General features: G+C 64.9%; 51 protein-coding genes and 1 tRNA gene (2 of these 52 only partly in view). 32 read left to right on the top strand and 20 right to left on the bottom strand.

The window, feature by feature from the left end; translation table 11 throughout:
• From DN388_RS18765 to DN388_RS18750, 4 genes are all read left to right on the top strand, one after another.
• Positions 1–445: the 3' end of a PrkA family serine protein kinase gene (locus tag DN388_RS18765; protein WP_043863751.1), read on the top strand. 1,478 nt of this gene lie to the left of the window's left edge; only the last 445 of its 1,923 coding nucleotides appear in the window; the start codon falls outside the window, past its left edge; it ends in the stop codon at positions 443–445.
• A 123-nt stretch (positions 446–568) separates the two neighbouring features.
• The gene (locus DN388_RS18760; RefSeq protein WP_043863750.1) at positions 569–1,840 is read left to right on the top strand and encodes a YeaH/YhbH family protein; all 1,272 of its coding nucleotides are present in this window, start codon (positions 569–571) and stop codon (positions 1,838–1,840) included.
• On the top strand, positions 1,837–3,399 hold the full coding sequence (locus DN388_RS18755) for a SpoVR family protein (protein ID WP_043863749.1): 1,563 nt from the start codon (positions 1,837–1,839) through the stop codon (positions 3,397–3,399). Before DN388_RS18760 ends, DN388_RS18755 begins: the two co-directional genes overlap by 4 nt.
• 64 nt (positions 3,400–3,463) lie before the next feature.
• Entirely contained in the window at positions 3,464–4,693 is a 1,230-nt protein-coding gene (locus DN388_RS18750; RefSeq protein ID WP_054915961.1) for a multifunctional CCA addition/repair protein, read from the top strand.
• 48 nt (positions 4,694–4,741) lie between these two features.
• On the opposite strand, the gene folK is transcribed toward DN388_RS18750, so the two are convergent.
• Positions 4,742–5,251 (bottom strand): 2-amino-4-hydroxy-6-hydroxymethyldihydropteridine diphosphokinase, encoded by a 510-nt coding sequence (gene folK / locus DN388_RS18745; RefSeq protein ID WP_043863747.1) that lies wholly within the window; start codon positions 5,249–5,251, stop codon positions 4,742–4,744.
• A complete protein-coding gene (gene folB / locus DN388_RS18740; RefSeq protein ID WP_043863746.1) occupies positions 5,242–5,595 on the bottom strand; it encodes a dihydroneopterin aldolase in 354 nt (117 codons plus the stop codon). The genes folK and folB overlap by 10 nt, the downstream gene beginning before the upstream one ends.
• A 74-nt stretch (positions 5,596–5,669) precedes the next feature.
• On the opposite strand from folB, the gene plsY reads away from it, so the two are divergent.
• Positions 5,670–6,239 carry a glycerol-3-phosphate 1-O-acyltransferase PlsY gene (gene plsY, locus DN388_RS18735; protein WP_043863745.1) on the top strand — a complete coding sequence of 190 codons (570 nt, stop codon included), beginning with the start codon at positions 5,670–5,672 and terminating at the stop codon, positions 6,237–6,239.
• 26 nt (positions 6,240–6,265) lie between these two features.
• Here plsY and tsaD read toward each other — a convergent pair whose 3' ends face one another.
• Positions 6,266–7,291 carry a tRNA (adenosine(37)-N6)-threonylcarbamoyltransferase complex transferase subunit TsaD gene (gene tsaD, locus DN388_RS18730; RefSeq protein ID WP_054915962.1) on the bottom strand — a complete coding sequence of 342 codons (1,026 nt, stop codon included), beginning with the start codon at positions 7,289–7,291 and terminating at the stop codon, positions 6,266–6,268.
• Between the two features lie 202 nt (positions 7,292–7,493).
• Between tsaD and rpsU the strand changes: the two genes are divergently transcribed.
• From rpsU to DN388_RS18705, 5 genes are all read left to right on the top strand, one after another.
• Positions 7,494–7,709 (top strand): 30S ribosomal protein S21, encoded by a 216-nt coding sequence (gene rpsU / locus DN388_RS18725; protein WP_002551877.1) that lies wholly within the window; start codon positions 7,494–7,496, stop codon positions 7,707–7,709.
• 320 nt (positions 7,710–8,029) lie between these two features.
• Positions 8,030–10,009: a DNA primase gene (gene dnaG / locus DN388_RS18720; RefSeq protein WP_043863743.1), complete on the top strand. Its 1,980-nt coding sequence runs from the start codon at positions 8,030–8,032 to the stop codon at positions 10,007–10,009.
• A gap of 67 nt (positions 10,010–10,076) precedes the next feature.
• The gene (gene rpoD, locus DN388_RS18715) at positions 10,077–11,930 is read left to right on the top strand and encodes an RNA polymerase sigma factor RpoD (protein WP_043863742.1); all 1,854 of its coding nucleotides are present in this window, start codon (positions 10,077–10,079) and stop codon (positions 11,928–11,930) included.
• Between the two features lie 127 nt (positions 11,931–12,057).
• Positions 12,058–15,798 (top strand): bifunctional diguanylate cyclase/phosphodiesterase, encoded by a 3,741-nt coding sequence (locus tag DN388_RS18710; protein ID WP_078480887.1) that lies wholly within the window; start codon positions 12,058–12,060, stop codon positions 15,796–15,798.
• 13 nt (positions 15,799–15,811) lie between these two features.
• Positions 15,812–15,888 (top strand) — tRNA-Ile (locus DN388_RS18705).
• Between the two features lie 182 nt (positions 15,889–16,070).
• Here the strand turns inward: DN388_RS18705 and prfH are convergent.
• The 3 genes from prfH to DN388_RS18690 form a co-directional block, all read right to left on the bottom strand.
• Positions 16,071–16,691, bottom strand: a complete 621-nt coding sequence (gene prfH / locus DN388_RS18700) for a peptide chain release factor H (RefSeq protein ID WP_123753467.1) — start codon at positions 16,689–16,691, stop codon at positions 16,071–16,073.
• Complete coding sequence (locus DN388_RS18695; protein WP_078480873.1) at positions 16,691–17,827, bottom strand: RNA ligase RtcB family protein; 1,137 nt, start codon at positions 17,825–17,827, stop codon at positions 16,691–16,693. The genes prfH and DN388_RS18695 overlap by 1 nt, the downstream gene beginning before the upstream one ends.
• Before the next feature lie 410 nt (positions 17,828–18,237).
• Positions 18,238–19,029 (bottom strand): helix-turn-helix transcriptional regulator, encoded by a 792-nt coding sequence (locus DN388_RS18690; protein WP_116052342.1) that lies wholly within the window; start codon positions 19,027–19,029, stop codon positions 18,238–18,240.
• 87 nt (positions 19,030–19,116) lie between these two features.
• On the opposite strand from DN388_RS18690, the gene panB reads away from it, so the two are divergent.
• From panB to DN388_RS18635, 11 genes are all read left to right on the top strand, one after another.
• Complete coding sequence (panB, locus tag DN388_RS18685) at positions 19,117–19,938, top strand: 3-methyl-2-oxobutanoate hydroxymethyltransferase (RefSeq protein ID WP_088514295.1); 822 nt, start codon at positions 19,117–19,119, stop codon at positions 19,936–19,938.
• A 77-nt stretch (positions 19,939–20,015) separates the two neighbouring features.
• On the top strand, positions 20,016–20,474 hold the full coding sequence (locus DN388_RS18680) for an Lrp/AsnC family transcriptional regulator (RefSeq protein ID WP_054915967.1): 459 nt from the start codon (positions 20,016–20,018) through the stop codon (positions 20,472–20,474).
• Positions 20,475–20,721: 247 nt separating this feature from the next.
• The gene (locus DN388_RS18675; RefSeq protein ID WP_043863697.1) at positions 20,722–22,404 is read left to right on the top strand and encodes an NAD(P)/FAD-dependent oxidoreductase; all 1,683 of its coding nucleotides are present in this window, start codon (positions 20,722–20,724) and stop codon (positions 22,402–22,404) included.
• Positions 22,405–22,416: 12 nt separating this feature from the next.
• Entirely contained in the window at positions 22,417–23,217 is an 801-nt protein-coding gene (locus tag DN388_RS18670) for a carbon-nitrogen hydrolase family protein (RefSeq protein ID WP_043863696.1), read from the top strand.
• A gap of 42 nt (positions 23,218–23,259) precedes the next feature.
• Positions 23,260–25,596: a pyrroloquinoline quinone biosynthesis protein PqqF gene (gene pqqF, locus DN388_RS18665; protein ID WP_255001577.1), complete on the top strand. Its 2,337-nt coding sequence runs from the start codon at positions 23,260–23,262 to the stop codon at positions 25,594–25,596.
• A gap of 120 nt (positions 25,597–25,716) precedes the next feature.
• On the top strand, positions 25,717–25,788 hold the full coding sequence (gene pqqA / locus DN388_RS18660; protein ID WP_008365141.1) for a pyrroloquinoline quinone precursor peptide PqqA: 72 nt from the start codon (positions 25,717–25,719) through the stop codon (positions 25,786–25,788).
• A 67-nt stretch (positions 25,789–25,855) separates the two neighbouring features.
• On the top strand, positions 25,856–26,767 hold the full coding sequence (gene pqqB, locus DN388_RS18655) for a pyrroloquinoline quinone biosynthesis protein PqqB (RefSeq protein ID WP_255001576.1): 912 nt from the start codon (positions 25,856–25,858) through the stop codon (positions 26,765–26,767).
• Between the two features lie 8 nt (positions 26,768–26,775).
• Complete coding sequence (pqqC, locus tag DN388_RS18650) at positions 26,776–27,531, top strand: pyrroloquinoline-quinone synthase PqqC (RefSeq protein WP_054915971.1); 756 nt, start codon at positions 26,776–26,778, stop codon at positions 27,529–27,531.
• Complete coding sequence (gene pqqD / locus DN388_RS18645; protein WP_043863692.1) at positions 27,528–27,803, top strand: pyrroloquinoline quinone biosynthesis peptide chaperone PqqD; 276 nt, start codon at positions 27,528–27,530, stop codon at positions 27,801–27,803. The genes pqqC and pqqD overlap by 4 nt, the downstream gene beginning before the upstream one ends.
• On the top strand, positions 27,775–28,935 hold the full coding sequence (pqqE, locus tag DN388_RS18640) for a pyrroloquinoline quinone biosynthesis protein PqqE (protein ID WP_043863691.1): 1,161 nt from the start codon (positions 27,775–27,777) through the stop codon (positions 28,933–28,935). Before pqqD ends, pqqE begins: the two co-directional genes overlap by 29 nt.
• Positions 28,901–30,736 carry a S9 family peptidase gene (locus DN388_RS18635; RefSeq protein WP_058541825.1) on the top strand — a complete coding sequence of 612 codons (1,836 nt, stop codon included), beginning with the start codon at positions 28,901–28,903 and terminating at the stop codon, positions 30,734–30,736. Before pqqE ends, DN388_RS18635 begins: the two co-directional genes overlap by 35 nt.
• Before the next feature lie 97 nt (positions 30,737–30,833).
• On the opposite strand, the gene DN388_RS18630 is transcribed toward DN388_RS18635, so the two are convergent.
• The 3 genes from DN388_RS18630 to DN388_RS18620 all read right to left on the bottom strand — a co-directional run bounded on the left by DN388_RS18630 (position 30,834) and on the right by DN388_RS18620 (position 33,122).
• A complete protein-coding gene (locus DN388_RS18630; protein ID WP_011063854.1) occupies positions 30,834–30,992 on the bottom strand; it encodes a YqaE/Pmp3 family membrane protein in 159 nt (52 codons plus the stop codon).
• Between the two features lie 163 nt (positions 30,993–31,155).
• Positions 31,156–32,427, bottom strand: coding sequence for an aspartate aminotransferase family protein (locus DN388_RS18625; protein WP_058541824.1), 1,272 nt, complete (start codon positions 32,425–32,427; stop codon positions 31,156–31,158).
• On the bottom strand, positions 32,424–33,122 hold the full coding sequence (locus tag DN388_RS18620) for an MOSC domain-containing protein (RefSeq protein WP_043863688.1): 699 nt from the start codon (positions 33,120–33,122) through the stop codon (positions 32,424–32,426). Before DN388_RS18620 ends, DN388_RS18625 begins: the two co-directional genes overlap by 4 nt.
• Positions 33,123–33,224: 102 nt before the next feature.
• Between DN388_RS18620 and DN388_RS18615 the strand changes: the two genes are divergently transcribed.
• Complete coding sequence (locus DN388_RS18615) at positions 33,225–34,145, top strand: LysR family transcriptional regulator (RefSeq protein WP_255001560.1); 921 nt, start codon at positions 33,225–33,227, stop codon at positions 34,143–34,145.
• 229 nt (positions 34,146–34,374) lie between these two features.
• Here the strand turns inward: DN388_RS18615 and DN388_RS18610 are convergent, their stop codons facing one another.
• From DN388_RS18610 to bioB, 9 genes are all read right to left on the bottom strand, one after another.
• On the bottom strand, positions 34,375–36,153 hold the full coding sequence (locus tag DN388_RS18610) for an acyl-CoA dehydrogenase C-terminal domain-containing protein (RefSeq protein ID WP_054915975.1): 1,779 nt from the start codon (positions 36,151–36,153) through the stop codon (positions 34,375–34,377).
• Between the two features lie 122 nt (positions 36,154–36,275).
• Positions 36,276–37,559, bottom strand: a complete 1,284-nt coding sequence (locus DN388_RS18605) for a GGDEF domain-containing protein (protein ID WP_043863685.1) — start codon at positions 37,557–37,559, stop codon at positions 36,276–36,278.
• A gap of 198 nt (positions 37,560–37,757) precedes the next feature.
• Entirely contained in the window at positions 37,758–39,563 is a 1,806-nt protein-coding gene (locus tag DN388_RS18600; protein WP_043863684.1) for a phenylacyl-CoA dehydrogenase, read from the bottom strand.
• A gap of 268 nt (positions 39,564–39,831) precedes the next feature.
• On the bottom strand, positions 39,832–40,128 hold the full coding sequence (locus tag DN388_RS18595; RefSeq protein ID WP_043863683.1) for a hypothetical protein: 297 nt from the start codon (positions 40,126–40,128) through the stop codon (positions 39,832–39,834).
• A 119-nt stretch (positions 40,129–40,247) separates the two neighbouring features.
• On the bottom strand, positions 40,248–40,928 hold the full coding sequence (bioD, locus tag DN388_RS18590) for a dethiobiotin synthase (RefSeq protein ID WP_043863682.1): 681 nt from the start codon (positions 40,926–40,928) through the stop codon (positions 40,248–40,250).
• A 1-nt stretch (position 40,929) separates the two neighbouring features.
• Positions 40,930–41,754 carry a malonyl-ACP O-methyltransferase BioC gene (bioC, locus tag DN388_RS18585; RefSeq protein ID WP_236177171.1) on the bottom strand — a complete coding sequence of 275 codons (825 nt, stop codon included), beginning with the start codon at positions 41,752–41,754 and terminating at the stop codon, positions 40,930–40,932.
• Positions 41,747–42,478, bottom strand: a complete 732-nt coding sequence (locus DN388_RS18580; RefSeq protein ID WP_255001555.1) for an alpha/beta fold hydrolase — start codon at positions 42,476–42,478, stop codon at positions 41,747–41,749. Before DN388_RS18580 ends, bioC begins: the two co-directional genes overlap by 8 nt.
• Positions 42,471–43,643 carry an 8-amino-7-oxononanoate synthase gene (gene bioF / locus DN388_RS18575; protein ID WP_255001554.1) on the bottom strand — a complete coding sequence of 391 codons (1,173 nt, stop codon included), beginning with the start codon at positions 43,641–43,643 and terminating at the stop codon, positions 42,471–42,473. Before bioF ends, DN388_RS18580 begins: the two co-directional genes overlap by 8 nt.
• A gap of 7 nt (positions 43,644–43,650) precedes the next feature.
• Positions 43,651–44,709 carry a biotin synthase BioB gene (gene bioB / locus DN388_RS18570; protein ID WP_043863678.1) on the bottom strand — a complete coding sequence of 353 codons (1,059 nt, stop codon included), beginning with the start codon at positions 44,707–44,709 and terminating at the stop codon, positions 43,651–43,653.
• A gap of 89 nt (positions 44,710–44,798) precedes the next feature.
• On the opposite strand from bioB, the gene DN388_RS18565 reads away from it, so the two are divergent.
• The 4 genes from DN388_RS18565 to rarD all read left to right on the top strand — a co-directional run bounded on the left by DN388_RS18565 (position 44,799) and on the right by rarD (position 48,443).
• Complete coding sequence (locus DN388_RS18565; RefSeq protein WP_116052350.1) at positions 44,799–45,536, top strand: ComF family protein; 738 nt, start codon at positions 44,799–44,801, stop codon at positions 45,534–45,536.
• Between the two features lie 59 nt (positions 45,537–45,595).
• Complete coding sequence (locus DN388_RS18560; RefSeq protein ID WP_255001553.1) at positions 45,596–46,351, top strand: TOBE domain-containing protein; 756 nt, start codon at positions 45,596–45,598, stop codon at positions 46,349–46,351.
• A gap of 166 nt (positions 46,352–46,517) precedes the next feature.
• A complete protein-coding gene (locus tag DN388_RS18555; protein ID WP_255001552.1) occupies positions 46,518–47,492 on the top strand; it encodes a serine/threonine protein kinase in 975 nt (324 codons plus the stop codon).
• Positions 47,493–47,555: 63 nt separating this feature from the next.
• Positions 47,556–48,443: an EamA family transporter RarD gene (rarD, locus tag DN388_RS18550; protein WP_054915981.1), complete on the top strand. Its 888-nt coding sequence runs from the start codon at positions 47,556–47,558 to the stop codon at positions 48,441–48,443.
• A gap of 15 nt (positions 48,444–48,458) precedes the next feature.
• Here rarD and DN388_RS18545 read toward each other — a convergent pair whose 3' ends face one another.
• Positions 48,459–48,983 carry a glycine cleavage system protein R gene (locus DN388_RS18545; RefSeq protein WP_058541817.1) on the bottom strand — a complete coding sequence of 175 codons (525 nt, stop codon included), beginning with the start codon at positions 48,981–48,983 and terminating at the stop codon, positions 48,459–48,461.
• A 302-nt stretch (positions 48,984–49,285) separates the two neighbouring features.
• Between DN388_RS18545 and DN388_RS18540 the strand changes: the two genes are divergently transcribed.
• Positions 49,286–51,463, top strand: a complete 2,178-nt coding sequence (locus DN388_RS18540) for a malate synthase G (RefSeq protein ID WP_043863672.1) — start codon at positions 49,286–49,288, stop codon at positions 51,461–51,463.
• Positions 51,464–51,517: 54 nt separating this feature from the next.
• On the opposite strand, the gene DN388_RS18535 is transcribed toward DN388_RS18540, so the two are convergent.
• Positions 51,518–51,970 (bottom strand): response regulator, encoded by a 453-nt coding sequence (locus DN388_RS18535; RefSeq protein ID WP_054915983.1) that lies wholly within the window; start codon positions 51,968–51,970, stop codon positions 51,518–51,520.
• 202 nt (positions 51,971–52,172) lie between these two features.
• On the opposite strand from DN388_RS18535, the gene DN388_RS18530 reads away from it, so the two are divergent.
• From DN388_RS18530 to DN388_RS18510, 5 genes are all read left to right on the top strand, one after another.
• Positions 52,173–54,107 carry a DUF294 nucleotidyltransferase-like domain-containing protein gene (locus DN388_RS18530; protein ID WP_043863670.1) on the top strand — a complete coding sequence of 645 codons (1,935 nt, stop codon included), beginning with the start codon at positions 52,173–52,175 and terminating at the stop codon, positions 54,105–54,107.
• Positions 54,108–54,117: 10 nt separating this feature from the next.
• The gene (locus DN388_RS18525) at positions 54,118–54,828 is read left to right on the top strand and encodes a PolC-type DNA polymerase III (RefSeq protein WP_043863669.1); all 711 of its coding nucleotides are present in this window, start codon (positions 54,118–54,120) and stop codon (positions 54,826–54,828) included.
• 107 nt (positions 54,829–54,935) lie between these two features.
• Complete coding sequence (locus tag DN388_RS18520) at positions 54,936–55,454, top strand: RNA polymerase sigma factor (protein WP_043863668.1); 519 nt, start codon at positions 54,936–54,938, stop codon at positions 55,452–55,454.
• Complete coding sequence (locus tag DN388_RS18515) at positions 55,451–56,419, top strand: FecR domain-containing protein (RefSeq protein WP_123753448.1); 969 nt, start codon at positions 55,451–55,453, stop codon at positions 56,417–56,419. The genes DN388_RS18520 and DN388_RS18515 overlap by 4 nt, the downstream gene beginning before the upstream one ends.
• 144 nt (positions 56,420–56,563) lie before the next feature.
• On the top strand, positions 56,564–57,521 hold the 5' portion of the coding sequence (locus DN388_RS18510) for a TonB-dependent siderophore receptor (RefSeq protein ID WP_255001547.1). The gene runs 1,478 nt beyond the window's last position; the window shows 958 of its 2,436 coding nt (coding positions 1–958); its start codon is at positions 56,564–56,566; its stop codon lies beyond the right edge, outside the window.

Genomic DNA, 57,521 nt, shown 5'->3' with positions numbered 1-57,521 from the left:
ATACGGGCAGAACATCTTCGACCGTTATGTGCTGTACGCCGACTTCTGGATTCAGGACCAGGAGTACCGCGACCCCGAAACTGGCGAGATCCTCAACCGCATCGCCCTTAACGAGGAGCTGGAGAAGATCGAGAAACCGGCTGGCATCAGCAATCCGAAGGATTTCCGCAACGAGATCGTCAACTTCGTGCTGCGCGCGCGGGCCAACAACAACGGCAAGAACCCGACCTGGCTGAGCTACGAAAAACTGCGGGTGGTGATCGAGAAGAAAATGTTCTCCAACACCGAAGACCTGCTGCCGGTCATCAGCTTCAACGCCAAGGCGAGCAAGGAGGACCAGCAGAAGCACAACGACTTCGTTACGCGAATGGTCGAACGCGGCTACACGGACAAACAGGTCCGGCTGCTCTCGGAATGGTACCTGCGGGTCAGGAAATCGCAATAAGCGGCAAGCGTCAGGCTGTCAGCGGCAAGCCCGGAGTACGCGCCGGGCCTGCAGCGACAGCGCTGCCCATCTTGAAGCTAGAAGCTTGAAGCTTGCAGCTACTGCCTACTCCCGGAGGGGCCTATGAGCTATGTGATCGACCGACGCCTGAACGGCAAGAACAAGAGCACGGTCAACCGCCAGCGCTTTCTGCGGCGTTACCGTGACCACATCAAGAAGGCCGTCGAAGAGGCCGTGAGCCGTCGCTCCATCACCGACATGGAGCATGGCGAGCAGATCAGCATTCCTGGCCGGGATATCGACGAACCGGTACTGCACCATGGACGCGGCGGCAAGCAGACCGTCGTACACCCGGGCAACAAGGAGTTCACCGCCGGCGAGCATATCGCGCGTCCGCAGGGCGGCGGTGGAGGCGGCGGCAAGGGCAAGGCCGGCAATTCCGGCGAAGGCATGGACGAGTTCGTCTTCCAGATCACCCAGGAAGAATTCCTCGAGTTCATGTTCGAAGACCTCGAGCTGCCCAACCTGGTCAAGCGTCACCTGACCGGCACCGACACCTTCAAGACCGTGCGCGCGGGCATCAGCAATGAAGGCAACCCCTCGCGCATCAATATCATCCGCACCCTGCGCTCAGCCCATGCGCGGCGCATTGCGCTGTCGGGCAGCAGCCGCGCCAAACTGCGCGCCGCCCAGGAAGAGCTGGCACGCCTGAAGCGCGAAGAGCCGGACAACTTCGGCGATATCCAGGAAATCGAAGGGGAAATAGAACGTCTGAGTGCACGTATCCACCGCGTACCCTTTCTCGACACCTTCGACCTCAAGTACAACCTGCTGGTCAAGCAGCCCAACCCCAGTTCCAAGGCCGTGATGTTCTGTCTGATGGACGTGTCCGGCTCCATGACCCAGGCCACCAAGGACATCGCCAAGCGTTTCTTCATCCTGCTGTACCTGTTCCTGAAGCGAAACTACGACAAGATCGAGGTGGTGTTCATCCGCCATCACACCAGCGCGCGCGAAGTGGACGAGGAAGAGTTCTTCTATTCCCGCGAGACGGGCGGCACCATCGTCTCCAGCGCCCTGAAACTGATGCAGGAAATCATGGCCGAGCGCTATCAGGCCAGCGAATGGAACATCTACGCGGCCCAGGCTTCGGACGGTGACAACTGGAACGACGACTCGCCCATCTGCCGCGAGATCCTCACCAAGCAGATCATGCCGTTCGTGCAGTACTACACTTACGTCGAGATCACCCCTCGCGAACACCAGGCCTTGTGGTTCGAATACGAACGCATCGGCGAAGCCTTCGCCGATACCTTCGCCCAGCAGCAGCTGGTGTCGGCCGGCGATATCTACCCGGTCTTCCGTGAACTCTTCCAGCGCAGGTTAGCCACATGACCGCCAGAGAGCAGAAGCGCCAACCCCTTTCCACCGGGTCCGAGTGGACGTTCGAGCTGATCCAGGCCTACGACCGCGAAATCAGTCGCCTGGCCGAGCGCTACGCCCTGGACACCTACCCCAACCAGATCGAGGTGATTACCGCCGAGCAGATGATGGACGCCTATGCGTCGGTCGGCATGCCGCTGGGCTATCACCACTGGTCATACGGCAAACATTTCCTGAGCACAGAAAAATCGTACAGTCGCGGCCAGATGGGCCTGGCCTACGAAATCGTGATCAATTCCGACCCCTGCATCGCCTACCTGATGGAGGAGAACACCATCTGCATGCAGGCGCTGGTGGTAGCGCACGCGTGCTACGGGCACAACAGCTTCTTCAAGGGCAACTACCTGTTCCGCACCTGGACCGACGCCAGCTCGATCATCGACTACCTGGTGTTCGCCAAGCAGTACATCACCCAGTGCGAGGAGCGCCACGGCATCGACGCGGTGGAAGACCTGCTGGACTCCTGCCATGCCCTGATGAACTACGGCGTCGACCGCTACAAGCGGCCCTACCCGATCTCCGCCGAAGAAGAGCGTCGCCGCCAGAAGGACCGCGAAGAACACCTGCAAAAGCAGATCAACGACCTGTGGCGCACCATTCCCAAGGGCACCGACAAGTACAACGAGAAAGACAACGCGCGCTTCCCGGCCGAACCGCAGGAAAACATCCTGTACTTCATCGAGAAGCACGCCCCGCTGCTCGAACCCTGGCAACGCGAGATCGTGCGCATCGTGCGCAAGATCGCACAGTACTTCTACCCGCAACGCCAGACCCAGGTGATGAACGAAGGCTGGGCGACCTTCTGGCACTACACCCTGATGAACGACCTGTACGACGAGGGCCTCGTGACCGAGGGCTTCATGATGGAGTTTCTGCAGTCGCACACCAGCGTGGTGTTCCAGCCAGGCTTCGACAGTCCCTATTACAGCGGCATCAACCCCTATGCCCTGGGTTTTGCCATGTACCGCGACATCCGGCGCATGTGCGAGCACCCCACAGAGGAAGACCGCCGGTGGTTCCCCGAGATTGCCGGCAGCGACTGGCTGTCGACCATCAAGTTCGCCATGAGCAGCTTCAAGGACGAGAGCTTCATCCTGCAGTACCTGTCGCCCACGGTGATTCGCGACCTCAAGCTGTTCAGCATCCTGGACGACGACCAGAAGGACGACCTGCTGGTACCGGCCATCCACGACGAAGCAGGCTACCGCACCATCCGCGAGATCCTGGCCGCGCAATACAACCTGGGCAACCGCGAACCCAACGTGCAGATCTGGAGCATAGACCGGCGTGGCGACCGCTCGCTGACGCTGCGTCACCAGCAACATGACCGCAAACCGCTGGGCGACTCCACCGACGAGGTGCTCAAGCACCTGCACCGCCTGTGGGGCTTCGACATCCATCTGGAGACCCTGCAAGGCGACCAGGTGATGAAGACCCACCACGTCCCCCCAAAGGGCGAACACGGCGAAGGTGACTACGGACGGCTGGACCTGGCTGTCGTCCACCTGTAGCCGCCCGCGCCAACCTCCGTTGTGGCCAGACAGGGTATCCTGTGGCCTCAACGGAGGTTTTTTCATGCAGATCTATAAAGTCGGTGGTGCTGTGCGCGACCGCCTGCTGGGCAGGCCGGTCACCGATATCGACTGGGTGGTGGTGGGTGCGACGGTCGAGCAGATGCAGGCCCAGGGCTACCGTCCGGTGGGGGCCGACTTCCCCGTCTTCCTTCACCCTCACAGCGGTGAAGAATATGCACTGGCGCGTACGGAGCGCAAAAGCGGGCGCGGCTATGGCGGCTTCACCTTCCATGCCAGCCCCGAGGTCACACTGGAAGAAGACCTGGTGCGGCGCGACCTGACCATCAATGCAATGGCCGAGGACGAACAGGGCCGGATCACCGACCCGTACAAGGGCCAGCAGGATCTCCAAGACCGGATTTTACGCCACGTTTCCCCCGCGTTCGCCGAAGATCCCCTGCGTGTGCTGCGCGTAGCGCGTTTCGCCGCGCGCTATGCCGGGCTGGGTTTCCAGGTAGCCCCCGAAACCCTCGCACTGATGCGCGAGCTGAGCGAGTCGGGTGAACTGCAGGCCCTTACCGCCGAGCGCAGCTGGAAGGAAATCGCCCGCGCCCTGATGGAAGAGCAACCCCAGGTGTTCATTCAGGTGCTGCGTGATTGCGGGGCGCTGAAGCAGTTGATGCCCGAACTCGACGTGCTGTTCGGCGTTCCGCAACCTGCGGCGCATCATCCTGAAATCGACACCGGCGTGCATACCCTGTCGGTGCTGGAGCAGGCGGCCCGTCACAACCAGCCGCTGACGGTACGCTGGGCCTGCCTGCTGCATGACCTGGGCAAAGGCCTGACCCCCGAAGAGGAGTGGCCGCGGCATATCGCCCATGAGCACCGCGGGCTGAAGGCGATCAAGGCGGTCAACCAGCGCTTCAAGGTACCGCGCGACTGCCAGGAACTGGCCTTGCTGGTGGGCGAGTACCATACCCATGGCCACCGGGCCCTGGAGCTGAAGGCATCGACCTTGCTGGAGTTGCTGCAGCGCTTCGACGTGTACCGGCGCCCGCAACGCTTTGAAGAGTTCATCGCCGCGTGCGAGATGGACGCGCGCGGGCGACTGGGGTTGGAGGAGCGTGATTATCCACAGGCCGCCTACCTGCGTGGCGCAGCAGACGCCGCGCGGGCAGTGGCGGTGCAGCCACTGGTAGAGAAGGGCTTCACCGGCCAGGGCCTGGGCGAGGCGATCAAGCGCGAGCGGCTGAATGCGCTCAAGGCCTACAAGGAAAGCGCCAAACCCTGAATCGATAGGCCGGCAAGGGCGGCGATTCCTGATTGCCGCCCCTGACCGTCAGTCCAGCGGCAGCGCCTTGCCATTCCAGGTGAATGGCACCGGTTCGAGTACCTGGTCGATCTGCGCCTGCTGCCACAACTGGGCCATGCTCTTGCCTGCTCCAGGGTGCACCAGTTCCGGCGCGATCAACGACAATGGCCACAAGACGAACGCATTCTTGAGAATTTCGGCCCTTGGCAACACTAGGCCGTCGAAACTGCCGTGCAGGTCACCATACATCAGCACGTCGATATCCAACGGCAGCCCCTTGCGATCCGGAGCATAACGGCCGTTGTCGGCCTCGATGAACTTCAGGCGACGGTCCAGTTCAAGCAATGGCAGGTCGGTCAGGCCGGTGACCACCAGATTGAAAAACGGCCCGCTCTTGATGCCCACCGCCTGGCTTTCGAACACCGTCGAGCAGCGCATGTCCCTGAGCATCGCAGCCAGCGCATCGAGCCCGGCGCCGAGGTGCCGCTCGCGCTCGATGTTGCTGCCAAGGCCTAGGTATACCGGGGTCAGAGACATCCGCGCTCGATCTCCACGCCCACCCCGCTTGCCGCCGCGATGGCGCCAGGCTTGGTCAGCTTCAGTTGCAGCCAGGGAATCTGGAACTCGTCCATCAGCACCTTGGCCAGGCGTTCGGCGAACGTCTCGACCAGCTCATAGCTGGCCTGTTCGGCAAATGCCTGGATACGTGCCGTGACGCTGGCATAGTCCAGGGCCAGGCTCAGGTCGTCGCCGGCCGCCGCCGGGCGATTGTCCCAGGCGAACCGCAGGTCCAGGCGCAGGCACTGGCGAATACCGCGTTCCCAGTCATAGGCGCCGATCACGGTGTCGACTTCCAGCCCTTCGATGAACACTCTGTCCAAGCACTTCTCTCCACAGCACGACAAGGGCGCCTTGCGCCGCTAGAATCAGGGCGTCCTCGCCCGGAATAGTTAGCATGTTTTGGTTACTGGCGTCGCTCGCCTACCTGCTCGGCTCGCTGTCCTTCGCCATCGTTCTCAGCCGCCTGAGCGGCAGCCCCGACCCGCGTGCCTGCGGCTCAGGCAATGCCGGCGCCACCAACATGCTGCGTCTGGCAGGCCGCAAGCTGGCGATCCTGACCCTGCTTGGCGACCTGTGCAAGGGCCTGTTGCCCGTGCTGATCGCCAGCCTGGTCGGCCTCAACGAGCAGCAGCAGGCCTGGATAGGCCTGTGCGCGGTGGTCGGCCACCTGTTTCCGCTGTACTTCCGCTTTCGCGGCGGCAAGGGCGTGGCCACTGCCGCCGGCGTGCTGCTGGGGCTCTACCCCCCGGCCGCCCTGCTGGCCATCAGCGCATGGCTGCTGACCTTCTACCTGACCCGCACCAGCTCGCTGGCCGCCTTGATCGCAACGCCCCTGGCCCTGCCCCTGCTGGCCTGGCGCGAGCCCGAGGCGCTTCTGCCGATGAGCGTGCTGACCGTGCTCATCGTATGGCGCCATCGCGGCAATCTACGCGACCTTTTTGCCGGGCGCGAACGGCATTTCTGAGGCGTTCACATGAGCGGCGCTCATGCTCACAGCCCCTGCAACTGCTCCATCGGCCAGCGTGCCTGCACGCTGATCGCCAGGGTTTCCCGCTGCCCGGCCGCCAGACGCTGGCACCCGGCATAGGCGATCATCGCGCCGTTGTCGGTGCAGAACTCGGGGCGCGCGTAGTACACATTGCCCTTGAGCCCGGCCAGCATCTCCTCCAGCGAGGCACGCAGGGCCTTGTTGGCACTCACCCCACCTGCGATCACCAGGCGCTTGAGCCCGGCCTGCTTGAGGGCGCGCTTGCACTTGATGGTCAAAGTCTCCACCACCGCCTGCTGGAACGCCAGAGCGATGTCGCAACGGGTCTGCTCGGTGTCGTCCCCGGTACGCTGGCACTGCTGCCAGGTGTTCAGGGCAAAGGTCTTCAGGCCGCTGAAGCTGAAATCCAGGCCCGGACGATCGGTCATCGGCCGCGGGAACACGAACCGACCCGGCACGCCCTGCAGCGCCAGGCGCGCGATCTCCGGGCCACCGGGATAGTTCAGGCCCATCATCTTGGCCGTCTTGTCAAACGCTTCGCCGGCCGCATCGTCGAGGGACTCGCCAAGCAGTTCGTACTGGCCGATGCCATCCACACGTACCAACTGCGTATGGCCGCCCGACACCAGCAAGGCGACGAACGGAAACTCCGGCGGTTGCGCCTCGAGCATCGGTGCCAGCAGGTGGCCCTCCATGTGGTGCACGCCCAGGGCCGGGATGCCCCAGGCAAAGGCCAGCGCCTGGGCGCACGAAGCACCCACCAGCAGCGCCCCGACCAGGCCAGGGCCTGCCGTGTAGGCGATGGCGTCGATCTCGGTGGCCACGCAGTCGGCCTCGGCCAGCACCTGGCGGATCAACGGCAGCATGCGCTTGACGTGATCACGCGAGGCCAGCTCCGGCACAACCCCGCCATACGCGCGGTGCAGGTCGATCTGACTGAACAGTGCATCGGCCAGCAGGCCGCGTTCGCTGTCGTATAATGCGACACCAGTTTCGTCGCAGGATGTTTCCAATCCCAGTACTAGCATGGGTTTGCGCCTTGTTGGGGCTGAATTCGAAGGCGCGCATGATAGTCCTCGCTCCCGGTGCCGACCAGCGGTTTTCGATCAGAGGCTTTGCATTCAGGCCAGCTAAGGGTTAACATCCGCAACCCTTAAAAACCGACGTTCTCCAGTGCACATATTTGCCACGAGTTCGTTGACCCCCGGTAATGAATGAAGGTAGCTCTGGATGCCAGCCGTCAAAGTTAAAGAGAACGAACCCTTCGACGTAGCTCTGCGTCGTTTCAAGCGCTCCTGCGAAAAAGCCGGTGTACTGGCTGAAGTTCGTAGCCGCGAATTTTACGAGAAGCCAACTTCCGAGCGTAAGCGCAAGGCAGCAGCCGCTGTCAAACGCCACGCCAAGAAAGTTCAGCGCGAACAGCGCCGCGCCGTTCGTCTGTACTGATACAGACGTTCGTCGCCAGCTTCTGCCATGCCCGGTGCAAGCCGGGCTGTCGGCAGTTGATGCTGTTTCCTCTGGCCTGGACCTTCGGGTCGAGCGCCTGAGATGCCCAAACTGCTATGCAGCAAGGGCAAGCCTGCCTCACACGTCAGACCTGGCCTAACCGCCAGCAGTGCACGTCACCCCTGACGAGCCTTCACCGGCTGCAGACGAGCACACCCCTTTCCTTTTTTGTGTCACGTCATTCGAGCTTGCATCGAATGCGTCGCTGTTCCCGCAGCATTAGCGATTACACTTGATTGTCGCCTGATGACGAGAGTGCCATGGCCGGGCTGATTCCCCAGAGTTTTATTGACGACCTCCTCAACCGCACCGACATCGTCGACGTGGTGAGTTCGCGTGTAAACCTGAAAAAGTCCGGCAAGAACCACACGGCCTGCTGCCCGTTCCACAAGGAGAAGACCCCCTCCTTCAGCGTCAGCCCCGACAAGCAGTTCTACTACTGCTTCGGTTGCGGCGCCGGCGGCAACGCCCTGGGCTTCATCATGGACCACGACAACCTGGACTTCCCCCAGGCTGTCGAAGAGCTGGCCAAGGCCGCCGGCATGGAAGTGCCGCGCGAAGAAAGCAGCCGCGGGCAAAAGCCCCGCCAGCCCACCGATTCGCCGCTGTACCCGCTGCTCGAAGCCGCTGCCGAGTTCTATCGCCAGGCCCTGAAGAACCACCCGACACGCCGCTCGGCCGTCGAATACCTCAAGGGCCGCGGCCTGTCCGGCGAAATCGCCCGCGACTTCGGCCTGGGCTTCGCGCCGCCGGGCTGGGACAACCTGTTCAAGCACCTGAGCAGCGACGCCCTGCAGCAAAAGGCCATGGTCGACGCCGGCCTGCTGATCGAGAATGCCGAGACCGGCAAGCGCTATGACCGCTTCCGCGACCGCGTGATGTTCCCCATCCGCGACAGCCGTGGCCGGGTCATCGCCTTCGGCGGGCGGGTGCTGGGCGACGACAAGCCCAAGTACCTGAACTCCCCCGAAACCCCTGTGTTCCACAAGGGCCAGGAGCTCTACGGGCTGTACGAGGCACGCAAGTTCAACCGCAACCTCGACGAGATCATCGTGGTCGAGGGCTACATGGACGTCATCGCCCTGGCCCAGCAAGGTTTGCGCAATGCCGTGGCCACCCTTGGCACCGCCACCAGCGAAGACCACCTCAAGCGCCTGTTCCGCGTGGTGCCCAGCGTGCTGTTCTGCTTCGACGGCGACCAGGCCGGCCGCAATGCCGCCTGGCGTGCCCTGGAAGCCACGCTGTCGAGCCTGCAGGACGGGCGCAAGGCGCGCTTTCTGTTCCTGCCAGAAGGCGAAGACCCGGACACCCTGGTGCGTGCCGAGGGCACCGACGCCTTCCGTGCGCGCATCAACCAGCATGCTCAGCCGCTGGCCGATTACTTCTTCCAGCAACTGACCGAAGAAGCCGACCCGCGGTCGCTCGAAGGCAAGGCGCACATGGTGACCCTGGCCGCGCCCTTGATCGACAAAGTGCCCGGTGCCAACCTCAAGGCCCTGATGCGCAACCGCCTGCGCGAAATAACCGGCCTGGACCTGCACCAGGTCGAACAGCTGGCCCACAGCGCCCCCAGCGAGGCGCCACCGGCGTACGACCCGGGCATCGACTACGATGCGATTCCCGACTACAGCCCGGATTACAGCGACTTCCACCAGCCCGAGCATTTCCAGCCGCAGCAGCAACAATGGACACCAAGCCAGGGCGGACAGAAGAAGAAGTGGGAAGGCAAGCCCTGGGACAAGAAGGGCAAGCCGTGGGACAAGAACGGCAAACGCGACTTCCAGCCACCGCCGCGGGTGCCGACGTCGGTGGAACCGCCGACCTTGAGCGCCCTGCGCACCCTCATGCACCATCCGCAACTGGCCAAGAAGGTCGAGGATGCCAGCCATTTCGCCGCTGAAGAGCATGTGTATGCCCAGTTGCTGGTGGCGTTGCTCGAAGCCTTGCAAAAGAATCCTGAGCTACGCTCCTTACAGCTGATCGCGCGTTGGCACGGCACCGAACAGGGCCGATTGTTGCGCGCATTGGCAGAAAAGGAATGGCTGATCGATGCCGACAACCTTGAACAACAGTTTTTCGACACCATAACTAGCTTGTCCGCTCGCCAACGCGAGCGCAGCCTGGAACATCTGCTCAGGAAAGCACGTCAAAGTGAGTTGAGCGCAGACGAGAAAAATCAGCTGCGTGACCTGTTAAGCCGGAATGTTCCCGCACAAACCCCGACCTCAACTGGCGCGTGAGGTCCTAGCTCGGGTATAATCCTCGGCTTGTTTTTTGCCCGCCAAGACCTTCAGTGGATAGGGTGTTATGTCCGGAAAAGCGCAACAGCAGTCTCGCATCAAAGAGTTGATCACCCGCGGTCGTGAGCAGGGCTACCTGACTTACGCGGAGGTCAACGACCACCTGCCAGAGGATATTTCAGATCCGGAGCAGGTGGAAGACATCATCCGCATGATCAACGACATGGGGATCAACGTATTCGAGAGTGCTCCGGATGCGGATGCCCTTTTGTTGGCCGAGGCCGATACCGACGAAGCCGCCGCCGAAGAAGCTGCCGCAGCGTTGGCGGCCGTGGAGACCGATATCGGTCGCACGACAGACCCGGTGCGCATGTACATGCGTGAAATGGGTACCGTCGAGCTTCTGACCCGCGAAGGCGAAATCGAAATCGCCAAGCGTATCGAAGAAGGTATCCGTGAAGTGATGGGCGCCATTGCGCACTTCCCGGGCACCGTCGACTACATCCTCGGCGAATACGACCGCGTCACCACCGAAGGTGGCCGTCTGTCCGACGTGCTCAGTGGCTACATCGACCCGGATGACGGCATCGCGCCGCCGGCCGAAGTACCGCCGCCCGTCGATCCGAAAGCCCCGGCCAAGGCCGATGCGGACGACGACGAGGAAGAAGAGAAGGAAGGCGCCAGCGATGAAGAGGACGAGGTCGAAAGCGGCCCCGATCCGGTCGTCGCCCAGCAGCGTTTCGGCGCTGTCGCCGACCAGCTGGAAGCAACCGCCAAGGTCCTGAAGAAGCACGGTCGCCACAGCAAGCAAGGCATTGCCGAGCTGCTGCAACTGGCCGAGCTGTTCATGCCGATCAAGCTGGTACCCAAGCAGTTCGAAGTACTGGTGGAGCGCGTGCGCAGCGCCCTGGAGCGCCTGCGCGCCCAGGAACGCGCCATCATGCAACTGTGTGTGCGTGATGCCCGCATGCCACGTGCCGACTTCCTGCGTCTGTTCCCGAGCAACGAAGTGGACACCACCTGGAGCGGCGATCTGTCCAAGCGCAGCGCCAAGTGGGCCGAAGCACTGGGCCGCCTGGACGCCGATATCGTGCGTTGCCAGCAAAAGCTGATCGACCTGCAGGAAGAGACCGGCCTGACGATCGCCGAGATCAAGGACATCAACCGTCGCATGTCGATCGGTGAGGCCAAGGCCCGCCGCGCGAAGAAAGAGATGGTCGAAGCCAACTTGCGTCTGGTGATCTCCATCGCCAAGAAGTACACCAACCGTGGCCTGCAATTCCTCGACCTGATCCAGGAAGGCAACATCGGCTTGATGAAAGCGGTGGACAAGTTCGAATACCGTCGTGGCTACAAGTTCTCGACCTATGCCACCTGGTGGATCCGTCAGGCGATCACTCGCTCGATCGCCGACCAGGCCCGCACCATCCGTATTCCGGTGCACATGATCGAGACGATCAACAAGCTCAACCGCATTTCCCGGCAGATGCTGCAGGAAATGGGTCGCGAACCGACCCCGGAAGAGCTGGGTGAGCGCATGGAGATGCCTGAGGACAAGATCCGCAAGGTACTCAAGATCGCCAAAGAGCCGATCTCCATGGAAACCCCGATCGGTGACGACGAAGATTCGCACCTGGGTGACTTCATCGAGGACTCGACCATGCAGTCGCCAATCGATGTGGCCACGGTCGAAAGCCTGAAGGAAGCGACCCGGGACGTGCTCTCCGGCCTGACCGCACGTGAAGCCAAGGTGCTGCGCATGCGTTTCGGTATCGACATGAACACCGACCACACCCTCGAAGAGGTAGGCAAGCAGTTTGACGTGACCCGCGAGCGGATCCGTCAGATCGAGGCCAAGGCGTTGCGCAAGCTACGCCACCCGACGCGAAGCGAGCATCTGCGCTCCTTCCTCGACGAGTAATGACGAACCCCGGCAAATGCCGGGGTTTTTCTTTTTCAGGCCCTGACGTTTTAACCCCTGCGTTCTTCGCCCTTCGGCCAAACCCCCGTCTACACTCGAATCTATCCACTTGAGTGACGAGGCCGCTATGCCCAGACTGCCGGCCCTCGTGCTGCCCCTCCTGCTGATGTGGAGTGCAGCGGCCGGCGCCTTGACCCTGAACGACGAAGAGAAAGCCTGGCTCAGTGCGCATCCGCAGCTGCGCCTGGGCGTCGACGCATCCTGGCCACCCTTCGAATACCGTGACCAGGACGGCAAGTACCAGGGATTGGCCGCCGACTACATTGCGTTGATCCAGGAGCGCCTGGGTGTTGTGTTCACGCCGATCGAGCCGAGCAGTTGGTCGGCCGTGCTCCAACAGGCCCGGCAGGGCCAGCTGGACCTGCTGCCCGGCATCATGTCCACCCCCGAACGCCAGGGCTACCTGGCCTTCACCCGCCCTTACCTCGACTTCCCCATCGTGATCCTGGCCCACGAAGGCGGGCCCAGGCCACGTGACCTCAAGGAGCTGTACGGCCTGAAAGTCGCCGTGGTGGAGAACTACGCCCCACACGAACTGCTGCGTACCCACCACCCTGACCTCAACCTGGTGGCGCTGCCCAATGTCAGCTCGGCGCTTCAGGCCCTGGCCACCGACGAAGTCGATGCCGTGGTCGGCGACCTCGCCTCCAGCGTCTGGAGCCTGCGCCAGCTAAAGCTCGAAGGGCTCTACGTCAGCGGCGAAACCCCTTACCGCTACCAGCTGGCCATGGCGGCCCCGCGCCAACAGAAGATGCTGATCGGCATCCTCGACAAGGTGATTGCCGACATGAGCCCGGCCGAGCTCAGTCATATCCAGGAGCGCTGGGTCGGCAAAGTGCTGGAAAACAGCAACCGCTGGCGCGACCTGCTGCTCTACGGCCTGCCCGGCATCCTGCTGCTGGTGGCGATACTGGCGGCGGTGATGCGCGTCAACCGCCGGCTAAGCTCGGAAATTTCCCGGCGCATAGCCCTGGAACAGGAGCTGCGCAGCAGCGAGTACCACTACCGCGGCCTGGTCGAGAGCCTCTCGGCGATTGCCTGGGAAGCCGATGCCAACAACTTCACCTACAGCTATGTCTCGCCCCACGCCGAAGACCTGCTCGGCTACCCGATCAGCCAATGGCTCAAGCCCGGCTTCTGGCGCGACATCCTGCACCCGGACGACGCCCTCTGGGCCCAGGCCTACTGCGACAGCGAAACCGCCGCCGGCCGCGACCACAGCCTGGACTACCGGGTGATCCGCGCCGATGGCAGGGTGCTGTGGGTACGCGACATCGTCAGCCTGATCGAGCATGGGCACACCCCGGTGATGCGCGGGCTGATGATCGACATCAGCGAAACCAAGAACACCGAGCAGGCCCTGCGTCTGTCGGAGCAGAAATTCGCCTCGGTGTTCCAGCAATGCCCCGACATCCTGCTGATCGCCCGGGTCAGCGATGGCTGCCTGCTGGAGGTCAACGAAGCCTTCGAGGACCAGATCGGTCTGAGCCAGGACCAGGTGATCGGCCGCACCGCCGCCGAGCTCAACCTGTGGGGCATCGAAGACCAGGGGCCAGCCCCGCTGCAGCGCCTGCAGGGCGGCAACATCCGCAACCTCGAAATGCCTTTTCGGCGCAGCAACGGCCAGCTGTTCACCGGGCTCACCTCGGCGGAGATCTTCGACCTGGACAGCACCCCGGCGCTGGTGGTGGCGGTGCGCGACATCAGCCAGCTCAAACAGACCCAGGAGCAACTGCAGACCTCCGAAGAAAAGTTCGCCAAGGCCTTCCACGCCTCGCCTGACGGCCTGCTGCTGTCGCGCCAGAGCGACGGGCTGCTGATCGAGGTCAACGACGGGTTCTGCCGCATCACCGGCTTCGATAGCCAGGTACTGGACCACAGCACCCTGGAGCTGGGCATCTGGGTAGACCTCAACGAGCGCCGGCAACTGCTCGAGCTGCTGAACCGAAACGGCTTCGTACGCGACTTCAGCTGCCACATCCGCCGCGCCGACGGGCAGATCCGCCTGTGCGAAGTCTCGGCGCGGCCGCTGCCGATTGCCGGCGTGGACTGCATGCTGACCATCGCCCGCGACATCACCGAGCGCCATCTGATGCAGGAAAAACTGCAACTGGCGGCCACTGTGTTTGAAAACACGGCCGAAGGCGTACTGATCACCGACATCGACCAGCACATCAGTGCGGTCAACCGCGCGTTCAGCGAAATCACCGGCTACAGCGAGTTCGAAGCGCTGGGCCAGACCCCGCGCCTGCTCGCCTCGGGCCAGCACGACAGCGCCTTCTACGCCGCCCTGTGGCATCAACTGACCGCCGAGGGCCACTGGCAGGGCGAAATCCAGAACCGGCGCAAGAGCGGCGAGCTCTACCCTGCGTGGCTGACAATCAGCGCCGTGCGCAATCACGAGCGTGAGATCACCCACTTCGTCGCCGTGTTCGCCGACATCTCCAGCCTCAAGCATGCCCAGGCCGAGCTCGACTACCAGGCCCACCATGACCCCCTCACCGGCCTGCCCAACCGCACCCTGTTCGAAAGCCGGCTGCAGGCCGCCCTCAGCAGCCCGCAGCCTTCGGGTCGCCAGGGCGCGGTACTGTTCCTCGACCTGGACCGCTTCAAGCACATCAACGACAGCCTCGGCCACCCGGTCGGCGACCTGCTGCTCAAGGCAATCGCGCAGCGCCTGAAAGAACAGGTGCGCGACAACGACACCGTGGCACGCCTGGGCGGGGACGAATTCATCATCCTGCTGCCCGGCCTGCACCAGCCAAGCGATGCCGAGCATATCGCCAACAAGCTACTGGCCTGCTTTGGCGCACCGTTCCAGGCCGGCGAACACGAGTTCTTCACCAGTGCCAGTATCGGCACCAGCCTGTACCCCCAGGACGGCACCGACGTGGCCTCGTTGATCCGCAACGCCGATGCGGCCATGTACCGCTCCAAGGCCAAGGGGCGCAACCGGGTCGAGAGCTACACCCGCGACCTGACCGCCCAGGCCGCCGAGCGCATCGCGCTGGAGCACGAACTGCGCCGCGCCATCGAGCGCAAGGAACTGAGCCTGAGCTACCAGCCCAAGTTCAGCCTCAAGACCCAGAGCCTGGTGGGCGCCGAGGCACTGATTCGCTGGCGCCACCCGACCTTCGGCGACGTACCGCCGGAGCACTTCATCTCGCTGGCTGAAGAAAATGGCATGATTCTGCAGCTGGGCGACTGGGTGTTGGAGCAGGCGTGCCGGCAGATGCAAGCGTGGAAGCACAGCTACCTTGCGTTCGGGCCGCTGTCGGTCAACCTGGCGGGCGCGCAGTTGCGTCAGCCGTTGCTGGTACAGCGCATCGAGCAATTGCTGCGCACTCACCAGCTCAAGGCGGGTGACCTGCAGCTGGAGATCACCGAGAACTTCATCATGAGCCAGGCCGAGGAGGCGCTGGCCATCCTGCACCAGCTCAAGCGCATCGGTGTACAACTGGCCATCGACGACTTCGGCACCGGCTACTCCTCGCTCAGTTACCTCAAACGCCTGCCTCTGGACATCCTCAAGATCGACCAGTCGTTCATCCGCGGCCTGCCGGATGACCCGCACGATGCGGCGATTGCGCGGGCGATCATTGCGCTGGGGCGCAGCATGCAGCTGACCATCATCGCCGAGGGCGTGGAGAACCAGGCGCAGCAGCAATTTCTGGCGGCCGAGGGTTGCGAACAGATCCAGGGCTACATCGTCAGCCTGCCGCTGGCGGCGCCTGAATTCGCCGCGACCTTTCTACGCCGGGCAGTTTCGGATCTTTCGGATAGCACAGCCTCGAAACCCTCGCTATAATCCGCGACCACTGGGGCCTATAGCTCAGTTGGTTAGAGCAGAGGACTCATAATCCTTTGGTCCACGGTTCAAGTCCGTGTGGGCCCACCATACTCAAAGCCGCGCATTGCGCGGCTTTTGCGTTTTTGGCGGGATCGCCTCAGATACGCAGTGCTCATTTGCAACTCGTAAACCCGAGTGCGAGCCGGGTCCTTTCCTCATCCGTTTTTGTGGGGCCGGCATAGCCTACGCCGCCCGGCCTGACTTTTGCTCGACGACTATTCGCACACAATCTACTCGTCAGCCGGCTTGAAGCGCTCGCCGCGAAACACCCGACGTGGATTGCCACGCTCGATGCGGTGATGGAACAACCGCCGCTCCGCGCGCAGTTCGCTGTCGACCTGCTCTGCCTGTTGCGCCAGGCGTTGCCCGATGAGCAGCAGCGCCAAGCGTTTGTTGGCGTGCTGGCTACGCTCGCTCTGTACCTTGACGCTGACGCCGCTGGCCAGGTGCGTGGCGCGCACTGCCGAGTCGGTGGTGTTGACATGCTGACCACCCGGCCCGGACGAACGCAAGGTCTCGAAGTGGATCTCGCTCGCCAATTCCGGTGCCGGTGGCGCAAACCGTGCACCCCCAAAGAACCAGTTCTTGCGCGCATGCCCCGGCCGGTACGGACTGCTGCACGTCCATTGCAGCGAGCCCGTCCAGTGATCCGCCAGGCGCTCGGCCTGCTCGCCATCCAGTGCCAGCAACACCGAGCGCAAGGTACCGCGCCGCGGCCCCGGCTCTTCTTCGAGTATCCGTACCGCCACGGCCTGGGCATCCGCTTCGGCCTGCAGCCTGAGCAATGCCTTGGCCACTGCAAGGGCACATTCTTCCGGCCCCTGAGCCGCCGAGAGTTGCAGCAGGATCATCAGCAGCACCCTCCGCGCGTCTTGTAGGTCAGCACCGGTTTCAGTCGTGCCAGCACGCGAACCAACCCCGCTTCACGCAAGGCACCCACCACCGAGCCGATAGCCTTGTAGGCCTCCGGCGCTTCCTCGTAGATCAGCGCCCGGTCGGCGCAGATCACGCGGCTGCCTAGTGCCGTACGACTCAGTTGCTCGACGCTGTAGCGCGAGGCGAGGCGGTCCTTGCACTCGCTGCGCATCCATTTGCGTCCGGCGCCATGGGCCAGGGACAACAGGCTGCGCTCGTCGGCGATCGGCTGTACCAAGTAGCTGTAGTCGCCGCGCGAACCAGGGATCACCACCGCCCCCTGATCCGACGGTGTGGCGCCTTTGCGATGCAGCCAACCATCGAGCCCGTCGACCTGCGCTGGCGACACCAGGTTGTGGTTGATGTCGAGCAGTACATCGCCATCGGCACGCAAGCGGTCGAGCATGCGCCGGGCAATCAACTGACGGTTGGCTTCGGCAAAACGCAGCGCGCCGTCGTGCCGGCCCAGGTAATGAGTGCTGGCCTCGCTGCCCGCCTCCAGTCCGTGATGACCGAACAGGTCGACCTGCTCACGCAAGATCGCCTCGCCCAAACCACGCGAGCCGCTGTGCACCAGCAACAGCAGGTGTTTGCGCTCGATGCCCAAGGCTGCCAGGGCCGCATCGTCGTAGCTTTCATCAAGTTGCTGCAGCTCGGCGAAGTGGTTACCACCACCAATGGTGCCTAGAGAACGCTCGTGCCCCGTGGCAGGCAAACCGAAGCTGGCGACGGCCTCCTGCCACGTCTCGTCGAGCGGCAGGTCGAGGTTGCCAAGGCGTTTCTCCAGCTTGTCCAGATGCAGCTTGGCGGTCGGGATGTCCGTGCGCCACAGCGCCATGCCACAGCCGATGTCATTGCCGACCAGCGCCGGGTACAAACGCCCCACGGAAAAGAATGCCGCGCCGACCGGATAGCCACGCCCAGGATGCAGGTCCGGCATGCCGGCCACCCGATGCATGCCCCCTAGGCGAGCGGTGGTTTCGAGTTGTTGGATCGCTTTTCCTTCGATCCAGGTGTCGTCCGCGGCGACCAATACGGCGCCGTCGGACAAATTGCGAATGCAAGTGCCCATAGTCCAATCCTGATGGGTTGAAACAAAAAGATGTTCGGATTGGCAGGCCAGAGGCCGGGCGTTGCGGTACCGCTAATGAGTAGCGGCGAATGCGTTCAAGCCAGGCGCGACCTGCAAAGGGTGATCAACTGTTGCATGATGTACCTCCTTTGCTGTCGGGTGAGAGAAGGCGGGCATCTTAGGTGTGTAATTGCCACCCTGCAACAACCTTGATCACATTTTTACCAGGAGAACAACGTCATGGCCGAAAAACCTGACCGCTCCGCGGTACAAAAAACATACCCTGGCGGTACAGTGCCCAGCTTCCAACCATTTCGCCAATTACGCTAAACACTAGTCCGTGTGGGCCCACCATACTCAAAGCCGCGCATTGCGCGGCTTTTGCGTTTTTGGCCCTCAGAACTTCACAATCACGTCCCCAAACTGGCCGCATACACCCCCGGCGTCTTCCCATAGTGGCGCTGAAACAACCCGATGAACGCCGACACCGAGTCATATCCCAGTTCATTCGCCAGCCGAGTCACGCTCATGCCCTGCGCCAGCAACGGCAATGCGGCCAGCAAGCGCAGGCGCTGGCGCCATTCACGGAATGAAAGCTGGGTCTGCGCCTGAAACAGGCGCACCAGGGTGCGCCGCGATGCCCCCACCTGCTGCGCCCATTGCTCGATGGTGCGGTTGTCCCCAGGCTCGGCCTGCAGTGCATCGGTGATCCGGCGCAGGCGCGGGTCGCTGGGCAGCGGCAGGCTGAACGGTGCTTCGGCCAGCCCCTGCAACTCGTCCACCAGCACCTGCAGCAGGCGCGCCTGCGGCCCGTCGTCAGGGTAGTCGGCGGGAAAGTGGCTGACCCGTTCGATCAGCTCGCGCACCAGCGGCGTCACCTGCAGTACCGCGCAGTCACGGCGAGCGCCCGGCAGCACCGCGGCATCCAGGTACAGCCCGCGAAACGCCAGCGCCTGCTCACTGAACGCCGTGTGCTGCACCCCTGGCGGAATCCACAACGCGCACTGCGGCGGCAGCAGATAGCTGTGGCGCTCGGTCAGCACCTGCATGATCCCGGCGCTGGCATAGGTGAACTGCACCCAGTCATGGCTGTGCATCTGCACTTCATAACCTGCCGGTATGCCGAACATGCGCCGCTGCACCGGGCGCGAAAGCGCCAGCGGTACGGGCGGCACCTGCGGTATCTGTCCCGCTTGCGGCATCAGCTGTCCCCTTTGCTCAAGTGAGCCAAAAGTGCCGATGGTAGCCTGCGCCGCGACCCGTTGCACAACCTGATCGGAGACTTGTCGATGAGCACCCATGTACGTCAAAACCGCCTGACCATTCCCGCCATCCAGCAGCGCAAGGGCGCCGGCAGCCTGGTGGTGCTGACCGCCTACAGCCTGCCCATGGCCCGCTGGGTGGATGCCCATGCCGACCTGATCATCGTCGGCGATTCGGTGGGCATGGTGCTGTACGGCATGCCCAGCACCCTGGGCGTGACCCTGGACATGATGATTGCCCATGGCCAGGCGGTGATGCGCGGGGCAGAGCGCGCCTGCGTGGTGGTCGACCTGCCGTTCGGCTGCTATCAGGCCTCGCCGGAGCAGGCGTTTGTCAGCGCCGCCCGGGTGCTGCGCGAAACCGGTGCACAGGGCGTCAAGCTCGAAGGCGGCGCCGAAATGGCCCACACCGTCGAATTTCTGGTGCGCCGTGGCATTCCGGTGATGGCGCACGTGGGCCTGATGCCGCAGCAGGTCAACAGCATGGGCGGCTTCAAGGCCCAGGGGCGGGATGAACAAAGCGCAACCAAGGTGCGCGACGATGCCTTGGCCATGCAGGCGGCGGGTGCGTTCTCGGTGGTGCTCGAGGGCATCGCCGAGCCGCTGGCCCGCAGCCTGAGCGAAGCGTTACACATCCCCACCATCGGCATTGGCGCATCCCCTGCGTGCGATGGGCAGGTGCTGGTGACCGAGGACCTGCTGGGCCTGTTCGGCGAGTACCAGCCGCGCTTCGTCAAACGCTATGCCGAGCTGCAACCGCAGATCGAACAGGCACTGGAGCACTACGCCCGCGAGGTGCGCAGCGGGGAGTTCCCGGGGCTGGAGCACTGCTTCAAGGCCGCGCCCTGATAGCACCGGCGTGGACAGTGGGTCGATTAGCTGCCTTAATCGGCCCACTTCCCAAGCTAAAGAAACGATCCCTGTCCATGCCCACCCGCCCTGTCGCCCTCGATGAAATCGACCGTCAACTGATCGCCGCCCTGCAGATCAACGCCCGCGAAAGCGTGGCCATGCTTGCCCGGCAACTGGGCATTGCCCGCACCACCGTGACCTCGCGCCTGGCGCGCCTGGAGAAAACCAACGTCATCAGCGGTTACGGCGTGCGCCTTGGCCAGCGCGTGATCGACGGCGGCCTGCAGGCCTATGTGGGCATCACTGTGCGCCCCCGCTCGGGCAAGGAGGTGGTACGCCGCCTGAGCGCCATGGGGCAGATCCAGCAGTTGTGTGCGGTCAGTGGCGAGTTCGACTATGTGGCGTGGCTGCGCAGCGATTCGCCCGAACAACTGGACCAGTTGCTCGACCAGATCGGCAGTGTCGAGGGCGTGGAGAAAACCACCACCTCGATCATCCTCAGCAGCAAGGTGGACCGCGGCCAACCGGTTTGACATGGGTTAGCGGGGAACAGATAGGGCCCTTCGCTGGCAAGCATGCTAACGGTGCTCGCAAACCTGTAGGAGCCGGCCTTGCCGGCGAAGGCATCACTCTGCTCAAGCATCCCGTCACAATGACAAAAATCCCCACAAAACGACGACACTCTGCATCTTAATAACCAACACCCTCCCCTCGTAGAATGACCGCCAGCATTTCCTATACTCAAGCTCCGCTCCCCGCGCAGCCCTGGCAAGGTCTCCCATGAACAAGAACAATCGCCACCCCGCCGACGGCAAAAAACCGGTCACCATCTTCGGCCCGGACTTCCCCTTCGCCTTCGACGACTGGATCGAGCACCCGGCCGGCCTGGGCAGCATTCCCGCCGAGCGCCACGGTGAGGAGGTGGCCATCGTCGGTGCCGGCATCGCCGGCCTGGTGGCCGCCTACGAGCTGATGAAGCTGGGCCTCAAGCCGGTGGTGTACGAGGCGTCGAAAATGGGCGGGCGCCTGCGCTCGCAGACCTTCTCCGGCGCCGAAGGCATCGTCGCCGAGCTGGGTGGCATGCGCTTCCCGGTGTCTTCCACGGCCTTCTATCACTACGTCGACAAGCTGGGCCTGGAGACCAGACCCTTCCCCAACCCGCTGACCCCCGCCTCCGGCAGCACGGTGATCGACCTCGAGGGCCAGACCCACTACGCCGAAAAACTCAGCGACCTGCCGGCACTGTTCCAGGAAGTCGCCGACGCCTGGGCCGATGCGCTGGAGGATGGTGCACGCTTCGGCGACATCCAGCAGGCAATCCGCGATCGCGACGTGCCGCGCCTGAAGGCGCTGTGGAACACCCTGGTGCCGCTGTGGGACGACCGCACCTTCTACGACTTCGTCGCCACCTCCAAGGCCTTCGCCAAGCTCAGCTTCCTGCACCGCGAAGTGTTCGGCCAGGTGGGCTTTGGCACCGGCGGCTGGGACTCCGACTTCCCCAACTCGATGCTCGAGATCTTCCGCGTGGTGATGACCAACTGCGACGATCACCAGCACCTGGTGGTGGGCGGTGTCGAGCAGGTGCCCCTGGGCATCTGGCGGCATGTGCCGCAACGCTGCGCCCACTGGCCGCAAGGCACCAGCCTCAGCTCGTTGCACCGTGGCACGCCACATTCAGGGGTGAAAAGCATCGCCCGCGCCGACGATGGGCGCCTGGCCGTTACCGACACCTGGGGCGTCACCCGCCATTACGCCGCGGTGCTCACCACCTGTCAGAGCTGGCTGCTGACCACCCAGATCGAGTGCGAGGAGTCGCTGTTCTCGCAGAAGATGTGGATGGCCCTGGACCGCACCCGCTACATGCAGTCGTCCAAGACCTTCGTGATGGTCGACCGCCCGTTCTGGAAGGACAAGGACCCGCAGACCGGCCGCGACCTGATGAGCATGACCCTCACCGACCGCCTCACCCGCGGCACCTACCTGTTCGACAACGGCGACGACAGGCCGGGGGTGATCTGCCTGTCGTACTCGTGGATGAGCGATGCGCTCAAGATGCTGCCGCACCCGGTGGAAAAACGCGTGAAACTGGCGCTGGACGCCCTGAAGAAGATCTACCCCAAGGTCGATATCGCCGGGCACATCATCGGCGACCCGATCACCGTGTCGTGGGAAGCCGACCCGCATTTCCTGGGGGCGTTCAAGGGCGCCCTGCCCGGCCATTATCGTTACAATCAGCGCATGTACGCGCACTTCATGCAGCAGGACCTGCCTGCCGAGCAGCGCGGCATCTTTATCGCAGGCGACGACGTCTCCTGGACCCCGGCCTGGGTCGAAGGCGCGGTGCAGACTTCGCTCAACGCGGTATGGGGCATCATGAACCACTTCGGTGGCCGCACCCACGCCGACAACCCCGGCCCTGGCGATGTATTCAACGAGATCGGCCCGATCGCCCTGGCCGACTGAAAGGAGAGACCCATGCGCATAGCCCTGTACCAGGGCCAGCCCCACCCGATGGACGTGGCCGGCAACCTCGAGCGCCTGCACCAGCAGGCGCAGCTGGCGGCGGCACGCGGCGCCGAACTGCTGGTGTGCCCCGAGATGTTCCTCAGCGGCTACAACATCGGCAGCGAAGCGGTCGCACGCCTGGCCGAGCCGCAGGACGGCGCATCGGCCATGGCCGTGGTGGAAATTGCCCAGGCCAACCGCATCGCCATCGTCTACGGCTACCCCGAACTTGGCGAGGACGGCCAGGTGTACAACAGCGTGCAGTTGATCGACGCCCACGGCAGCAGCCTGGCCAACTACCGCAAGACCCACCTGTTCGGCGGGCTGGACCGCGCCATGTTCAGCCCCGGCCCCGACCACTTCCCGGTGGTCACGCTCAATGGCTGGCAGCTGGGCCTGTTGATCTGCTACGACATCGAGTTCCCGGAAAACGCCCGCCGCCTGGCCCTGGCCGGGGCCGAGCTGATCGTGGTGCCGACAGCCAACATGCAGCCCTACGATTTCATCTGCCAGTTCACCGTGCGCGTACGCGCCCAGGAGAACCAGTGCTACCTGGTGTATGCCAACTACTGCGGCGCCGAGGAGCAGATCCACTATTGCGGCCAAAGCAGCATCATCGGCCCGGACGGCAGCCTGCTGGCCATGGCCGGGCATGAGCCCACGCTGCTGGTGGCCGACCTCGAGCTGCAACGGGTGCACGAAGGCCGCGCCAGCACACCGTACCTGCACGACCTGCGTGTGGAACTCCACGGCGGCCCGCGCAAGCACTGATTTATCCGCTAGCATGACGGTTCGCACGTTACCGGAGCCGTCATGTCCTGCGCCCACCTCACCCTGCCCAACGGCCTGCACGTCACCCTGCGCCATGCACCGCGGCTCAAGCGCTGTGCAGCGGCAGTGCGGGTGCGCGCCGGCAGCCACGATGCTCCCAACGCCTGGCCGGGGCTGGCGCACTTTCTCGAACACCTGTTCTTTCTCGGCAACCCGCGCTTTGCCATCGACGACGCCCTGATGCGCTACGTGCAGCGCCAGGGCGGCCAGGTCAATGCCAGCACGCGGGAGCGCACCACCGACTTCTTCTTCGAAGTGCCGGCTGCCGCCTTCGAGGGGGGCATCGAGCGCTTGTGCGAAATGCTCGCCAACCCCCAGGCCGACCGTGCGCAACAGCTGCGCGAGCGCGAAGTGATCCATGCCGAGTTCATTGCCTGGGCGCGCAACCCCGAAGCGCAGCGTCAGCACGCACTGCTGCAGAGCGTGTCGGCGCAGCATCCGCTGAGCGGTTTTCACGCTGGCAACCGCTACAGCCTGCCGGTACCCGACGCGGCCTTCCAGAGCGCCCTGCAAGCTTTTCACCAACGCTACTACCAGGCCGGGCAGATGACCCTGAGCCTGGTCGGCCCACAGCCGCTGGCCACCCTTGAAGCCCTGGCCATGCAGTACGGCGCCGTCTTCGCACCCGGGCAGCCCATCGAACAAGGCCCGGCACCGGCGCTGCAGCTTCGCGCTGCGCGGGTTGAACAGCTGCCCGGGCAACGGGATGTGCTGCTCGGCTATGAACGGCTGCCCGCCGGCGCTGCCCAGGCGATCGCCTTTCTCGACACCTGGCTTTCGGACACCCGCCCGGGCGGGCTGCTGGCCGCTTTGCGCGAACGGCGCTGGCTGGAGGATTTCAGTTTTTCGGCATTGCATCAGTTCGCCGCACAGGCACTACTGCACGCGCGCTTCAAGCTCAATGACGCGGCACCTGCCGACCAGGTCGAAGACCTGTTCCGGGACTGGCTGAGCTTCTTGCGCGATGCCGACCTGACGGCGCTGAACAGCGAATATGCACGTATCCAGCAGTCACGCGCGCTGGCCGCCGGCGCCCTGGAACTGGCGCGCCGCGACAGCAGCGGCCAGCCATTCAGTGCACTCGACGCCCAGGGACTGGCGGCACTGCAAGGCCTGCTCGAACCCTTCACCGAGCAAGCCCGCCAGCCCTGGCGACTGCCACCTGCCGAGCCCTTGCTGGCCGTCGGGTTCAGCGATGCACCCGCCACGCCGACACCCGCCGGGGTTATCCACAGCCCGGCGCTGCCGGCCGTGCGGCAGTACGGCGTGATCTACCTGCGCTGGCAGGTGCGCTCGGCGTTGCGCGCGCGGCTGTGGCGCGTACTCGAAGGTGCCCTGCGCCCACTGGTCGAGCGCGCCACCCGCGCCTCGGTGGAGCTGCAATGGAGCGAGTGCGAGCACCTCTGGCAACTGCGCTGCGCCGGGTCACCGCCCGCCATTGTCGCAGTCGTCGAGCAGGCATTGGCGCTGCTGCGCCTGCCTGCCGCCCAGGACTGGAGCGCAGGCTCAGGCACCGAGCCGGCGCTGATCCCGATCCGCCTGCTGCTAAAGCAGTTGCCGGGCTATATCGTCGGGCGTGACCCGGGGCCATTGCCGACCTGCCTGATCGCCCAGCCCGAGCTGGATGCGCTCTGGCAGCATGCCCGCTGGCAGGGCATGACCTGCGGCTTCACCGAAGCGGTGCAGCCGGCGCTGAATGCGCTGCTGGCCCAGGTACCGGGACAGCCGGGCATGGCCGAGCCGATCACCGGCGATGCCACAGGGCCCTGGCAGCATGTGCCGCTGCCCGAAGGCGAGCACGCACTGCTGGTGTTCTGCCCCGCCCCGCCCGGCAGCGAAGCGGTGTACCGGCTGCTGGCACATCGACTGCAAGGGCCCTTCTACCAGCGCCTGCGGGTGGAGCTGCAACTGGGCTATGCAGTGTTCAGCGCATTGCGCCAGGTGCAGGGCCATACCGGCCTGCTGCTGGGCGTGCAGTCGCCCAAGGCCGACCCGGCACAGATTCTCGAGCACATGCGCTGCGTGGTCGCAGGCTTCACCCATGACCTGACCGATGATGCCGAGGCGCGTCAGGCCCTGGCGGCGCAGTTCCACGAACCGGACATGGGCAATGCCGACGTCGCCGAATGGGCCTGGCAGGCCCGGCTGGCCGGCAGCGACACCCCCAGCCTGGACACGCTGCGACAGCAGCTGCTGGCGGTCACCGCACAGCAGCTCGAACACGCCGCCCGGCACCTGTTCGACAACGCCCTGTACCTGGCCAGCGCCGCACAGGGCGGATTGTTACCGGCAACGCAACAGCCTTTCTCGCAGGTTTAACCAAACTGTCCATTAATTTTAGTAAGATGGCGCTACCCGGGCCGTTGTAACCCCTTGTTTCAAAGGGGGGCCTAAATATGTAGCCACCCGCCCCCAGACCTATCCGGAAGGAGTACTCCCATGTGGACCAAACCTGCTTACACTGACCTGCGTATTGGCTTTGAAGTGACCATGTATTTCGCAAGTCGCTGAGTCTGCTTGCGGTACAACGCCTCGGTCAGCCGGGGCGTTTTCATTTTTGGACGCAGCAGGAGTGGCCATGTACATCCAGATTCTAGGTTCCGCCGCCGGCGGCGGTTTCCCGCAGTGGAACTGCAACTGCGACAACTGCAAGGGCTTTCGCGACGGCACCTTGCGCGCCAGCGCACGCACCCAGTCCTCGATCGCACTGTCCGACGACGGGGTGCACTGGGTGCTGTGCAACGCCTCGCCGGACATCCGCGCGCAGCTGCAAGGCTTCGCCCCCATGCAGCCGGCCCGCGCCCTGCGCGACACCGGGATCAACGCGATCATCCTGCTCGACAGCCAGATCGACCACACCACCGGCCTGCTCAGCCTGCGCGAAGGTTGCCCGCACCAGGTGTGGTGCACCGACATGGTCCACCAGGACCTGAGCACCGGCTTCCCTCTGTTCACCATGCTCAGCCACTGGAACGGTGGCCTGCAGTGGAACCGCATAGAGCTCGAAGGCAGCTTCGTGATCCAGGCGTGCCCGAACCTGCGCTTTACCCCGTTCCCGCTGCGCAGCGCCGCGCCGCCCTACTCCCCGCACCGCTTCGACCCGCACCCGGGCGACAACCTGGGGCTGATGGTCGAAGACCTGCGCACCGGCGGCAAGCTGTTCTACGCCCCGGGCCTTGGCCAGTTCGACGACAAGCTGCTGCAACTGATGCACGACGCCGATTGCCTGCTGGTCGACGGCACGCTGTGGGAGGATGATGAGATGCAGCGCCGCGGTGTCGGTACCCGCACGGGCCGCGAGATGGGTCACCTGGCACAGAATGGCCCCGGCGGCATGCTCGAGTTACTCGAAGGCTTCCCCGACCAGCGCAAGGTACTTATCCACATCAACAACACCAACCCGATTCTCGATGAAGACTCCGCCGAGCGCGCCGAACTGGCCCGCCGCAACGTCGAAGTGGCCTTCGACGGCATGAGCATCGAGCTGTAGGAGCCCCCATGAGCGAAGCCGTACCGCTTTCCCCCGCCGCGTTCGAGCAGGCCTTGCGCGCCAAGGGCGCCTACTACCACATCCATCACCCCTACCACGTGGCCATGTATGAAGGCCGCGCCAGCCGCGAGCAGATCCAGGGCTGGGTCGCCAACCGCTTCTACTACCAGGTCAACATCCCGATGAAGGATGCGGCGATCCTGGCCAACTGCCCGGACCGCGAGATCCGCCGTGAGTGGATCCAGCGCCTGCTCGACCACGACGGCGCCCCCGGCGAAGACGGCGGCATCGAAGCCTGGCTGCGCCTGGGCCAGGCCGTGGGCCTGGACCCCGACCAGCTACGCTCGCAGGAGCTGGTGCTGCCCGGCGTGCGCTTCGCGGTCGACGCCTACGTCAACTTCGCCCGCCGTGCCAGCTGGCAGGAAGCGGCCAGCAGCTCGCTGACCGAACTGTTCGCCCCGCAGATCCACCAGTCACGCCTGGACAGCTGGCCACAGCACTATCCCTGGATCGACCCGGCCGGCTACGAGTACTTCCGCACCCGCCTGGGCCAGGCCCGGCGCGATGTGGAGCATGGCCTGAGCATCACCCTGCAGCACTACACCACGGTGCAGGGTCAACAACGCATGCTGGAGATTCTTCAGTTCAAGCTCGATATTCTGTGGAGCATGCTCGACGCCATGAGCATGGCCTATGAACTGAACCGCCCGCCCTACCACAGCGTCACCAGCGAGCGGGTGTGGCACAAGGGGATCACCTTATGAGTTTCGACCGTTCGAAGACGCCGCACTGGCGCCCCGGCTACCGCTTCCAGTACGAACCGGCGCAGAAGGGCCATGTGCTGCTCTACCCCGAAGGCATGATCAAGCTCAACGAAAGCGCCGCACTGATCGGCGGGCTGATCGACGGCAAGCGCGATGTGGCCGCGATCATTGCCGAGCTGGACGTTCAATTCCCCGGCGTACCCGAACTCGGTGACGACATCGAGCAATTCATGGAGGTCGCCCGTGAGCAACACTGGATCGTCCTTGAGTGAGGTACCGGCCAAGCCCGCAGTCGGCCTGCCGCTGTGGCTGCTGGCCGAGCTGACCTACCGCTGCCCGCTGCAATGCCCGTACTGCTCCAACCCGCTGGACTTCGCCGAGCAGGGCAAGGAGTTGAGCACCGAGCAGTGGTTCAAGGTGATGGCCGAGGCGCGTGAAATGGGCGCCGCGCAACTGGGCTTTTCCGGCGGCGAGCCACTGGTGCGCCAGGACCTGGCCGAGCTGATCGGCGAGGGGCGCCGCCTGGGCTACTACACCAACCTGATCACCTCCGGCATCGGCCTGACCGAACAGAAGATCGCCGACTTCAAGCGCGCCGGGCTGGACCACATCCAGATCAGCTTCCAGGCCAGCGACGAACAGGTCAACAACCTGCTGGCCGGCTCGAAGAAAGCGTTCGCGCAGAAGCTGGAGATGGCGCGCGCGGTCAAGGCCCACGGCTACCCGATGGTGCTGAACTTCGTCACCCACCGGCACAACATCGACAAGATCGACCGCATCATCGAGCTGTGCATCGCCCTGGAAGCCGACTTCGTCGAGCTCGCCACGTGCCAGTTCTACGGCTGGGCCAAGCTCAACCGCGCCGGCCTGCTGCCCACCCGCGCGCAGCTGGAGCGCGCCGAACGCATCACCAACGAATACCGCGAGAAACTGCAGGCTGCGGGCAACCCGTGCAAGCTGATCTTCGTCACCCCCGACTACTATGAAGAGCGGCCCAAGGGCTGCATGAACGGCTGGGGCAGCATCTTCCTCACCGTCACCCCGGACGGCACCGCACTGCCGTGCCATGGCGCACGCCAGTTGCCGGTACAATTTCCCAACGTGCGCGAACACAGCATGCAGCACATATGGTATGACTCGTTCGGCTTCAACCGTTTTCGCGGTTACGACTGGATGCCCGAGCCGTGCCGCTCCTGCGACGAGAAAGAAAAGGACTTCGGCGGCTGCCGCTGCCAGGCCTTCATGCTGACCGGCGACGCCAGCAATGCCGACCCGGTTTGCGCCAAATCGGCGGACCACGGGATCATCCTCGCTGCTCGGGAGGAGGCCGAAACCGCCACCCAGACCATCGACCAGATGACCTTCCGCAATGATCGAAACTCCCGTCTCATCGCCCGCGGCTGAGCGTTTCAGCGCACAACAGGCGGTTGCCGCCGGCACCGACTATGCCGAACTCAAGCGCAGCCCGCTGGGGCTGTTCTGGAACGAGTTTCGCCCCCAGGACGGCGGTTGCCGCATCTGGCAGTGGCGCGACGGCCAGGCCCGCTGCCTGACCCCCGACGGCTTCAGCGTGCGCAGCCGCGTCTACGAGTATGGCGGCGGCGGTTTCTGCCTGAGCGACGACGGGCTGGTGTTCGTCAACGAAGCCGACCAGCAGCTCTACAGCCAGGGGCTCGGCGGCGGGCAGCCGCAGCCGCTGACCCACGGCCAGTGCCGCTACGGTGACCTGCGCTGGGGCGCCGGCCAGGTGCTGGCGGTTGAAGAAGACGCCGATGTGCACCGGCTGGTATCGATCGCCGCCGGCACCCGCACGGTACTGGCCGAAGGCGCCGACTTCTATGCCGCTCCCACCCTCAGCGCCGACGGCCAGCGCCTGGCCTGGATCGAATGGAGCCGCCCGCACCAACCCTGGACTGCCACCCGCCTGCTGTGCGCCGAACGCCGCGATGCACACACCTGGGAAGCGCCGCGCTGCATCGCCGGCAGCGAGGCGCAACCGGAATCGCTGCAGCAGCCGCGCTTCGATGCCGACGGTTGCCTGTACTGCCTGTCGGATCGTGACGGCTACTGGCAACCCTGGGGCGAAACCCCGCAGGGCTGGGCAGCACTGCCGGCCGAGCGCGCCGACCATGCCGGCGCACCGTGGCAACTGGGCGCCAGCACCTGGCTGCCCCTGGACGGCGGCGGGTACCTGGCGAGCTGGTTCGAGGGCGGCTTCAGCCGCCTGGGCGTGCATCATGCCGATGGCACCCTGGAAGACTTCAGTGACGTCTACACCCGCTTTCGCTGCCTGGAGATCGACGACCGGTACCTGTATGCCATCGCCGCATCTGCCGTCAGCACGCCCGCCGTCATCGCCATCGACCGCCACAGCCATGCCGTTCAGGTGCTGGCCGGCGGTGCGATGCCCTTGCCCAGCGAACAGGTCAGCCAGCCGCGCAGCATCACCTACCCCAGCGGCGATGCCCAGGCGCACGCCTTCTTCTACCCGGCCATGAATGGTGTCGAGGCGCCGCCGCTGGTGGTGTTCGTGCATGGCGGACCGACCTCGGCGTGCTTCCCGGTGCTCGACCCGCGCATCCAGTACTGGACCCAGCGCGGCTTTGCCGTGGCCGACCTCAACTACCGTGGCAGCAGCGGCTATGGCCGCGCCTATCGCCAGGCCCTGCACCTGCGCTGGGGCGAAGTGGACGTGCAGGATGCCTGCGCGGTGGTCGACTTCCTGGCAGGGCAAGGGTTGATCGACCCGACGCAGGCGTTCATCCGCGGGGGCAGCGCCGGGGGCTACACCACGCTGTGTGCGCTGGCGTTCCAGAATGTGTTCCGTGGCGGGGCGAGCCTGTACGGGGTCAGCGACCCGCTGGCGCTGACGCGCGCCACGCACAAGTTCGAAGGCGATTACCTGGACTGGCTGATCGGCGACCCGCAGCAGGATGTGCAGCGTTATCAGGCGCGCACGCCACTGCTGCATGCCGCGCAGATCAAGGTGCCGGTGATTTTCTTCCAGGGCGAACTGGATGCGGTGGTGGTACCGGAGCAGACCCGTTCGATGCTGGCGGCGCTGAAGGCCAATGGGGTGCGTGCCGAAGGGCATTTCTACCCGACCGAGCGGCACGGGTTCCGGACGGCAGCGAACCTGGCGCATGCGCTGGAAGAAGAGTGGAAGTTCTACCGGGAGGTTCTGTCACGGCCATTGCCATTGTAGGAGCCAGCCTTGCTGGCGAATGTCCCAGCGCGGTCTGAACCGTACAGGCCCATTCGCCGGCAACGCCGGCTCCTACAGGCGATGGCCGCGACGCGGTCTAGCGCTTGGCGATGATGTACACCGCGTGCACGATCCCCGGAATGTAACCGCACAAGGTGAGCAGGATGTTCAGCCAGAAGGCGCCACCAAAACCCACCTGCAGGAACACGCCCAGCGGCGGCAACAGAATGGCGAAGATAATTCGGATCAGGTCCATCGGGCAGCTCCTTGTCTAAAGTCCTAACTACAGACTGCAAGCACCCCCCACTGGTTCAAATAGCCATCCCCCATAAAAAAACGCCCCAGGCCAAAAGGATCAGGCCCGGGGCGATGCGCAGGAACGCGAGACGGTTCGTTGAATTCGGTACGGCGCTACCGGGTCAGGCACGCCGCTGGTTGAGTTGCGCCGTGTGCACACGGGCAAAGGCACGCGCCAGGCGCAGCAGCATTTCGTCGATGTTGCCGCGGCTGACGGTCAGCGCCGGCGAAAAGCGCAGCACATTGGCCTGCGCCGCATTGAGCAGCAGCCCTTCCTGCAGCGCCGCCTTGACCAGGGCCGCGGCCGAGTCGTCGCTCAGCTCCAGGCCCCACAGCAAGCCCTGGCCGCGCACCTCGCCCTGGCCATAACGCCCCGCCAGGTGGCTCAGGCCATCACGCAGGTGCCGCCCCGACGCCTGCACCTGCTCCATGAAGCCCGGCTCCAGCACGGCATCGAGAATCGCCAGGCCCGCCGCACTCATCAGTGCATTGCCATGGTGACTGCCTTCCAGCTCGCCGGCCTCGGCGCAGCAGGCCGTACCCCGCGCCAGCAGGGCGGCCAGCGGCACACCGCCGCCCAGGCCCTTGCCCAGGGTGATGATGTCGGCGCGCACACCGTAGGTCTGCTCGGCCAGCAGCGCGCCGCAACGGCCCACGCCGGTCTGCACCTCATCCAGGATCAGCAGGATGCCCAGTTCGCGGCACAGGCGCTCGACACCCTTGAGGTAATGCTGGGTGGCCGGGATCACCCCGGCCTCGCCCTGGATCGGCTCGAGCATGATCGCCACGGTACGCGAGTCCACTGCTGCATGCAGCGCGGCCAGATCGTTGAACGGCACCTTGCTGAAACCCGGCAGGCCGGGCTCGCAGCGGTTGCACGCCGACGGGTCGGAGGCCGACAGCGCCCCCAGGCTGCGCCCGTGGCAGCTCTGGCGCGCAGTGATGATGTGGTAGGCGCCATTGCGATGCAGCTGGCCCCACTTGCGCGCCAGCTTGATCGCACCTTCGCAGGCTTCGGCACCACTGTTGAGCAGGTAGGCCTGATCGCTGCCGGTGCTCTGGCACAGGCGGTTGACCAGGCTCAACAGGCCACGGTTATGAAAGCCGGCGCCGGGGTTTATCAATGCCTGGGCCTGGCTGCTCAGTGCCTGCACCAGCGCCTTGGGGCTGTGCCCGAGGCTGTTCACCGCGCAACCCTGGGTGAAATCCAGATAGGCGCGGCCTTCGTTGTCCCACAGCCATGAACCCTGGCCGCGCACGAACACCTGTGGCGCACGCTCGGTGGCCGGCATCAGGCATTCCCGCGACAGCTGCTCGGCCTGGGCCAGTGCCACCGGCGCCGGTGCCTGCTCGGCAGCGCGCGCCGCCTGGCGACGCAGATTGAACAGGTTCATGCGCGCAGCCCTTCCAGCGGCAGGCCAAGCAGGCGCGCGGTCCAGTCCTCGACCTGGCCGCTGCGCAGGCGCTTGATCGCGATGTCGCGCCAGCGTGACGAGAGGGCCGGACAATCCACCAGCTTTTTCAAACCCGCATGCTCCAGAGGTTCACGGTAAAAAGTATGCAGTGCCCAGGCCACGGTCAGGCCCGGATAGCTGCGTTGTATCAGTTCGAACGGCTCATCGGCGCTGACGAAGCCAGGCTTGAGCACCCGGTAGAACCAGCCGCAGCGCAGCGCGTCCTGCGCCTGTTGCGGCAGGTTCGGCAAGCCCCAGCGATGGCTCAGGCGGTAGCACGGCGAGCGCGGCTGGCTGACCTGCAGCAGCGCCCCGCCCCAGCGGAACATGTCGCCCAGACAGACGTGCTCTTCGGTAAGGCCGCGGGTCGAGAGGTTTTCGCCAAAACCCGGCGCGCACCAGTCGATCTGTGGATAACGTCGCCGCCACCAGGCGTAGTGCTCGGCCGGATAGTGGTGCAAGGCCCGCTCGGGGCCGGTATGGAAGCGCGGGTCGCCGTGTTCGTCGCTGCCCAGCCCCTGTGGCCATAACCACAGCCTTCTTGCAACCTGTTCCTTATCGATATCGGTGAGTAACCCATAACCGACATTTTTTGCCTTGCCTATGTAAACGCCATCCACATACACGGTATTCATCGCGCCTTCTGGCCCTGTAAACCTTGTGAATACGGGATAGACTAGGCTTCTCGCGGGCCTTCGGCCATTTCGTTTTTCGAGCTTTTTTGATAAGTATTGCTTATGGATTTTCGCCAACTGCGTTATTTCGTCGCGGTGTACGAAGAAGGCCATGTGGGCCGGGCCGCCGAACGCCTTTCACTGTCGCAGCCAGCGCTGTCGCAGCAGATCCGCCAGCTCGAGCACAGCCTCGATGTGAGCCTGTTCGAACGGGGCAACAAGCGCCTGTTGCCAACCCTGGCCGCACACACCCTGTACAACCACGCCCTACCCCTGCTCGACGGCCTGCAACGCGCCCGCGAGGCGTTGCGCAACTTCCGCGGGCAGGCCTTGCGGACCCTGGCCATCGGCGTGCTGCAGACGGTACGGCCGAGCCTGGTGCCGCAACTGCTCGACCGCCTGCGCAAGGCGCAACCACACCTGGTGGTGCAGATCTACGAACTGTCGGGGCTGGAGATCGAACGGCGCCTGCTCAACGGCACCCTGGATATCGGCATCAGCTACCTGCCGCCGCGCCAGCCGGGCCTTCACGGCCTGCTGCTGTACGAAGACGAGCTGCAACTGGTGATCCCGCCCACGCACCCGCTGCGCGAATTCAAGAAAGTCTCGCTCAAGCAGGCCGCCGAACTGCCCATGCTGATGCTGGGCGAAGAGTTCCAGGTACGCCAGATCTGGCAGGCGCAACTGGCCAACCTCGGGCGCCGCCCGCAGGTGCAGGCCGAGATGAACAACATGGGCGGGATTCTCGACAGCCTGGCGCATACTTCGCTGGCAACCGTGTTGCCGGGGCGTGCGCGCGACGCCACGGACGATCCAGAGCTGCTCTGGAAGCCGCTGAGCGAGCCGCGGGTGCCACTGAAGGTAGGCCTGGTGTTTCGCGATGCGCAGCGCCAGCAGGCGTCGGTGGAGCTGCTGCGCAATCTGCTGGAGGAAGAGATCGACCCTCGCCAGATCGGCGGTTCACCTCTGGATGTGCTCGGCTAGAAAAAACCCGGGCAAAAGAAAACCCCGCCGAAGCGGGGTTTTGCAGACTGTTTCCCTGACATCCTTTTCGTCCCGCCGTCCTGGCAGGAAATCCTTCCGTGTCCCTGTTATGTACTGTGCGCATCCTGCGCGACGTCCATGAGGTGAAGATTAGCTGTGGATCCAATCTTACGGAAGAGGCCAAACGTCACCACGTCATGTAAGTAAATGCTTACATGACGCCGTCAGATCAAAACTGTTCCGCGTCGAGCAGGTACAACGACTCGCTGCCCGCCTTCACCGAAGCGCTGAGCGAGTGAATACGCGGCAGCAGGCGGGCGAAGTAGAAGCGCGCGGTGCCCAGCTTGCTGGCGTAGAAGTCGTCCTCACCCTGTTTGGCCAGGGCCGTGCGGGCCATCAGTGCCCACATGTAGGCATAGGCGGTGTAGCCAAAGGCGTGCAGGTACTCCACCGAAGCCGCGCCGATTTCGTTGGGGTTCGCCTTGGCGCGGTCGAGCACCCAGGCGGTCAGGTCGTCGAGGCTGTCCAGCGCCGTCTCCAGCGGTTTGACGAACTCGCCCAGCGCCGTGTCGGCGGTGGCGATGAAATGGCGGATCTCGTCGGCGAACAGTTTGTAGAACGCCCCGCCGCTACCCACCACCTTGCGGCCCATCAGGTCCAGGGCCTGGATGCCGTTGGTGCCTTCGTAGATCTGGGTGATGCGCACGTCGCGCACCAGTTGCTCCTGGCCCCACTCGCGAATGTAGCCATGGCCGCCGAACACCTGCTGGCCATGCACGGTCACTTCCAGGCCCAGATCGGTGAGAAACGCCTTGGACACCGGCGTCAGCAGCGCCACCAGGTCTTCGGCGCGCTTGCGGGCCTCGCGGTCTTCACTGAACTTGGCGGTATCGAGCTGCATCGCAACATAGGTGGAGAAAGCCCGGCCGCCTTCGTTCAGTGCCTTCATGGTCAGCAGCATGCGCCGCACGTCGGGGTGCACGATGATCGGGTCGGCAGTCTTGTCCTTGGCCTGGGGCCCGGTAGGTGCACGGCTCTGCAGGCGGTCGCGGGCGTATTCGATGGCGTTCTGGTAGGAACGCTCGGCCGAGGCCAGGCCCTGGATGCCGACCCCCAGGCGCTCGTAGTTCATCATGGTGAACATCGCTGCCAGGCCCTTGTTCGGCTCGCCGACCAGGTAGCCCACGGCGCTGTCGAAGTTCATCACGCAGGTGGCCGAGGCCTGGATGCCCATCTTGTGCTCGATGGAGCCACAGGTGGCCGGGTTGCGCTCGCCCAGGCTGCCATCGGGGTTGACCAGGAACTTGGGCACCAGGAACAGCGAGATGCCCTTGGGCCCGGCCGGGGCGTCAGGCAGCTTGGCCAGCACCAGGTGGATGATGTTCTCGGTCAGGTCGTGTTCGCCGCCGGTGATGAAGATCTTGGTGCCGGTGACCTTGTAGCTGCCGTCGGCCTGCGGCTCGGCGCGGGTACGGATGATGCCAAGGTCGGTGCCGGCGTGGGGCTCGGTCAGGCACATGGAGCCGGCCCAGACCCCGGCGTACATGTTGGGCAGGTACCGCGTCTTGAGCTCTTCGCTGGCATGGGCGTTGATCGACAGGCAGGCACCGGCGGTCAGCATCGGGTACAGGCCGAAGGCCAGGCTCGAGGAGTTGACCATTTCTTCGACCTGGGCAGAGATCACCTTGGGCATGCCCATGCCGCCATAGGCAGGGTCGCCGCCCACGCCCACCCAGCCACCATCGGCGTAGGTGCGGTAGGCATCGATGAAGCCGGCCGGGGTGCGCACGGCGCCGTTGTCCCAATGGCAGCCCTCTTCGTCGGCGCTGCGGCTCAGCGGAGCGATTCGCTGGCTGGTGACCTTGCCGGCTTCCTCGAGCACCGCCAGTGCGGTTTCTTCGTCGACCGCCTCGGCCAGCCCGGGCAGTTGTGCCCACAGCCGGGATACTTCGAAGACTTCGTTGAGGACGAAGCGCATATCGCGCAGGGGCGCTTTATAGTCAGCCATGGCAACCTCTCACACCTTGAGTCGGGACGGCCCCGCAGGGCCGCTACACAGTTGCGAGCCAGTGTAACCTAACAACTTTTGTGACACATAGGGTCATCTGGCGACCATATAGTCACTTCTGGTCACGCCGTGCGCACCGCTCCACGCTTGCTCTGGTGGCCGTAGGTCATGGTGCAGTTACGCCCCGCTCCCTTGGCACTGTACAGCGCCTGGTCGGCCGACTTGAGCACCTCATCGGGGCTGCGGTGCTCGGGCAGGCGCTCGGCGGCACCGATGCTGATGGTCACCGACACGCTGCTGGCCCCGGCCGCCCCACGGCGTTGTCGCCCCTGCTGGTCGTCCTGGGGGCGGCTGTCCTGGTTGCGCAGCTGGATATTGTAGTTGGCGATCACCTCGCGCACCGCCTCCAGGTGCGGCAGGCATTCCTCGATGGTCTTGGCCGCGAACACCAGGGCGAACTCCTCGCCGCCATAGCGGTAGGCGCGGCCCCCGCCGGTGACCTTGGACAGTTTGCTGGCCACCAGGCGCAGCACCTGGTCGCCCACGTCGTGCCCGTGGGTATCGTTGAATTTCTTGAAGTGGTCGACGTCGGTCATCGCCAGCACATAGTTGCGCCCCAGACGCTGCATGCGCTCGTTGAGCGCGCGGCGCCCCGGCAGGCCGGTGAGCTCGTCGCGAAACGCCATCTGGTAGGCCTCGTGGGAGACCGCGGCGGCGATCATCAGCATCACCTGGCTGCACATGATGTTCAGGGTGAAGGGCAGGATGAAGGTCTGCGGCAGCATCCAGAAGATCCCCATCAGACCGATCACCTGCGCCGCATGCAGCGGGCGCGGTTCGCGCAGGTACTGCACCACCAGCAGGATGAAGGCGAGCAGAAACACCGGGTAGGCCAGCTGGATCAGGCTCATCCACTGACCGTGCAGCGCCGGCCAGCGGATTTCCGCGAGCCAGTTGAGCAGCGCCTGCGGGTAGCTCTGCTCCAGCCCCAGCGCCGTGCTGCCGACCGCCAGCAGCACGGCAAAGCGCGCCACCATGTCCTGGAACAGGTGCGTGCGCTCCTGCCAGGCGCCGTACAGCGCAAACAGGATGGGCAGCAACAGGCACACCAGGTGGAACACCACGGCGGCGTCCTGGCGTACCACGCCATTGTCGCGGTAGTAGTCGGTCTGGGTGTCGAGCAGGAAGTAGGCGATATACACCGTGACCATCAGGAACAGTTCACGCTGACGGCGGTAGACCGTGCAGTAGGCCCCGCCCAGCAGCAGCACCAGGGTTGGCAGCACGTTGAACAGCGAGGTGAAGAAGACGTTGAGGTCTCTGACATAAGCAGCGGCGAGCCCCGACACCAGCAGGAACAGTGACGGCAGAAAATGGCTCAGTCGTACAGCGGATAAACGAAACAAGGGAATCTCCGACCCGGCAGATCAAGTAATGGCATTGTGCCTTTAATGTGTCGGCAGCGCACATGAATAGATGAATATGCCGGCAGCACTTGTAACGGCAGGGTAGGAGCAGGGCTTAGCACGTATTCGTTTCAGGTTCTGACTAGCGCATAAAAAAACCCGCCGGTAAGGGCGGGCTTTCTTGCTTCAGGCGATGACTCAGTACGAGAGGCCGAAGTGCTCTTCGTTCATGTCCATCAGGTTGCTCGCGCCCGACAGCATGGTTTCCACATGCGTGCGGGTCCGCGGCAGGATGCGCTGGAAGTAGAAGCGCGCGGTCTGCAGCTTGGCGGTGTAGAACGCCTCTTCGCTGGTGCCGGCAGCCAGTTTCTCGGCGGCCAGGCGCGCCATGTCGGCCCAGAAGTAGGCCAGGCAGGCGTAACCGGAGTACATCAGGTAGTCCACCGAGGCGGCACCGACTTCTTCGCGGTCCTTCATCGCGGCCATGCCGACCTTCATGGTCAGTTCGCCCCACTCCTTGTTCAACTTGGCCAATGGCGCGACAAACTCGCTGATGGCCTCGTTGCCTTCGTTGTTCTGGACGAACTTGTGCACGATCTTGGTGAAGCCCTTGAGCGCCTCGCCCTGGGTCATCAGCACCTTGCGGCCCAGCAGGTCCAGCGCCTGGATGCCGGTGGTGCCTTCGTACAGCATCGAGATGCGGCTGTCGCGAACGTTCTGCTCCATGCCCCACTCGGCGATGAAGCCGTGGCCGCCGTAGATCTGCACGCCGTGGTTGGCCGACTCGAAGCCGACTTCGGTCATGAACGCCTTGGCGATCGGGGTCATGAAGGCCAGCAGTGCGTCGGCCTTCTTCTTCTCTTCTTCGTCCTGGCTGTACTTGACGATGTCGACCTGCTTGGCGGTGAAGTACACCATCGCGCGGTTGCCTTCGGCGAAGGCTTTCATGGTCAGCAGCATGCGACGCACGTCCGGGTGGACGATGATCGGGTCAGCCGCCTTGTCCGGCGCCTTGGGGCCGGTCAGCGAACGCATCTGCAGGCGGTCGCGGGCATACTTCAGGCCACCCTGGAACGCCACTTCGGCGTGGGCCAGGCCTTGCAGCGCGGTACCCAGGCGAGCGGTGTTCATGAAGGTGAACATGCAGTTCAGGCCCTTGTTGGCCGGGCCGATCAGGTAGCCGGTGGCGGCGTCGAAGTTCATCACGCAGGTGGCGTTGCCGTGGATGCCCATCTTGTGTTCGATGGAGCCACAGGAAACGGCGTTGCGCTCGCCCACACCGCCTTCGGCGGTCGGCAGGAACTTGGGCACGATGAACAGCGAGATGCCTTTGGTGCCGGCCGGTGCATCGGGCAGGCGCGCCAGCACGATGTGCACGATGTTGTCGGCCATGTCGTGTTCACCGGCCGAGATGAAGATCTTGGTGCCGGTGACCTTGTAGGAACCGTCGGCCTGAGGTTCGGCCTTGGTGCGCAGCATGCCCAGGTCGGTACCGCAGTGCGGTTCGGTCAGGCACATGGTGCCGGTCCATTCGCCGGATACCAGCTTGGTCAGGTAGGTGTTCTGCTGCTCGGCGGTGCCGTGCTCGGAGATGGTGTTCATCGCGCCGTGCGACAGGCCCGGGTACATGCCCCACGACCAGTTCGACTCGCCGACCATTTCGCTGACCGCCAGGCCCAGCGACTCGGGCAGACCCTGGCCGCCGTGATCGACGTCATGGGCCAGGCTCGGCCAGCCGCCTTCGACGAACTGCTTGTAGGCTTCCTTGAAGCCGGTGGGGGTCTTAACGCCCGACTCGCTCCAGGTGCAGCCTTCCAGGTCGCCCACACGGTTCAGCGGGGCCAGTACCTGTTCACAAAACTTGGCGCCTTCCTCGAGGATCGCATCGACCATGTCGGGGGTGGCGTCCTGGCAAGCCGGCAGGCTCTGATAGTGCGCTTCGTAGCCCAGCAGTTCATCGCGAACGAAACGAATATCACGCAAGGGGGCTTTGTAATCAGGCATAGCGATGAACCTCTGCTGATGGATCCTTGAATAGGGAGACCGCGACATACACCGACCAGCTCTAGGCGGCTTTCGGTCAAACAGTTGTTTGAAACATACGTTTACGCCGAAACCTTGTCAAGCACCCCCATGAGGGCATTTCTGCCATGGCAGGCTACGCTCCGGCCCCGCTCGCCAGAACGCAGGCACGACAAGGCGCCCGGCCTTGGGCCAGGGCGTCGAGTCAGGATGTAGGGGTAAAACCGGGAAGATGCGAGCGCCGGCTGGCTCAGGCGTAGGTATCGATCAGCGTGCCGAGCATTTCGTCGGAGGCCTTGGCCACTTTGACACCCAGCTCGACCTGATGCTTGCCCAGGGCAAGTTCGACGGTGCTGGTGGCCAGGTCCATCTGCTGGCTGCGGTCGACCGAGCGCAGGCGTTCGGCCTGGTAGTCGCTGGACTGGCTGGTGGCAGCACGTTCGACAGTGGTGTTGGCGATCTGGCTGGCTGCCTGATCGACGCGGTTCTGGCCGCTCTGAATGGCGCCCAGGCCAGCATAGAATGCGGAACTGCCCGAGATTTCCATTTCAAACTCTCCAGGTGACGGAAGGCACAGATGACATCAACGGCCCCTATTGAAGCAGACAACCCGGCAAAAGGCCCGTCAAAAACACTAATGGCACAGTGCCCTTCAATAGACTCAGCCTAGTCGAGCAAATCCAGCTGCAGGTATGCGGCCACCGCCTCGGCGCTGGCCACCTTGAGTTTTGGCACCCGGCCCAGGCAGGGGGCCGGCAGGCGTTCGGCAAGCGAAGCCAGGTTCTCCTCCAGGCGCGAGGTGCGCGGCTCGATGATGTTCGCCACCCAGCCGGCCAGTTGCAGGCCATCGCGGGCAATCGCCTCGGCACTGAGCAGCGCATGGTTGATGCAACCCAGGCGCACGCCTACCACCAGGATCACCGGCAGCTTGAGCGCAATCGCCAGGTCCGACAGATTGGCCTGATCGGACAACGGCACCCGCCAGCCACCCGCCCCTTCGATCAGGGTGAAATCGGCGTTGTGCGCCAGCACCGTGCGCATCGGCGCCAGCAACGCCTGCACGCTCAGCGCAACACCCGCCTCGCGGGCCGCCAGGTGCGGGGCGATGGCGGGCTCGAAGGCAAAAGGGTTGAGCTGCGCATAGGGCAGCGTGAGGCTGCTTTGCGCGATCAGGGCCAGTGCATCGGCGTTGCGCAGGCCCTTGGGGGTCACCTCGCAGCCCGACGCTACCGGCTTGGCCCCAAGGGTACTCAGGCCGGCCAGACGTGCCGCATGCAGCAGGCCGGCGGCAATGGTGGTCTTGCCCACATCGGTATCGGTGCCGGCGATGAAATAGGCAGCATGCATCTCAATCCCCCTGGTGCTGCGGCTTGTGCAGTACCGCATAGACTACCTGATAGGTGGCGGGCAGTCCCTGCGGCTGGCGAAAGCGCTCGTAGGCCTGCAGCAGGCCCTGCATGCGTGCCCTGCCGGTCAGGCCGGCGGGGCGACCGGGGTTGAGGTTGTGTGCGCCCAGCGCCTTGAGCTCATGGGTCAGGCTGCGCACATCGGGGTAATGCAGTACATGGGGCCGGGCCTCCAGCCCGAGCACCTGCAGCCCGCTGTCGGCACACAGACGCTGGTAGTGCGCCAGAGGGCGGAAGCGATTGACGTGCACCAGCCCGTCCACCGCCTGCCAGCTTTCACGCAGCTCGAATAGCGTGCCCACGCACAGGCTGGCGAACGCCAGCACGCCCCCAGGCTGCAGAACCCGCTGCGCTTCACGCAGCACCGCAGCCAGGTCGGCGCACCACTGCACCGCCAGGCTGGAGAAGATCAGCCCGGCGCTGCCATCACGCAGCGGCAGACGCTCGGCATCGCCCGCCACATGGTAATGCGCACCCCCCAGCTCACGGGCATGCAGTAGCATGCCTTCGGCGATATCCACCGCCACACCCAGCCCTTGTGGATAACGTTGCTGCAAGTGCCGGCTGAAATGCCCGGTGCCACTGCCCAGATCGATCCAGCAACGCGGTTGCAACTCGGCGGGCAGCTGCGCCAGCAGATGAGCGCCCACCGCCCGCTGCAACGCGGCGACACTGTCGTAGCTGGCCGCAGCACGGGAAAACGAGGCCGCCACCTGGCGCTTGTCGGGCAAGGCGCCGGGCAGCCTGGGCAGGGAAAGATCAGTCATCGCCACTCTCGTGCAGGAAGGTCTTGATAAAGGTCGCCAACGCCTGGGCGTGCTCCAGCAGGAAGGCGTGGGCGCTGTCCTCGACAATGCCCACCTCGACGTCCTGCAGCAGTTCGAACAGCGCCTTGGCCGCCTCGACCGGCACCAGCGCGTCGCTGCCTGCGAACAGGTGCAACTGCGGGCCGCCGAAGTTGCTCAGCGCAGCCCGGGTATCGAGTTGCCGCAATACCTCCAGGCCCGTGGCCAGGTACAGCGGGTCGGTTGCCGGCACCCCCACCTCCAGCAACCGCGCCAGCCTGCGCGGCGCCTGGGCGCCCTGGCTGCACAGCGACTTGAAGCGCTTGAGCGTCACTTGCGTATGGCTACGGCAACCGTCGAGAAAGGTATTGAAGGTGTCGGTCGGCATGCCATGGGGCCAGTCCGCACGGGCCACGAAGCTGGCGTTGCTGCCCAGCGTCACCAGCCCGCAGCAGTGATCGCCGCGTCGCGCCGCCAGCTCGGCGGCGAGCATGCCGCCCAGCGACCAGCCTCCCAGCCAGGTGTCGGTAGGCAACGTGCGGTCCAGGTGATCCAGCCATACAGGCACGTCACTGCCATCCAGCTCCGGCAGAGGCACCAGCTCCACATGCAGCTTGGCATCCAGGGCGCGCAAGCTCGCGGCCAGCGGCTCCAGTGCAGCGGTACCCAGACCCCAGCCCGGCAACAGAATCAGTCGATCACGCATCAGCAGGCTCCAGCAGCGAATGACACTCGGCCAATGCATTCAACAATAGCTGTACCTGCGCGGCGCTGTGGGCGGCGGTCAGGGTCACGCGCAGCCGGGCACTGCCGGCCGGCACCGTCGGTGGACGGATCGCCGTGACCATCAGCCCGCGTTCGCGCAACATCGCCGACAGCCGCATGGCCCTTGCGGCATCGCCGATCAGAATCGGCTGGATCGGCGTGAAACTGTCCATCAGGTGCAGGCCGATCTGCTCGGCGCCCTGACGGAACTGGCGGATCAGCGCCGCCAGGTGCTCGCGGCGCCAGTGCTCGTCACGCAGCAGTTGCAGGCTCCTGAGCGTGGCGCAGGCAAGGGCCGGTGGCTGGCTGGTGGTATAGATGTACGGGCGGGCGAACTGGATCAGGCACTCGATCAGTTCCTCACTGCCGGCGACGAACGCACCGGCGGTACCGAAGGCCTTGCCCAGGGTGCCGACCAGCACCGGTACCTGCCCCATGTCCAGGCCGAAATGCTCCACCACGCCACCGCCGTGGCGGCCCAGGGTGCCGAAGCCATGGGCATCGTCGACCATCAGCCAGGCGCCCCTGGCCTGCGTCTGGGCAGCCAGCGCCGGCAGGTCGGCGATGTCGCCATCCATGCTGAACACGCCATCGGTGACCACCAGCGCATTGCCGGTGGCCTTGTCCAGGCGCTTGCCGAGGCTGTCGGCATCGTTGTGCAGGTAGCGGCTGAAGCGCGCACCACTGAGCAACCCGCCATCCAGCAGCGAAGCATGGTTGAGGCGATCCTGCAGCACGCTGTCGCCCTGCCCCACCAGCGCGGTCAACGCACCCAGGTTGGCCAGGTAGCCGGTGGTGAACAGGAGAGCGCGCGGGCGACCGGTAAACTCGGCCAGGGCCAGTTCCAGTTCATGGTGCGGCGAGCTGTGGCCGATCACCAGGTGCGACGCCCCGCCGCCCACGCCCCAACGCTCAGCGCCGGCACGCCAGGCGTCGATCACCTCGGGGTGGTTGGCCAGGCCCAGGTAGTCGTTGCTGCAAAACGCCAGCAACGGCGTGCCGTCCACCATCACCTGCGGCCCCTGCGGGCTCTGCAGCAGGGGGCGCTGGCGATACAGCGCCGCAGCGCGCCGTTGTTCCAGGCGCGCACTCAGATCAAAGCTCATGGCGACCTCAGGCGGAGGCGGCGTCGTAGAACAGCTCGCTGCTCTTCTGCTCGATCAGCGCCTGCTCGATGGCCGCCTGGTGCACCTCGTCGGCGTGCTCTTCGCGCGCTTCAGGCTGAATGCCCAGGCGCGCGAACAGTTGCATGTCCTTGTCGGCCTGCGGGTTGGCGGTGGTCAGCAGCTTCTCGCCGTAGAAGATCGAGTTGGCCCCGGCGAAGAAGGCCAGTGCCTGCATCTGTTCGTTCATCGCCTCGCGCCCGGCCGACAGGCGCACATGGGACTGCGGCATGAGGATGCGCGCCACTGCCAGCATGCGGATGAAGTCGAACGGGTCGACGTCTTCGGCATTCTCGAGCGGCGTGCCCGCCACCTTCACCAGCATGTTGATCGGCACCGATTCGGGGTGCTCCGGGAGGTTGGCCAGCTGGATCAGCAGCCCGGCGCGGTCGTCCAGCGATTCGCCCATGCCCAGGATCCCCCCCGAACAGATCTTCATCCCGGCATCGCGCACATAGGCCAGGGTCTGCAGGCGCTCGCCGTAGGTGCGGGTGGTGATGATGCTGCCGTAGAACTCCGGCGAGGTGTCCAGGTTGTGGTTGTAGTAGTCCAGGCCGGCCTGGGCCAGGGCCACGGTCTGCTCCTGGTCGAGCTTGCCCAGGGTCATGCAGGTTTCCAGGCCCAGGGCCTTGACCCCTTTGACCATCTGCAGCACGTAGGGCATGTCCTTGGCCGACGGGTGCTTCCACGCCGCGCCCATGCAGAAGCGCGTGGAGCCGATGGCCTTGGCCCGGGCGGCCTCCTCCAGCACCTTCTGCACCTCCATCAGCTTCTGTTTTTCCAGGCCGGTGTTGTAGTGACCGGACTGCGGACAATATTTGCAATCTTCCGGGCATGCGCCGGTCTTGATCGACAGCAAGGTCGAGACCTGAACGCGGTTGGCGTCGAAATGCGCGCGGTGAACGGTCTGCGCCTGAAACAGCAGGTCGTTGAACGGTAGCTGGAACAGTGCTTTGACTTCGGCCAGGGACCAGTCGTGACGAAGCGTTGCAGTTGTGCTGGCGCTCATGGGTGTTTCCTTGTTTAGGCTTGTACTGGCGCCGGGACAGGAAAGCCCGCCAGCGCATCACGGATAGCTCGCATAGTTAAGGAAGCGCCATGCACTGTCAACCACACCTTAAACAACTGGTTTACAACTGGCTAAATATCAACCAAACGTGTTTGCTGTGCGATGAACCTGCCCAGCAGTCACACCCCATTTGCGTGGCCTGCGAGGCCGAACTGCCCTGGCTGGAAGAATGCTGTCGAACCTGCGCGCTGCCCTTGCCGATGCATGGCCTGACCTGCGGCCAGTGCAGCCGCCGCCCACCCGCCTTCACCCGGGTCGAGGCGCCCTGGCACTACGGCTTTCCGGTGGATGCACTGATCACCCGCTTCAAGCACCAGCGCCAGTGGCCGCTGGGCCGATTGCTGGCGCAACTGCTGGGCAACTGGCTTGCCTACCGCTTTGCCGAAGACCTGCCGCGGCCCGGCCTGCTGTTGCCGGTACCGCTGGCGCGCCGGCGCCTGCGCGAACGCGGCTTCAACCAGGCTGCGATGCTTGCCCAGTGGTTGGCCGGGCAGTTGGAGATCGCCTGCGAGCCACGTCTGCTCCAACGCCCGCAAGAAACGGCGGCCCAGCAGGGGCTGACGGCCAAGGCGCGCAAGCGCAACCTGCGCCACGCCTTTGCCCTGGCCGATTCGGCGGCGATCAGGGGGCAGCATGTGGCGATCGTCGACGATGTGCTCACCACCGGCGCCACTGCGCAGGCATTGGCCAGCCTGTTGCGGGCGGCGGGTGCCACGCGGGTGGACGTATACTGCCTGGCACGCACGCCCAAGCCCGGCGGCGCTTGACTTGCGCCGGGGCGGCGGGCACTTTCTGGGCCATCCCTGCCCCGACTGCGTGCCCACCCATGTCCCTGCCTGCCCTGTTGACCCAACATATCGTCCGTCGCCCGCAACGCATCGCCCTGCTTGCCCACATCGCCGAGCAGGGGTCGATCACCCGGGCGGCCAAGAGCGCCGGCATCAGCTACAAGGCCGCGTGGGATGCCATCGACGAGCTCAACAACCTGGCCGCCAGCCCGCTGGTGGAACGCAGCGTGGGCGGGCGCGGCGGCGGTGGGGCGAAACTGTCGCTGGAGGGGCAGCGGGTGTTGCGCCTGTACCAGAAGCTGCAACTGTTGCAGGCGCAGGTGCTGGAAGCGGACGAAGACTCCGACGATCTCGACCTGCTCGGGCGCCTGATGCTGCGCACCAGTGCGCGCAATCAGTTGCATGGGCGGGTCAGCGCCATTCGCGCGCAGGGCCGCATCGACACCGTGGAGCTGACCCTGGCCGGGGGGCTGCGCATCGAGGCACAGATCACCCATGACAGCACCTTGCGCCTGGAGCTGGAACCGGGCACGCCGGTGGTGGCGCTGATCAAGGCCGGCTGGCTGGAGGTGGCGATGCCCGGGCCGGCGCAGGTCAACCAGTTGAGCGCCGTGGTACAGGAACTGATCGATGACCCGCAAGGGACTACCGAGGTGCGCCTGAGCCTGAGCAACGGCCAGACGCTGTGCGCATTTGCCGAGCCGCAGTGGCTGCTGGACAACCGGGTGGCGGTAGGCAGTGAAGTGGCAGTGCGGTTCTCGCCGGCGTATGTGCTGCTGGGTACGCCGCTCTAGATTATTGGGGCTGCAGCACAGCCCATCGCGGGTCAAGCCCGCTCCCACAGGTTCAGCGATTTCCTTGTGGGAGCGGGCTTGACCCGCGATGGGGCATGCAGCGTCCCCGGGGTGCTGTACCATGGCTCTCATACGCCCGGCCACCCGTCGCGCTGCAGGAGTTCCCATGTCACACCCCTTCGATACCCTTACCCCCGACCTGGTCCTGGACGCTGTCGAAAGCATCGGCTTTCTCAGCGACGCTCGTGTTCTGGCACTCAACAGCTACGAGAACCGTGTCTACCAGGTGGGCATCGAAGACGCCGAACCGCTGATCGCCAAGTTCTATCGCCCCGGCCGCTGGAGCAACGCGGCGATTCTCGAGGAGCACGCCTTCACCGCCGAACTGGCCGACTGCGAAGTCCCCGTGGTCGCCCCGCTGGTGCACAACGACCAGAGCCTGTTCGAGCATGCAGGCTTTCGCTTCACACTGTTCCCGCGCCGTGGCGGCCGCGCGCCGGAGCCGGGCAACCTCGACCAGCTGTACCGCCTCGGCCAGTTGCTCGGTCGCCTGCACGCGGTCGGTGCCACGCGCCCGTTCGAACACCGTGAAGCGCTGGGCGTGGCCAACTTCGGTCACGCCTCCCTCGCCACCCTGCTCGAAGGCAACTTCGTGCCGCGCAGCCTGCTGCCGGCCTACGAGTCGGTGGCCCGCGACCTGCTCAAGCGCGTGGAGGACGCCTACGCCCGCACCCCATACAAGAGCATCCGCCTGCACGGCGACTGCCACCCCGGCAACATGATGTGCCGCGATGAGGTGTTCCACATCGTCGACCTGGACGACTGCCGCATGGGCCCCGCCGTGCAGGACCTGTGGATGATGCTCGCCGGCGATCGTCACGAGCGCCTGGGCCAGCTGGCCGAACTGATGGATGGCTACAACGACTTCCACGATTTCGACCCCCGCGAACTGGCCCTGATCGAACCGCTGCGCGCCCTGCGCCAGCTGCACTACAGCGCCTGGCTGGCGCGCCGCTGGGACGACCCGGCGTTCCCGCGCAGCTTCCCGTGGTTTGGCAGCGAACGCTACTGGGGCGACCAGGTCCTGGCCCTGCGTGAGCAGACCGCCGCACTGGCCGAAGAGCCGCTGAAATTGTTCTAGAACCTGCTGCCAGTCTGTCTACAATAGCCGGGTTTTAGATAGCTGCCTAAGCAAGGAATCAGCATGCAAGCCGCCAACCCGCGCCGCGGGTACATACTGGGCCTGACCGCCTACATCATCTGGGGCTTGTTCCCCATCTATTTCAAAGCCCTGCAGAACGTGCCCGCCGTGGAAATCATCGTGCATCGGGTGCTGTGGTCGGCCCTGTTCGGCTCGATCCTGCTGCTTTTCTGGAAGCACCCGGGCTGGTGGCGCGAACTGCGCGACAACCCGCGGCGCCTGGCAATCCTGGCCCTGAGCGGATCGCTGATCGCGGGCAACTGGCTGACCTATGTATGGTCGGTGAACAACGGGCGCATGCTCGAGGCGAGCCTGGGTTACTACATCAACCCGCTGGTCAACGTGCTGCTGGGCATGTTGCTGCTGGGCGAGCGTCTGCGCCGCCTGCAGTGGGTGGCGGTAGGCCTGGCGGCAGTGGGTGTGGCGCAGCAGGTGTGGCAGGTGGGCAGCTTGCCATGGGTGTCGCTGGTACTGGCGCTGAGCTTCGGCTTCTACGGGCTGATCCGCAAGCAGGCGCCAGTGGCGGCGTTGCCGGGGCTGGTGGTGGAAACCTGGATGCTGGTACCGCTGGCCATCGGCTGGCTGCTGCTCAACCCCATGGCCCACAGCGCCCAGGCCAGCTTCTACAGCACCAGCGACGCGCTGTGGCTGGCCGCCGCCGGGCCCGTCACGCTGATACCGCTGGTGTGCTTCAACGCCGCCGCGCGGCATCTGCCTTACACCACCCTGGGCTTTCTGCAGTACCTGGCGCCGACCCTGGTGCTGCTGCAGGCGGTGCTGCTGTTCGACGAACACCTGTCGAGCAGCACCCTGGTGGCATTCATGTTCATCTGGGCCGGCCTGGCACTGTACAGCGTGGATGCCTGGCTGAGCATTCGCCGGCGCACCTGAGCGCTACGCCACCCCCTACGCCGACTCTTCGGGGCGCAGCTTGAGCTCCACCATCAGGTCGTCGGCCAGGGCCTCCAGGCGCTTTTGCAGGTCATCCAGCGACAGCGTCAGCGGCAGGGCCAGCAGCGCATCGGCGTGAAACAGCGGCTCGCTGCTCATCGGCGCGGGCCGCACGTCGGTACTGAAGCGCTCCAGGTTCACCCCCTGTTCGGCCAGCAGCCGGGTGATGTCGCGCACGATGCCGGGGCGATCGTTGCCCACCAGCTCCATCGCGATCGGCTTCCAGGTGCACGACGGCTCGATGCCGCTTTCGGCGATCAGCACGCGAATCCCGTGCTTGCCCAGCGCCTGCAACGCCTCCACCAGTTCGTCATAGGATTCGGCCGGTACCGCGACGCGCAGGATGCCGGCGAATTGCCCTGCCATGCGCGACATGCGACTCTCCAGCCAGTTGCCGTTATGCTCGGCGATGCATTCGGCCACCCGCTCCACCTGGCCGGCGCGGTCAGGGGCAATCACGGTCAAGACAAGATGATCCACGCGCCAGTCCTCTCTCCAGCCCCCGAATACCGGGGGCGCCGATCAAGTATAGGCAAGGCGCGGCAACCTGCCGCAGCGGGCTCGAACAACAAATCGTGTACTGTTTTTAGATTTATCTGGAACAATTCACTCGATTTTTGAGAACATGCCCGCTCCCAGAACGACGTTTTGCGACCAAATGGTCGCAAAACGGCGTATTTAGTCTGATTTTCCCAAGCGCAGCGCTTCATGTAGTATGCCGCGACGCGCACTACAAAAATGTTGAAACAAGAGCTGAATAGCTGAGCAGAGTGAGGCAAGCAATGACTGAACACGTTCAAGTCGGTGGCCTTCAGGTCGCCAAAGTCCTGTTCGACTTCGTGAACAACGAAGCCATTCCCGGAACCGGCGTCAACGCCGAGCAGTTCTGGATCGGGGCAGAGAAGATCATCAACGACCTCGCTCCAAAGAACAAAGCCCTGCTGGCCAAGCGTGACACCCTGCAGGCGCAGATCGACGCCTGGCACCAGGCGCGCAAGGGCCAGGCCCACGATGCTCCGGCTTACAAGGCCTTCCTCCAGGAGATCGGCTACCTGCTGCCAGAAGCGGCGGACTTCCAGGCCTCCACCCAGAATGTCGATGACGAGATCGCTCGCATGGCCGGCCCGCAGCTGGTAGTGCCGGTGATGAACGCACGCTTCGCCCTCAACGCCTCCAACGCCCGCTGGGGCTCGCTGTACGACGCGCTGTACGGCACCGACGCCATCAGCGAAGCCGGTGGCGCCGAGAAGGGCAAGGGCTACAACAAGGTACGCGGCGACAAGGTCATCGCCTTCGCCCGCGCCTTCCTCGACGAGTCTGCGCCACTGGCGGCCGGCTCCCACGTCGATGCCACCCGCTACAGCATTGCCGATGGCAAGCTGGTGGTCACCCTCAAGGGTGGCAGCAACAGCGGCCTGCGCGACGACGCGCAACTGGTCGGCTACCAGGGCGATGCCACGGCCCCTGTCGCCGTGCTGCTGAAAAACAACGGCCTGCACTTCGAAATCCAGATCGATGCCAGCACCCCGGTCGGCCAGACCGACGCCGCTGGGGTCAAGGACGTGCTGATGGAAGCCGCCCTGACCACCATCATGGACTGCGAAGACTCCGTGGCCGCGGTGGATGCCGACGACAAGGTGGTGATCTACCGCAACTGGCTGGGCCTGATGAAGGGCGACCTGGCCGAAAGCGTGAGCAAGGCCGGCCAGACCTTCACCCGCACCATGAACCCGGACCGCGAGTACACCGCGCCCAATGGCGGCTCGCTGAGCCTGCATGGCCGTTCGCTGCTGTTCGTGCGCAACGTCGGTCACCTGATGACCATCGACGCGATCCTCGACAAGGATGGCAACGAAGTGCCCGAAGGCATCCTCGATGCGCTGGTCACCAACCTGGCTGCGGTGCACAACCTCAACGGCAACACCACCCGCAAGAACAGCCGTACCGGCTCGGTGTACATCGTCAAGCCGAAGATGCACGGCCCTGAAGAAGCCGCCTTCACCAACGAGCTGTTCGGTCGCGTCGAAGACGTGCTGGGCCTCAAGCGCAACACCCTGAAGGTCGGCATCATGGACGAGGAGCGCCGTACCACGGTCAACCTCAAGGCTTGCATCCAGGCCGCCAGCGAGCGCGTGGTGTTCATCAACACCGGCTTCCTCGACCGTACCGGCGACGAGATCCACACCTCCATGGAAGCGGGCGCCGTGGTGCGCAAGGGCGCCATGAAAACCCAGAAGTGGATCGGTGCCTACGAGAACAACAACGTCGACGTGGGCCTTGCCACCGGCCTGCAGGGCCGCGCGCAGATCGGCAAGGGCATGTGGGCCATGCCTGATCTGATGGCCGACATGCTCGAGCAGAAGATCGCCCACCCACTGGCCGGTGCCAACACCGCCTGGGTGCCGTCGCCGACCGCCGCCGCGCTGCACGCGCTGCACTATCACAAGGTCGACGTGTTCGCCCGCCAGGCGGAGCTTGCCAAGCGTGCGCCGGCCTCGGTCGACGATATCCTGACCATTCCGCTGGCCACCGACACCAACTGGTCGGACGAAGAGATCCGCAACGAACTGGACAACAATGCCCAGGGCATTCTGGGCTATGTAGTGCGCTGGATCGACCAGGGCGTGGGTTGCTCGAAAGTGCCGGACATCAACGATGTGGGCCTGATGGAAGACCGCGCCACCCTGCGGATTTCCGCGCAGTTGCTGGCCAACTGGCTGCGTCACGGCATCATCAGCGAGGCGCAGGTGATCGAAGGCCTCAAGCGCATGGCGCCGGTGGTCGACAAGCAGAACGCCAACGACCCGCTGTACCGCCCGATGGCACCGGACTTCGACAGCAACATCGCCTTCCAGGCGGCGGTCGAGCTGGTGATCGAGGGTGCGAAGCAGCCGAACGGTTATACCGAGCCGGTACTGCATCGCCGTCGTCGCGAGTTCAAGGCGCGCAACGGGCTGTAAGCTCGTTACAGCGCTGCCTGACGCACCCCTTCGCTGGCAAGCCAGCGAAGGGGTTCAGCCGATGCCCAGCTCATGCCTCACCAGCTTCACCAGCTTTTCCAGCTTCTCCTGGTCGAGCGGCTTGAGCAGAAAGTCGACCACGCTCAGGTGCATTGCCGCAATCGCGTCCTGCACCTTGGCATCGCCCGACACGATGATGATCGGCAACGCGGCCTGGTCCGACTCACGAATCTGCTCGATGAACTCGATGCCCCCCACCGGCTGCATGCGCAGGTCGGTAATCAGCAGCCCGATCCTGGGTTCGCGCTTGAGGTAGTCGAACGCCACCGTGGTGTTTTCTGCGGCAAGGCAACGAATGCCATGGGCCTTCAAGTAACTCGCCAGCGCTTCGCGCGACCCTTTGTCGTCTTCGACGATCAGCACCTTGGGCAGCGCGGTCCCGCGCGCAGTCACGCTCGCCAGCGCCTTGCGCTCGGCTTCGCTCAGTATGTCGTCGGCTTCGGGCATGGCTGTTCCATCGTAAAAATATCCGTTGAATCAAGTTCAGACCGCAAACGCATGTGCCGCAACCCGCCTTTCGTCGGATAATTGACGCTTACCCGCTTTAGACAAACGTCCAATGGGCACTGCGCACCCCGCGGCCGACCATGCAGCACGATAAAAACAAATGCTCGGCCCTCGGCGCCGACGCACAGATGCGGTAAAGCTCATGAGCAAGATGGACGCCTTCGACCAGGCCGGCAAAACCGCAGTACTGCAGAATATTCACGGCACCATGCAGTTCCTGCAACGCTTTCCTCCCTTCAACCAGATGGAAAACGCCCACCTGGCGTACCTGGTGGAACAATGCCAGCTGCGCTTCTACGCCAGCGGTGAGAGCATCATCAAGCCTGCCGACGGACCCGTCGAGCACTTCTACATCGTCAAGCAGGGACGCGTGGTGGGCGAGCGCAACCATGCCGCCACCGGCACCGAGACCACCTTCGAGATCACCGGAGGCGAGTGCTTCCCGCTGGCCGCCCTGCTGGGCGAGCGTGCCACCCGTACCGAACACCTGGCCGCCGAAGACACCTTCTGCCTGCAACTGAACAAGGCGGCGTTCATCCGCCTGTTCGCACTCTCAGAAGTGTTTCGGGATTTTGCCCTGCGGGGCGTCAGCAGCCTGCTCGACCAGGTCAACCAGCAGGTCCAGCGCCGCGCAGTTGAAACCCTCGGCAACCAGTATTCGCTCAATACCCGCCTGGGTGAGCTGGCCATGCGTCATCCGGTCACCTGCGCCCCAGATACGCCCGTACGCGAGGCCGTACGCCTGATGCACGAGCAGCAGGTGGGCAGCATCGTGATCGTCGACGAGCAGCGCGCACCGGTCGGCATCTTCACCCTGCGCGACCTGCGCCAGGTGGTGGCCGATGCCAGTGCCGACTTCGCCGCGCCGATCGCCGCGCACATGACCGCCGCGCCTTTCTACCTCAGCCCCCAGGCCAGCGCCTTCGACGCCGCCATCGCGATGACCGAGCGCCATATCGCCCATGTGTGCCTGGTGCAGGACCAGCGCCTGTGCGGGGTGGTCTCCGAGCGCGACCTGTTCTCGCTGCAGCGGGTCGACCTGGTGCACCTGGCGCGCACCATCCGTCACGCCGCGCGGGTCGAGAACCTGGTGTCGCTGCGCGGCGAGATCGGCCAGCTGGTCGAGCGCATGCTCGCCCATGGCGCCTCGTCCACCCAGATCACCCACATCATCACCCTGCTCAACGACCACACCGTGTGCCGGGTGATCGAACTGGCGATCCAGGACAAGGGCGACCCCGGCGTGCCGTTCAGCTGGCTGTGCTTCGGCAGCGAAGGCCGCCGCGAACAGACCCTGCACACCGACCAGGACAACGGCATCCTGTTCGAGGCACGCGACGCGGCCCAGGCTGCCGAGATCCGCGCCCGCCTGCTGCCGCTGGCGCAGCACATCAACCAGGGCCTGGCGCAGTGCGGCTTCACCCTGTGCAAGGGCAACATCATGGCCGGCAACCCCGAGCTGTGTCTGTCGAGGGCCGAGTGGGCACGGCGCTTTGCCGCGTTCATCCGCGAAGCCACCCCCGAGAACCTGCTGGCCTCGAGCATCTATTTCGACCTGCGCGTGGTGTGGGGCGACGAACAGGCGTGCGAACAACTGCGCCAGGGCATCCTCGACCAGGTCGCCGACAACCGCCTGTTCCAGCGCATGATGGCCGCCAACGCCCTGCGCCAGCGCCCGCCCGTGGGGCGCTTTCGCGAGTTCGTGCTGACCCGCAGCGGCAACGACAAGGCCGCCACCCTCGACCTCAAGGTGCAGGGCCTCACGCCCTTCGTCGACGGCGCGCGCCTGCTGGCGCTGGCCAATGGCGTGCACGCCAACAACACGCTGGAGCGCCTGCGCCAGCTGGTAGGCAAGGAAGTGATCGACCCGCTCGATGGCGGCGCCTATGAAGAGGCCTACCACTTCATCCAGCAGACCCGCATGCAGCAGCACCAGTTGCAGACCCGCCAGAACCTGCCCTACTCCAACCGCGTCGACCCCGACAGCCTCAACGACCTGGACCGGCGCATCCTGCGCGAATCGCTGCGCCAGGCCCAGCGTCTGCAAAGCAGCCTGGCCCTGCGCTACCAACTATGAGCTACCTGTCATGAGCCTGTTCGCCTGGCTGCGCCCCAGCCAACCCGCACTGGACGCCGCCCAGCAGCAGCGTCTGGCCCAACTGCCCGGCCCCGCCCCGCTGCAGGACCACACCCTGCGCGCCCAGCGCTGGGTGGTGCTGGACCTGGAAACCACCGGTCTGAACCTGAACCGCGACCAGGTGCTGTCGATTGGCGCGGTGGTGATCGAGGACGGCGCCATCGACTTCAGCCAGCAGTTCGAGCGCACCCTGCACCGGCATGACCACAAGCCGGGCCCCAGCGTGCTGATCCATGGCCTGGGGCCCAGTGCGATTGCCGCCGGCTGCGTGCCGGCCGATGCACTGCTCGACCTCATGGCGTTCATCGGCGACAGCCCGCTGCTGGCGTTCCACGCCGGCTTCGACCAGCGCATGCTCAGCCGCGCCCTGAAGGACAGCCTGGGCTACCGCCTGCAGCACCCGTTCATCGACGTGGCCGAGCTGGCCCCGCTGCTCAACCCCGACGTGGTGTTGCGTGACGCCGGGCTCGACGACTGGACCGCGCACTTCGGCCTGCAGGCCGGTGAACGCCACCACGCCAGCGCCGATGCACAGGTCACTGCCGAACTGGCACTGATCCTGTTCAGCCAGGCGCGACGCCAGCACATCGACAGCCCGCTGCTGCTGGAGCATCGCCTGCAAGGCTGGCGCCGGCGACGGCAACACAGCCACGGCTTCTGACCAGCCCCGGATACGTCATCCGATGAGCGTTAATTGCACAGTGCCAGCGGCTCTGACACAATCGCGAATAATTCTCGTTAGTTAACGCATCTATTCCGGGGAACACCTTGTCGTCAGTGCAAAGCCCACACGGTGAGCTGGTTGGTGCGCTGTACCGTGACCATCGCGGCTGGCTGCTGGGCTGGCTGCGGCGCAACGTCGCCTGTGCCGAGCGCGCCGAAGACCTGAGCCAGGACACCTTCGTGCGCCTGCTCGGGCGCGAGCAGCTGCCCGCACCACGCGAGCCGCGGGCGTTCCTGGCCGCGGTGGCGCGCGGCCTGCTGTTCGACCACTTTCGCCGGGCGGCACTGGAGCAGGCGTACCTCGCCGAACTGATGCTGATCCCCGAAGCCGAGCAGCCGTCACCGGAAGAACAGCACCTGATCCTCGAAGACCTCAAGGCCATCGACCGCCTGCTGGGCAAGCTGTCGAGCAAGGCGCGCGCCGCGTTCCTGTACAACCGCCTCGACGGCATGGGCCATGCCGAGATCGCCGAGCGCCTGGGCGTGTCGGTGTCGCGGGTGCGCCAGTACCTGGCCCAGGGCATGCGCCAGTGCTATGTGGCGCTGTACGGCGAGCCGACATGAACGGCTTCAGTAGCAGGCCGGTATCGGCCAAGGTGCTCGATGCCGCCATCGCCTGGCAGCTGTGCCTGGATGCGGGCAGCGCCGAGGAGCGTGCCGATTTCGAGCGCTGGCACGCGGCAGACGAAGAACATGCGCGGGCCTGGATGCAGCTGGGCATGCTCAACCAGCGCTTCGCCGCAGCGGCCGGCCCGGCGCGCAAGGCCCTGGGCGAAACCCGGGCCGGCCTGCGCCAGCGCGTGCGCAAGCTGGGCAGCGGGCTGGCCAGCATCGTGCTGGTGGGCGGCCTGCTCGGCTGGCTGAGTACCCACCAGAGCCTGGACTACTGGCTGGCCGACCAGCGCACGGCCACCGGCGAGCAGCGCAGCCTGCGCCTGGAGGACGGCACCCTGCTCAGCCTCAACACCCATTCGGCGGTGGATGTTCGCTTCGATGGCCAGCAGCGCCTGATCGTGCTGCGCGAGGGCGAGATTTCCATCGAGACCGGGCACAAGGATGACCGTCCGTTCATCGTCGCCACGGCCGACGGGCGCCTGCGTGCACTGGGCACACGCTTCCTGGTGCGCCTGGAAAACCAGGGCACGCGCCTGAGCGTGTTGCAGTCGGCGGTGGCGGCCAAGCCGCAGGACAGCGGCGACGAGCAGATCGTGCGCGAAGGCCAGCAGGTGATGATGAGCCACGACCAGCTGGGCAGCATCGATCCGCTGGCCCTGGGCGCCGACGCCTGGACCCACGGCATGCTGGTGGTCGACAACGTGCGCCTGGATGCGCTGGTGCAGGAGCTGGGGCGTTACCGCAGCGGCTACCTGGGGGTGTCGCCGGAGGTGGCCGGGTTGCGCATTACCGGCAGCTTCCCGCTGCACGACACCGACCTTGCGCTGCAGTCGCTGCTGCCGACCTTGCCGGTGCAGGTGCAAAAGCGCACGCCATGGTGGGTGACGATCGTGGCCAAGGGCGAGACCCCGTAAAACGCCTTCGCCTGCAACGCCCTCCTGCAGGAGCGGGCGTTGCCGGCGAAGGCCTCAACATTATTTTTTGCCCACCCCCTGACACTTTTCCCTTTTCACTCGGCATGGAAGCTAGTTAGCACTATTGCGCCGAGGAACCGCTGCATGTCCCGTCCCCTTGAAAAGCTGTTGCGTCATTGCCTGCTGACCCTGGCCCTGACCAGCACCGCCGCCATCGCCGCCGAATCGAGCGCCGCGCGCAGCTACAGCCTGCCCGCCGGGCCGTTGTCGACCACCCTCAACCTGATCGCCAGCCAGGCCGGCATTGCCCTGACCCTGGACCCGAGCCTGGCCAGCGGACGCACCTCGGCGCCGGTCAGCGGCCAGTACGACGGCCTCGGCGCCCTGCAGGCCGCCCTGCGCGGCACCGGCCTGCAACTGCAGCAGAGCAGCGCCGGCAGCTACAGCCTGATCGCCGCCCCCGAAGGCAGCCTGGCCCTGCCGGAAACCAGCATCAACGCCGCCGGCGACTACGAGAGCGCCTGGGGCCCGACCACCGGCTACGTCGCCACCCGCACCGCCGCCGGCACCAAGACCGACACCCCGATCGTCGAGGCGCCACGCTCGATGTCGGTCATCACCCGCGAACAGCTCGACCAGCGCCAGGTGCTCAACCTCAACGACGCGCTGCGTTACACCGCGGGCGTGCAAAGCAGCGGCTACGGCTCGGACTCGCGCGCCGACTGGCTGCGCGTGCGCGGCTTCGACCCCACCCAGTTTCTCGACGGCCTGCCGCTGCCCAAGGGTTCGTTCGCCAACCCCAAGGTCGAACCCTGGAACCTGGAACGCATCACCGTACTGCGCGGCCCGGCCTCTTCGGTGTATGGCCAGACCCCGCCCGGCGGCATGCTCGACATGCTCAGCCGACGCCCGCAGGCCGAAAGCGTGCACCAGATCGAAGCCCAGGTCGGCAGCAACGAACACCGGCAGATCAACTTCGACAGCACCGGCAAGATCGACGACGCCGGCCAGTTTCTGTACCGCGTCAGCGGCGTGGTACGCGACAGCAACGCACCGGTCGACCATATTCCCGACAAGCGCTACAACCTCGCCCCCAGCCTGA

It is taken from the genome of Pseudomonas sp. S12(2018) (genome assembly GCF_024355235.1).
Lineage (GTDB): Bacteria > Pseudomonadota > Gammaproteobacteria > Pseudomonadales > Pseudomonadaceae > Aquipseudomonas > Aquipseudomonas palmensis.
Note: the sequence above shows the minus strand (reverse complement) of the source record. Positions and strands in the feature narration are given on the sequence as shown.

Coding starts and splice junctions, on each gene's coding strand:
- DN388_RS18760 (WP_043863750.1), top strand. CDS start 569: ATGAGCTATGTGATCGACCGACGCCTGAACGGCAAGAACAAGAGCACG.
- DN388_RS18755 (WP_043863749.1), top strand. CDS start 1,837: ATGACCGCCAGAGAGCAGAAGCGCCAACCCCTTTCCACCGGGTCCGAG.
- DN388_RS18750 (WP_054915961.1), top strand. CDS start 3,464: ATGCAGATCTATAAAGTCGGTGGTGCTGTGCGCGACCGCCTGCTGGGC.
- folK (WP_043863747.1), bottom strand. CDS start 5,251: ATGTCTCTGACCCCGGTATACCTAGGCCTTGGCAGCAACATCGAGCGC.
- plsY (WP_043863745.1), top strand. CDS start 5,670: ATGTTTTGGTTACTGGCGTCGCTCGCCTACCTGCTCGGCTCGCTGTCC.
- tsaD (WP_054915962.1), bottom strand. CDS start 7,291: ATGCTAGTACTGGGATTGGAAACATCCTGCGACGAAACTGGTGTCGCA.
- rpsU (WP_002551877.1), top strand. CDS start 7,494: ATGCCAGCCGTCAAAGTTAAAGAGAACGAACCCTTCGACGTAGCTCTG.
- dnaG (WP_043863743.1), top strand. CDS start 8,030: ATGGCCGGGCTGATTCCCCAGAGTTTTATTGACGACCTCCTCAACCGC.
- rpoD (WP_043863742.1), top strand. CDS start 10,077: ATGTCCGGAAAAGCGCAACAGCAGTCTCGCATCAAAGAGTTGATCACC.
- DN388_RS18710 (WP_078480887.1), top strand. CDS start 12,058: ATGCCCAGACTGCCGGCCCTCGTGCTGCCCCTCCTGCTGATGTGGAGT.
- prfH (WP_123753467.1), bottom strand. CDS start 16,691: ATGATCCTGCTGCAACTCTCGGCGGCTCAGGGGCCGGAAGAATGTGCC.
- DN388_RS18695 (WP_078480873.1), bottom strand. CDS start 17,827: ATGGGCACTTGCATTCGCAATTTGTCCGACGGCGCCGTATTGGTCGCC.
- DN388_RS18690 (WP_116052342.1), bottom strand. CDS start 19,029: ATGCCGCAAGCGGGACAGATACCGCAGGTGCCGCCCGTACCGCTGGCG.
- panB (WP_088514295.1), top strand. CDS start 19,117: ATGAGCACCCATGTACGTCAAAACCGCCTGACCATTCCCGCCATCCAG.
- DN388_RS18680 (WP_054915967.1), top strand. CDS start 20,016: ATGCCCACCCGCCCTGTCGCCCTCGATGAAATCGACCGTCAACTGATC.
- DN388_RS18675 (WP_043863697.1), top strand. CDS start 20,722: ATGAACAAGAACAATCGCCACCCCGCCGACGGCAAAAAACCGGTCACC.
- DN388_RS18670 (WP_043863696.1), top strand. CDS start 22,417: ATGCGCATAGCCCTGTACCAGGGCCAGCCCCACCCGATGGACGTGGCC.
- pqqF (WP_255001577.1), top strand. CDS start 23,260: ATGTCCTGCGCCCACCTCACCCTGCCCAACGGCCTGCACGTCACCCTG.
- pqqB (WP_255001576.1), top strand. CDS start 25,856: ATGTACATCCAGATTCTAGGTTCCGCCGCCGGCGGCGGTTTCCCGCAG.
- pqqC (WP_054915971.1), top strand. CDS start 26,776: ATGAGCGAAGCCGTACCGCTTTCCCCCGCCGCGTTCGAGCAGGCCTTG.
- pqqD (WP_043863692.1), top strand. CDS start 27,528: ATGAGTTTCGACCGTTCGAAGACGCCGCACTGGCGCCCCGGCTACCGC.
- DN388_RS18635 (WP_058541825.1), top strand. CDS start 28,901: ATGATCGAAACTCCCGTCTCATCGCCCGCGGCTGAGCGTTTCAGCGCA.
- DN388_RS18630 (WP_011063854.1), bottom strand. CDS start 30,992: ATGGACCTGATCCGAATTATCTTCGCCATTCTGTTGCCGCCGCTGGGC.
- DN388_RS18625 (WP_058541824.1), bottom strand. CDS start 32,427: ATGAACCTGTTCAATCTGCGTCGCCAGGCGGCGCGCGCTGCCGAGCAG.
- DN388_RS18620 (WP_043863688.1), bottom strand. CDS start 33,122: ATGAATACCGTGTATGTGGATGGCGTTTACATAGGCAAGGCAAAAAAT.
- DN388_RS18615 (WP_255001560.1), top strand. CDS start 33,225: ATGGATTTTCGCCAACTGCGTTATTTCGTCGCGGTGTACGAAGAAGGC.
- DN388_RS18610 (WP_054915975.1), bottom strand. CDS start 36,153: ATGGCTGACTATAAAGCGCCCCTGCGCGATATGCGCTTCGTCCTCAAC.
- DN388_RS18600 (WP_043863684.1), bottom strand. CDS start 39,563: ATGCCTGATTACAAAGCCCCCTTGCGTGATATTCGTTTCGTTCGCGAT.
- DN388_RS18595 (WP_043863683.1), bottom strand. CDS start 40,128: ATGGAAATCTCGGGCAGTTCCGCATTCTATGCTGGCCTGGGCGCCATT.
- bioD (WP_043863682.1), bottom strand. CDS start 40,928: ATGCATGCTGCCTATTTCATCGCCGGCACCGATACCGATGTGGGCAAG.
- bioC (WP_236177171.1), bottom strand. CDS start 41,754: ATGACTGATCTTTCCCTGCCCAGGCTGCCCGGCGCCTTGCCCGACAAG.
- DN388_RS18580 (WP_255001555.1), bottom strand. CDS start 42,478: ATGCGTGATCGACTGATTCTGTTGCCGGGCTGGGGTCTGGGTACCGCT.
- bioF (WP_255001554.1), bottom strand. CDS start 43,643: ATGAGCTTTGATCTGAGTGCGCGCCTGGAACAACGGCGCGCTGCGGCG.
- bioB (WP_043863678.1), bottom strand. CDS start 44,709: ATGAGCGCCAGCACAACTGCAACGCTTCGTCACGACTGGTCCCTGGCC.
- DN388_RS18565 (WP_116052350.1), top strand. CDS start 44,799: ATGCACTGTCAACCACACCTTAAACAACTGGTTTACAACTGGCTAAAT.
- DN388_RS18560 (WP_255001553.1), top strand. CDS start 45,596: ATGTCCCTGCCTGCCCTGTTGACCCAACATATCGTCCGTCGCCCGCAA.
- DN388_RS18555 (WP_255001552.1), top strand. CDS start 46,518: ATGTCACACCCCTTCGATACCCTTACCCCCGACCTGGTCCTGGACGCT.
- rarD (WP_054915981.1), top strand. CDS start 47,556: ATGCAAGCCGCCAACCCGCGCCGCGGGTACATACTGGGCCTGACCGCC.
- DN388_RS18540 (WP_043863672.1), top strand. CDS start 49,286: ATGACTGAACACGTTCAAGTCGGTGGCCTTCAGGTCGCCAAAGTCCTG.
- DN388_RS18535 (WP_054915983.1), bottom strand. CDS start 51,970: ATGCCCGAAGCCGACGACATACTGAGCGAAGCCGAGCGCAAGGCGCTG.
- DN388_RS18530 (WP_043863670.1), top strand. CDS start 52,173: ATGAGCAAGATGGACGCCTTCGACCAGGCCGGCAAAACCGCAGTACTG.
- DN388_RS18525 (WP_043863669.1), top strand. CDS start 54,118: ATGAGCCTGTTCGCCTGGCTGCGCCCCAGCCAACCCGCACTGGACGCC.
- DN388_RS18515 (WP_123753448.1), top strand. CDS start 55,451: ATGAACGGCTTCAGTAGCAGGCCGGTATCGGCCAAGGTGCTCGATGCC.